Origin of the sequence: Microvirga lotononidis, assembly GCF_034627025.1 — a bacterium.
In the GTDB taxonomy this organism is placed as follows: Bacteria; Pseudomonadota; Alphaproteobacteria; order Rhizobiales; family Beijerinckiaceae; genus Microvirga; species Microvirga lotononidis.
The window spans coordinates 283,860-340,836 of record NZ_CP141049.1; the positions used below are offsets into that span (position 1 = coordinate 283,860).

At 61.6% G+C, this 56,977-nt stretch carries 51 protein-coding genes and 4 pseudogenes (2 of these 55 only partly in view); 28 read left to right on the forward strand and 27 right to left on the reverse strand.

What is annotated here, in order from left to right; all coding sequences use genetic code 11:
• The 4 genes in view from U0023_RS24830 to U0023_RS24845 are tightly spaced (at most 39 nt apart) and all read right to left on the reverse strand, a layout consistent with a single transcriptional unit that may run on beyond the window.
• Positions 1–690, reverse strand: the 5' portion of a protein-coding gene (locus U0023_RS24830; protein ID WP_407667436.1) for an SIS domain-containing protein. 354 nt of this gene lie to the left of the window's left edge; only the first 690 of its 1,044 coding nucleotides appear in the window; its start codon is at positions 688–690; its stop codon lies off the left edge, out of view.
• Between the two features lie 39 nt (positions 691–729).
• Positions 730–2,343 (reverse strand): putative N-acetylmannosamine-6-phosphate 2-epimerase, encoded by a 1,614-nt coding sequence (locus tag U0023_RS24835; RefSeq protein WP_009492111.1) that lies wholly within the window; start codon positions 2,341–2,343, stop codon positions 730–732.
• A gap of 38 nt (positions 2,344–2,381) precedes the next feature.
• A complete protein-coding gene (locus U0023_RS24840) occupies positions 2,382–3,383 on the reverse strand; it encodes a Gfo/Idh/MocA family protein (RefSeq protein ID WP_009492113.1) in 1,002 nt (333 codons plus the stop codon).
• The gene (locus U0023_RS24845; protein WP_245272947.1) at positions 3,380–4,294 is read right to left on the reverse strand and encodes a Gfo/Idh/MocA family protein; all 915 of its coding nucleotides are present in this window, start codon (positions 4,292–4,294) and stop codon (positions 3,380–3,382) included. Before U0023_RS24845 ends, U0023_RS24840 begins: the two co-directional genes overlap by 4 nt.
• Before the next feature lie 169 nt (positions 4,295–4,463).
• Between U0023_RS24845 and U0023_RS24850 the strand changes: the two genes are divergently transcribed.
• The 8 genes from U0023_RS24850 to U0023_RS24885 all read left to right on the forward strand — a co-directional run bounded on the left by U0023_RS24850 (position 4,464) and on the right by U0023_RS24885 (position 12,973).
• The gene (locus tag U0023_RS24850) at positions 4,464–5,186 is read left to right on the forward strand and encodes a FadR/GntR family transcriptional regulator (RefSeq protein ID WP_009492117.1); all 723 of its coding nucleotides are present in this window, start codon (positions 4,464–4,466) and stop codon (positions 5,184–5,186) included.
• Positions 5,187–5,198: 12 nt separating this feature from the next.
• A complete protein-coding gene (locus U0023_RS24855; RefSeq protein ID WP_009492119.1) occupies positions 5,199–6,782 on the forward strand; it encodes an ABC transporter substrate-binding protein in 1,584 nt (527 codons plus the stop codon).
• A 75-nt stretch (positions 6,783–6,857) separates the two neighbouring features.
• Positions 6,858–7,817, forward strand: coding sequence for an ABC transporter permease (locus U0023_RS24860; protein ID WP_009492121.1), 960 nt, complete (start codon positions 6,858–6,860; stop codon positions 7,815–7,817).
• Between the two features lie 2 nt (positions 7,818–7,819).
• Positions 7,820–8,701 carry an ABC transporter permease gene (locus U0023_RS24865; RefSeq protein ID WP_009492123.1) on the forward strand — a complete coding sequence of 294 codons (882 nt, stop codon included), beginning with the start codon at positions 7,820–7,822 and terminating at the stop codon, positions 8,699–8,701.
• A gap of 20 nt (positions 8,702–8,721) precedes the next feature.
• Entirely contained in the window at positions 8,722–9,639 is a 918-nt protein-coding gene (locus U0023_RS24870) for a dihydrodipicolinate synthase family protein (RefSeq protein ID WP_009492125.1), read from the forward strand.
• A gap of 4 nt (positions 9,640–9,643) precedes the next feature.
• Positions 9,644–10,654 (forward strand): ABC transporter ATP-binding protein, encoded by a 1,011-nt coding sequence (locus U0023_RS24875; RefSeq protein WP_009492127.1) that lies wholly within the window; start codon positions 9,644–9,646, stop codon positions 10,652–10,654.
• Between the two features lie 2 nt (positions 10,655–10,656).
• The gene (locus tag U0023_RS24880; RefSeq protein ID WP_009492128.1) at positions 10,657–11,625 is read left to right on the forward strand and encodes an ABC transporter ATP-binding protein; all 969 of its coding nucleotides are present in this window, start codon (positions 10,657–10,659) and stop codon (positions 11,623–11,625) included.
• 181 nt (positions 11,626–11,806) lie between these two features.
• Positions 11,807–12,973, forward strand: a complete 1,167-nt coding sequence (locus U0023_RS24885; RefSeq protein WP_009492129.1) for an N-acetylneuraminate epimerase — start codon at positions 11,807–11,809, stop codon at positions 12,971–12,973.
• A gap of 58 nt (positions 12,974–13,031) precedes the next feature.
• On the opposite strand, the gene U0023_RS24890 is transcribed toward U0023_RS24885, so the two are convergent.
• The gene (locus U0023_RS24890; protein WP_009492130.1) at positions 13,032–13,547 is read right to left on the reverse strand and encodes a carbohydrate ABC transporter permease; all 516 of its coding nucleotides are present in this window, start codon (positions 13,545–13,547) and stop codon (positions 13,032–13,034) included.
• Positions 13,548–14,241: 694 nt separating this feature from the next.
• On the opposite strand from U0023_RS24890, the gene U0023_RS24895 reads away from it, so the two are divergent.
• The 7 genes from U0023_RS24895 (at position 14,242) to U0023_RS24925 (ending at position 23,178) form a co-directional block, all read left to right on the forward strand.
• Positions 14,242–14,832 (forward strand): protein-tyrosine phosphatase family protein, encoded by a 591-nt coding sequence (locus tag U0023_RS24895; protein ID WP_407667437.1) that lies wholly within the window; start codon positions 14,242–14,244, stop codon positions 14,830–14,832.
• The gene (locus U0023_RS24900) at positions 14,769–15,704 is read left to right on the forward strand and encodes an inositol monophosphatase family protein (RefSeq protein ID WP_245272948.1); all 936 of its coding nucleotides are present in this window, start codon (positions 14,769–14,771) and stop codon (positions 15,702–15,704) included. Before U0023_RS24895 ends, U0023_RS24900 begins: the two co-directional genes overlap by 64 nt.
• A 455-nt stretch (positions 15,705–16,159) precedes the next feature.
• Positions 16,160–18,019, forward strand: coding sequence for an ABC transporter permease (locus tag U0023_RS24905; protein WP_009492133.1), 1,860 nt, complete (start codon positions 16,160–16,162; stop codon positions 18,017–18,019).
• A complete protein-coding gene (locus tag U0023_RS24910) occupies positions 18,019–19,155 on the forward strand; it encodes an ABC transporter ATP-binding protein (RefSeq protein WP_009492134.1) in 1,137 nt (378 codons plus the stop codon). Before U0023_RS24905 ends, U0023_RS24910 begins: the two co-directional genes overlap by 1 nt.
• A 94-nt stretch (positions 19,156–19,249) precedes the next feature.
• Positions 19,250–20,401, forward strand: a complete 1,152-nt coding sequence (locus tag U0023_RS24915; protein WP_009492135.1) for an ABC transporter substrate-binding protein — start codon at positions 19,250–19,252, stop codon at positions 20,399–20,401.
• Positions 20,402–20,501: 100 nt separating this feature from the next.
• On the forward strand, positions 20,502–21,371 hold the full coding sequence (locus tag U0023_RS24920) for an inositol monophosphatase family protein (protein ID WP_009492136.1): 870 nt from the start codon (positions 20,502–20,504) through the stop codon (positions 21,369–21,371).
• Positions 21,372–21,414: 43 nt separating this feature from the next.
• On the forward strand, positions 21,415–23,178 hold the full coding sequence (locus U0023_RS24925; protein WP_009492137.1) for a metallophosphoesterase family protein: 1,764 nt from the start codon (positions 21,415–21,417) through the stop codon (positions 23,176–23,178).
• Here the strand turns inward: U0023_RS24925 and U0023_RS24930 are convergent.
• Both U0023_RS24930 and U0023_RS24935 read right to left on the reverse strand, forming a co-directional pair.
• Positions 23,136–24,161, reverse strand: a complete 1,026-nt coding sequence (locus U0023_RS24930; protein ID WP_009492138.1) for a LacI family DNA-binding transcriptional regulator — start codon at positions 24,159–24,161, stop codon at positions 23,136–23,138. The genes U0023_RS24925 and U0023_RS24930 overlap by 43 nt on opposite strands.
• 621 nt (positions 24,162–24,782) lie before the next feature.
• The gene (locus tag U0023_RS24935; RefSeq protein ID WP_040638571.1) at positions 24,783–26,474 is read right to left on the reverse strand and encodes a methyl-accepting chemotaxis protein; all 1,692 of its coding nucleotides are present in this window, start codon (positions 26,472–26,474) and stop codon (positions 24,783–24,785) included.
• A 479-nt stretch (positions 26,475–26,953) separates the two neighbouring features.
• Between U0023_RS24935 and U0023_RS35645 the strand changes: the two genes are divergently transcribed.
• The 3 genes from U0023_RS35645 to U0023_RS24945 all read left to right on the forward strand — a co-directional run bounded on the left by U0023_RS35645 (position 26,954) and on the right by U0023_RS24945 (position 28,694).
• The gene (locus U0023_RS35645) at positions 26,954–27,208 is read left to right on the forward strand and encodes a hypothetical protein (RefSeq protein ID WP_407667443.1); all 255 of its coding nucleotides are present in this window, start codon (positions 26,954–26,956) and stop codon (positions 27,206–27,208) included.
• A gap of 434 nt (positions 27,209–27,642) precedes the next feature.
• Entirely contained in the window at positions 27,643–27,786 is a 144-nt protein-coding gene (locus U0023_RS24940) for a hypothetical protein (protein WP_195904233.1), read from the forward strand.
• 644 nt (positions 27,787–28,430) lie between these two features.
• A complete protein-coding gene (locus U0023_RS24945) occupies positions 28,431–28,694 on the forward strand; it encodes an ASCH domain-containing protein (RefSeq protein ID WP_052600547.1) in 264 nt (87 codons plus the stop codon).
• Positions 28,695–28,915: 221 nt separating this feature from the next.
• Here the strand turns inward: U0023_RS24945 and U0023_RS24950 are convergent, their stop codons facing one another.
• Complete coding sequence (locus U0023_RS24950) at positions 28,916–29,494, reverse strand: L,D-transpeptidase (protein ID WP_322883838.1); 579 nt, start codon at positions 29,492–29,494, stop codon at positions 28,916–28,918.
• Positions 29,495–29,691: 197 nt separating this feature from the next.
• Positions 29,692–29,994 carry a hypothetical protein gene (locus tag U0023_RS24955; RefSeq protein ID WP_009492145.1) on the reverse strand — a complete coding sequence of 101 codons (303 nt, stop codon included), beginning with the start codon at positions 29,992–29,994 and terminating at the stop codon, positions 29,692–29,694.
• A 228-nt stretch (positions 29,995–30,222) separates the two neighbouring features.
• On the opposite strand from U0023_RS24955, the gene U0023_RS24960 reads away from it, so the two are divergent.
• The 3 genes from U0023_RS24960 (at position 30,223) to U0023_RS24970 (ending at position 31,614) form a co-directional block, all read left to right on the forward strand.
• Positions 30,223–30,645 carry a helix-turn-helix domain-containing protein gene (locus U0023_RS24960; RefSeq protein WP_009491289.1) on the forward strand — a complete coding sequence of 141 codons (423 nt, stop codon included), beginning with the start codon at positions 30,223–30,225 and terminating at the stop codon, positions 30,643–30,645.
• Positions 30,642–31,184 carry an IS630 family transposase gene (locus tag U0023_RS24965; RefSeq protein ID WP_009491290.1) on the forward strand — a complete coding sequence of 181 codons (543 nt, stop codon included), beginning with the start codon at positions 30,642–30,644 and terminating at the stop codon, positions 31,182–31,184. The genes U0023_RS24960 and U0023_RS24965 overlap by 4 nt, the downstream gene beginning before the upstream one ends.
• Before the next feature lie 157 nt (positions 31,185–31,341).
• Positions 31,342–31,614: a hypothetical protein gene (locus tag U0023_RS24970; RefSeq protein ID WP_009492146.1), complete on the forward strand. Its 273-nt coding sequence runs from the start codon at positions 31,342–31,344 to the stop codon at positions 31,612–31,614.
• Between the two features lie 73 nt (positions 31,615–31,687).
• Here U0023_RS24970 and U0023_RS24975 read toward each other — a convergent pair whose 3' ends face one another.
• The 10 genes from U0023_RS24975 to U0023_RS25020 are packed head-to-tail and all read right to left on the reverse strand — an operon-like array spanning position 31,688 to position 42,993.
• Positions 31,688–33,208 carry an FAD-binding oxidoreductase gene (locus U0023_RS24975; RefSeq protein ID WP_009492147.1) on the reverse strand — a complete coding sequence of 507 codons (1,521 nt, stop codon included), beginning with the start codon at positions 33,206–33,208 and terminating at the stop codon, positions 31,688–31,690.
• Positions 33,209–33,212: 4 nt separating this feature from the next.
• The gene (locus U0023_RS24980) at positions 33,213–33,974 is read right to left on the reverse strand and encodes an SDR family NAD(P)-dependent oxidoreductase (protein ID WP_009492148.1); all 762 of its coding nucleotides are present in this window, start codon (positions 33,972–33,974) and stop codon (positions 33,213–33,215) included.
• Positions 33,971–35,749: an SMP-30/gluconolactonase/LRE family protein gene (locus U0023_RS24985; protein ID WP_083861404.1), complete on the reverse strand. Its 1,779-nt coding sequence runs from the start codon at positions 35,747–35,749 to the stop codon at positions 33,971–33,973. Before U0023_RS24985 ends, U0023_RS24980 begins: the two co-directional genes overlap by 4 nt.
• Positions 35,683–36,669: an NAD-dependent epimerase/dehydratase family protein gene (locus U0023_RS24990; protein ID WP_009492150.1), complete on the reverse strand. Its 987-nt coding sequence runs from the start codon at positions 36,667–36,669 to the stop codon at positions 35,683–35,685. The genes U0023_RS24985 and U0023_RS24990 overlap by 67 nt, the downstream gene beginning before the upstream one ends.
• An 11-nt stretch (positions 36,670–36,680) precedes the next feature.
• On the reverse strand, positions 36,681–37,790 hold the full coding sequence (locus tag U0023_RS24995; protein WP_009492153.1) for an ABC transporter ATP-binding protein: 1,110 nt from the start codon (positions 37,788–37,790) through the stop codon (positions 36,681–36,683).
• A 12-nt stretch (positions 37,791–37,802) separates the two neighbouring features.
• Positions 37,803–38,633, reverse strand: coding sequence for a carbohydrate ABC transporter permease (locus U0023_RS25000; RefSeq protein ID WP_009762370.1), 831 nt, complete (start codon positions 38,631–38,633; stop codon positions 37,803–37,805).
• A 10-nt stretch (positions 38,634–38,643) separates the two neighbouring features.
• Positions 38,644–39,549 carry a carbohydrate ABC transporter permease gene (locus U0023_RS25005; protein ID WP_009762371.1) on the reverse strand — a complete coding sequence of 302 codons (906 nt, stop codon included), beginning with the start codon at positions 39,547–39,549 and terminating at the stop codon, positions 38,644–38,646.
• Between the two features lie 58 nt (positions 39,550–39,607).
• Positions 39,608–40,873 (reverse strand): ABC transporter substrate-binding protein, encoded by a 1,266-nt coding sequence (locus tag U0023_RS25010; RefSeq protein WP_009762372.1) that lies wholly within the window; start codon positions 40,871–40,873, stop codon positions 39,608–39,610.
• A 27-nt stretch (positions 40,874–40,900) separates the two neighbouring features.
• Positions 40,901–42,073: a mandelate racemase/muconate lactonizing enzyme family protein gene (locus tag U0023_RS25015; RefSeq protein WP_009762373.1), complete on the reverse strand. Its 1,173-nt coding sequence runs from the start codon at positions 42,071–42,073 to the stop codon at positions 40,901–40,903.
• The gene (locus tag U0023_RS25020; RefSeq protein WP_009762374.1) at positions 42,070–42,993 is read right to left on the reverse strand and encodes a dihydrodipicolinate synthase family protein; all 924 of its coding nucleotides are present in this window, start codon (positions 42,991–42,993) and stop codon (positions 42,070–42,072) included. Before U0023_RS25020 ends, U0023_RS25015 begins: the two co-directional genes overlap by 4 nt.
• Positions 42,994–43,098: 105 nt before the next feature.
• Between U0023_RS25020 and U0023_RS25025 the strand changes: the two genes are divergently transcribed.
• From U0023_RS25025 to U0023_RS25030, 3 genes and pseudogenes are all read left to right on the forward strand, one after another.
• Positions 43,099–44,040 (forward strand): 2-dehydro-3-deoxygalactonokinase, encoded by a 942-nt coding sequence (locus tag U0023_RS25025; RefSeq protein ID WP_009762375.1) that lies wholly within the window; start codon positions 43,099–43,101, stop codon positions 44,038–44,040.
• A gap of 59 nt (positions 44,041–44,099) precedes the next feature.
• Positions 44,100–44,456: pseudogene (locus tag U0023_RS35925) on the forward strand (hypothetical protein); the annotation flags it as partial.
• A 297-nt stretch (positions 44,457–44,753) separates the two neighbouring features.
• A pseudogene (locus U0023_RS25030) lies at positions 44,754–44,909 on the forward strand (IS110 family transposase); the annotation flags it as partial.
• Between the two features lie 415 nt (positions 44,910–45,324).
• Here the strand turns inward: U0023_RS25030 and U0023_RS25035 are convergent.
• The 4 genes from U0023_RS25035 to U0023_RS25050 form a co-directional block, all read right to left on the reverse strand.
• Positions 45,325–45,825, reverse strand: coding sequence for a RidA family protein (locus tag U0023_RS25035; RefSeq protein ID WP_009762377.1), 501 nt, complete (start codon positions 45,823–45,825; stop codon positions 45,325–45,327).
• A gap of 41 nt (positions 45,826–45,866) precedes the next feature.
• Positions 45,867–46,295, reverse strand: a complete 429-nt coding sequence (locus U0023_RS25040; RefSeq protein ID WP_009762378.1) for a c-type cytochrome — start codon at positions 46,293–46,295, stop codon at positions 45,867–45,869.
• Positions 46,296–46,340: 45 nt separating this feature from the next.
• A complete protein-coding gene (locus U0023_RS25045; RefSeq protein ID WP_040638573.1) occupies positions 46,341–47,915 on the reverse strand; it encodes a flavin monoamine oxidase family protein in 1,575 nt (524 codons plus the stop codon).
• A 231-nt stretch (positions 47,916–48,146) separates the two neighbouring features.
• Positions 48,147–49,634, reverse strand: a complete 1,488-nt coding sequence (locus U0023_RS25050) for a M20/M25/M40 family metallo-hydrolase (protein ID WP_009762380.1) — start codon at positions 49,632–49,634, stop codon at positions 48,147–48,149.
• Between the two features lie 177 nt (positions 49,635–49,811).
• On the opposite strand from U0023_RS25050, the gene U0023_RS25055 reads away from it, so the two are divergent.
• Complete coding sequence (locus tag U0023_RS25055; protein WP_154661069.1) at positions 49,812–49,988, forward strand: hypothetical protein; 177 nt, start codon at positions 49,812–49,814, stop codon at positions 49,986–49,988.
• Between the two features lie 63 nt (positions 49,989–50,051).
• On the opposite strand, the pseudogene U0023_RS25060 reads toward U0023_RS25055, so the two are convergent.
• Positions 50,052–50,818 (reverse strand): annotated as a pseudogene (locus tag U0023_RS25060) (IS5 family transposase).
• A 127-nt stretch (positions 50,819–50,945) separates the two neighbouring features.
• On the opposite strand from U0023_RS25060, the pseudogene U0023_RS35650 reads away from it, so the two are divergent.
• Positions 50,946–51,049 (forward strand): annotated as a pseudogene (locus tag U0023_RS35650) (IS6 family transposase); the annotation flags it as partial.
• Between the two features lie 184 nt (positions 51,050–51,233).
• Here the strand turns inward: U0023_RS35650 and U0023_RS25070 are convergent.
• The 3 genes from U0023_RS25070 to U0023_RS25080 form a co-directional block, all read right to left on the reverse strand.
• Entirely contained in the window at positions 51,234–52,664 is a 1,431-nt protein-coding gene (locus tag U0023_RS25070; protein WP_009762382.1) for an aldehyde dehydrogenase family protein, read from the reverse strand.
• Positions 52,665–52,694: 30 nt separating this feature from the next.
• Positions 52,695–54,038 (reverse strand): aminotransferase class III-fold pyridoxal phosphate-dependent enzyme, encoded by a 1,344-nt coding sequence (locus U0023_RS25075; RefSeq protein ID WP_009762383.1) that lies wholly within the window; start codon positions 54,036–54,038, stop codon positions 52,695–52,697.
• 69 nt (positions 54,039–54,107) lie between these two features.
• Positions 54,108–54,998, reverse strand: a complete 891-nt coding sequence (locus U0023_RS25080) for a GntR family transcriptional regulator (protein WP_009762384.1) — start codon at positions 54,996–54,998, stop codon at positions 54,108–54,110.
• Positions 54,999–55,083: 85 nt separating this feature from the next.
• On the opposite strand from U0023_RS25080, the gene U0023_RS25085 reads away from it, so the two are divergent.
• A complete protein-coding gene (locus U0023_RS25085) occupies positions 55,084–56,253 on the forward strand; it encodes a C45 family autoproteolytic acyltransferase/hydolase (protein WP_009762385.1) in 1,170 nt (389 codons plus the stop codon).
• A gap of 132 nt (positions 56,254–56,385) precedes the next feature.
• On the forward strand, positions 56,386–56,977 hold the 5' end (the start) of the coding sequence (locus tag U0023_RS25090; protein ID WP_009762386.1) for an ABC transporter substrate-binding protein. The gene runs 977 nt beyond the window's last position; 592 of the gene's 1,569 nt are visible here — the first part of the coding sequence; its start codon is at positions 56,386–56,388; the stop codon falls past the right edge of the window.

Consider the following 56,977-nt stretch of genomic DNA (forward strand, 5'->3'; position numbering starts at 1 on the left):
CTTGAGCTTGAGGGCGGCTTCCTGGGCGACGGCGAAGCCCACGCCGCGCCCGACGACGAACAGGTTGTCGGCGTCGGAGAGCACCGGAAGCGCCGCCGACCAGTCGGTCGCGGCGGCCTTCGCCAGCACGTCGGGCAGGGTGTCGAGGGCCTCGAGCAGCGCCCGGTCCTGCGACCAGTGCGCCACGAGCTGCAATCCGGCCGCGAGTGCCGCGATGAAGGATTTCGTGGCCGCCACGCTCTTCTCGGGGCCGGCGTGCAGCGGCAGCACGACCTCGCAGGTGGAGGCGAGCGGCGAGGTCGTGTCGTTCACGAGCGCGACCGTCAGGGCGCCGTCGTCGCGCCCGGCCTGGGCAAGGTTGAGGATGTCGGGGCTGCGGCCCGATTGTGACACGGCGAGGAAGAGGGCGTCGCGCATGCGCGGGCGCGCCTCGTAGACGGAGGTCACGGACGGACCGACGGAGGCGGTGACGAGGCCGGAATGAATCTCGAGCAGGTATTTGACGAAGGTCGCGGCATTGTCGGAGCTGCCGCGCGCGCAGGTGACGGCGAAGGGCGGCGGGGAGGCGCGCAGGCGCTCGCCGAGGTCGCGGCACAGGGGCGCATTGCTCTTAAGGAGGTGCGCGACCACCTGCGGAGCCTCTTGGGCCTCCCTTAGCATCACCGTTCTGACGTTCGATCGGTCCGACATATCAAACCTTGGCTGTTGAAGCATCATAGAGAGAAGTGACTACACGTTGAGAGCGGCCGCTCCGGTGACTAGAGTCGGAGCCGTCTCATCGCTCTCAAGATGAGCTCGCCGATCTAGGAGATCGGCTGCGCCTAAGAGGCCGGCATCGGCACCAAGACGAGCCAGCGCTAGGGAGGGCTTGAGAGCGGAAGGAAACCGCGTAAGAGCCGCCTCCAGACGAGGCACGAAACCTGTCGCGAGGCCGACGCCGCCACCGATCACGATGATCTGGGGATCAAGAAGGGCCTGCAGGCCCGGGAGAGCCAGAGCGAGATGTTCCACGGCTGCGTCCACGATGCGCTCGGCCCAGGTCTCGCCTGCGGCCATGGCGGCGAAAATCGCTTTGGCGTCGGCATCCTGGCCAGCCGTGCGGGCCGCGGCCGCCATAGCGAAGCCGGATGCTAGATCTTCCAGACGGTGATGGCGGTTTCCGGGAGACGGCACTGGAATCTGGCCCACGTGGCCAGCAAGACCACCGGCTCCGCGCAGGAGCTGCCCACCGACAACCGCCCCTCCGCCGATTCCGCTGGAGATGGTCAGGAAGAGAAGATCGCGTCCTTGGCCAGCACCGAAGCAATACTCTCCCCAGGCAGCGGCCTGAGCATCATTCAGTGCCAGGACGGGTTGACCGAATTGTTCGGCCAGGCGTGACACGATCGGGAAGTCTTCCGGCACAGGCAGGGTCGCCGGATTGACGGCAGTCCAGCGGCCGTCCCGGACCAAGCCCGTCACCGCAGCGGCGACACCACGATATTGGCCACGCCAGTCACGTGCAGCGTGGGCGGCGGCGCTGAGCCACATCTCCGCTCCGTCGGCTGGCCGTGTCGGAACCTGCCGCCGCTCAATGATCTGGTCGCCTCGCACAAGCGCGACCGCCGTCTTTGTTCCACCAATATCGATTGCGAGCACTGGTTTCTGCGGCGTCGCTTCCGCCGCAATCGCGTCCACGAACCACTGTGTGATGTGCTCCGGGCGCGTGATGGCAGAACCGACAACGACCGCAATCGCTCCGGCTCGTATGGCGGCGGCGGCGAGACGGGGCTCGTTGTATCGACCTTCGGCGAGGACCGGCTTGCCGAGCCCAAAGGCTTCCCGCACCAACCTGATATCAGGCGTTCGCGGCGGTGGACCCACGTCGGTGTAGCCGGACATGGTGGTGCCGATGATGTCTGCGCCGAGTGCGCTTGCCTTCCTTGCCTCGTCCACATTCGCAATGTCGGCCATTGCAATGCAGCCCCGAGCATGGATCGTCTCGATCAATGTCCCGATCGCTACAGGTCTTGGTCTGTCCGTGGCGTCAATGGCGACAATCACCGCGCCTGCTTCGGCAAGGGCGATGACGTCCTCAACCCAAGGCGTGATGCGGACCGGCGTTTCCGCGAGGTCGCGTTTGACAAGGCCAATGATCGGAATCGAGCAGGCAGCGGCGACCGCGGCAACGTTGGCCGCGCCCTCTATCCGAAGCGCGCTGGCGCCCGCATTCTGGGCGGCCAGTGCAAAGCGCGTAACAGATTCGGGACCGTCGAACGGCCCGCCGGGAACAGGCTGGCACGAGACAACCAGTCCGCCTCTCAAGGATTCGGTAAGCGCTGTGGCCGCAGGCTGAGATGTCATGACTGTTCCGGACCTTTGTGGCATGGCCGAGCGGGGCGTTAAACCCGCGCAGTGGCAGTAACCGAGACCTCGCGCCGGCTACGGCTGGCCTCATGTGCCGCCTCGATGCAGGCAACCACATGGCGTCCGTAGGAACCGGTAACCGGGGAGGGCGTATCGTTAATGATGCTGGCGGCGAGGGCCCGCCACTCACGCGCCACGGCTGCGCCCATCCAGTTCGGCTCGATGGAGCCCAGAACGGGTGTCCAGACGCCACCTTTGCCCGTGGAGACGCCGTGATCGAAGTCGATCCGGATCGTCCCCTTCTCACAGACGAGATCCATGGCGAACGTGACCGCTCCATCGCGATAGCCGACGCTGGCGACTTGGCCGATCCGGCCGTCAGCAAAGCGCAGGCCGATCAGGGCCGCGTCATCGGCCTCCTGCTCGTGGAAGTAGTTACCAGCCATCGCCGTGACCCCGGCCACCGGCTGACCCATGAGCCAGATCAGCCGATCGAGTGCGTGAATGCCCGCTGTCATCAGCATCCCGCCCCCTGAAGCATGATTGAGATGCCAGGGTCGCCGGTTGCTCTCCATCCAGAGCTTGATCATCCAGCTCGACCCCAAAACCGGAGCACCGAGCACGCCCGAGTCGATAATCTCCCTGGCCCTGAGACAGGGCAGGGCGAAGTGCATCACGTGCCCGATCATAAGCTTGACCCGGGTTGCCTCTGCAGTCGCGAGCATAGCGTCGCAAGCCGCCAGGCTGGGCGCCATCGGTTTCTCAAGCAGGATATGCTTGCCGGCCCGGGCGGCCGCGATGGTGATTTCTTCGTGGAGGTGGTGCGGCGTGGCGATGAGAACGGCATCGACCATCGGATCGTCCAATAAAGCGCGCCAGTCGCTGTAACTCTTGCCCCCATGCTCAGCCGCGAAGGCAGCCGCTGCGTCCACATTCTCCCGGCAGGATGCGACGAGCCTGACCTCGTCAACGTCGGTCATGGCTCGAGCATGAACCGCTCCGAAGTGGCCGGCCCCGATAATACCTACGCCGATCATGCCTTTGCCTTCTCATATGCGGCATCGATGACCTTCATCGCTGCCAGGTAATCTTCGAGGCCGATAGTCGGGCGCTCACCCGAGCGAAGCCGGTCGAACGTGTCGGCCATGAACAAGCGGTAGCGCGTGCTTGGATGTTCGGGGGCGAGCACGCGGACGTCCCCGTCATCCAGGGTCGCGCACTGTGCCGTCTCGCCTCGGTCAATGATGTAAGCATTGCCCGTGGCGATCCGCCACTCGAAGTCCCCCCCTGGAGCCATGGAGGCGAAGGTGTAGCCTGCCTCGACCGTGAAGAGCGTTCCAGCATCGTCACACAGGACGACATGGGCGTGGTCTTCGACCGGCTGGTCATGGATGCGATTGGCGACCGAGGACGCAACGATGCGTAAGGCTCCTTCCGCAAGCGAAAGGGCCGCATCGATGCCGTGAATGCCGAGATTGCGCAGCGCTCCGCCGCCTCCAATCGTCGGGTCGAGCATCCACTCGACCCCATCCTCGCGGTAACGCAGAGGAGGGCCGTTGACGATCCGAAAATGGCAGTGGGCAATCTTGCCGAGACGCCCTTCCGCCTCAAGCGCTACCATTGCGCCGAAAGCGGGGCCGAAGCGATTGGGAAGAGGCACAGCAACGAAAATGTCTCGTTCCTGGGCAGCCTTCAGGATCTCCATCAAGCCGCGAGTCGTGGGGGCGGCGGGCTTTTCGAGAACTATCGGAATGCCGGCGGATACCGCCTTCAAGACAAGGCCTGGAACGTCCTCGGGCGAACCCATGACGACGGCCAAGTTGGGCGTCGTCGAGAATGCCTCTTCGATATGAGCACAGGCGGGGACATCGTGGGACCGGGCAAAAACGGCTGCGCTTCTCGGGTCGCAATCCCAAACGGCTGAGATCTCACCGCCTGAGGCTCTCACCGCATCCAGATGCATCGCAGCGTGCCAGTGACTCACACCCAAGAGACAAACCCTCATGTCCCATACCTGTCCAGCTGTCCACTTGATGGATATCCTACAAGCTGATATGTAGCAAGCCAGATAATGAAATTCGCCTGGATCGGGCTGCGGCCTCATAGAGGAGTGAAGAATGTCCGGCTTGAAAGGCATAAAGCCCTTGACCAAGCCTCCCTCACTGCACGTGACAGTGCAGGAGAGCTTGCGCGGCTATATCGAGGACAATCAGCTCAAAGCCGGAGACGCGCTGCCGCCTGAGTCCTTCCTCGCTCAGCAGCTCGGCGTCAGCCGCAACTCTGTTCGAGAAGCGATCAAGGCGCTCGAGTCGGTAGGGATTCTGGAGACCCGCCGCGGCATTGGCGTCTTCGTAAAGGAATTTTCGTTCCAGCCGCTTCTGGACAATCTCGCCTATGGGCTCGGTGACGCCTTGCGGGATGTCGAAGAGCTTCGCGAGCTGCGGCGCGTTCTCGAGACCGGGCTCATTCACAAGACCGTAGAGATGATCAGCGAGGAAGATCTCGCTGCTTTGCGTCAAGTCACGGAGCGCATGCGGCAGCGAGCCGAGCGCGCCGAGAGCTTCGCTGAGGAAGACGAGCAATTCCACCGGCTGCTGTTTCGCTGCCAGAACAACCGAATGCTCACCGGCCTGATCGAGGTCTTCTGGAGAGCCTTCTACAAGGCATCCAACTTCGCCAATCTGGCCAATTCCGACCCGCTCTCCACGTGGCGCGACCACCATGAGATCGTTGAGGCGGTTGCGGCGCGCGATGTCGAACGAGCCCGAGAGAGGCTCGACAAGCACTACGAGGGCATTCTCGAAGTAATCGCCAATAACAGAAAGTCGACCGAAGGTTAGAGGGAGGAAATGATGCAACTGAAAGCTTTGACACGAACCATCTCCGTCGCGGCGTTTCTCGGAGCAACGGCTCTGACGACTGCGGCGGCGGCCCAGGAGCAGAAGACCATCACCGGCGGCTTTGACGTCGGTCCAGGCGGCTTCCAAGGCAACTTCAACCCGCTGGCGGCGACGGGCGGATTCACTTGGCTCAACGTCTACTTCGAGCCTTTGGTCAACTATAATGCTGATCTGACAGCGATCGACGGTGCTCTCGCCACCGAATATTCGGTCAACGCTGACAAAACCGAGTACACCTTCAAACTCGCCAAGGAGACTTGGCACGACGGCAAGCCCTTCACGTCCAAGGATGTGAAGTTTACGGTCGACCTTGCCAAGAACGGCGAGACCGGAACAGTCTTTGCCGCCCGTCTCAATGCGGTCTCCTCCGTTGAGACGCCCGATGAACGTACCGCAATCATCAAGCTCTCGCGTCCGGACGCCGGCTTCCTGGCGACGCTGACAAAGCTCATGATCCTTCCGGAGCATGCGCTTGCCGGCACAACGCCGAAGGAGCTGGCGACCAGCACGTGGTGGGCGACCAAGCCGGTTGGAACCGGACCCTTCAAGTTCAAGCAATATGTGACCGACCAGTACGTCGAACTGGTGGCCGACGACGACTACCGCCTCGGTCGCCCGAAGGTGGACCGCGTGATCAACCGCTATTTCAAGAACACGGCCGCGGCCGTGGCGGCGCTGCGCGCGGGCGAAATCCAGTTCACCTATGTCGAGCCCGACGACGTTGCAGTCTTCAAGGACAACAAAGATTTCCACGTCATCGAGGGGCAATCCTTCGTCGTCAACTATCTCGGCTTCAACCAACAGGTCCCGCTCTGGAAGGACGTCCGCGTGCGGCAAGCCGTGATGCACGCCATAGACCGCCAAGCCATCATCGACAGCCTCTATGGCGGAGCCGCGACCGCTGCCAACTGCGGCTATGTCGCCAAACAGCTTGTCCCGGAAGGCCTGAACCCTTACCAGTACGACCCGGCCAAGGCCAAGGCCCTCCTGGCGGAAGCGGGCTGGGACAAGATCAATGGCAACAAGCCAGTCACTTGGCTCACCTATTACAACACACCCCAGGCTGCCAACGTCATGGCGGCCGTTCAGGCGATGCTCGCGCAGGTCGGTATCAACGTGGTGCCACGCGTGGTCGACACGCCGACCTACAACGGCATCATTTACGCCGGCAACCCAGATTTCAGCCAGTTCCCGCTGGTCTATGCCGGCCTGCAGAACGGCCCTGATCCGTTGGGCATCAACATCGGCCTGAACGCGGCCCAGAAGCCCCCAGCGGGGGCAAACTTCTTGCGCATTGACATGCCGGAGTTGACCAAGGCGCTGGATGCTGCGTTGGCCGAGACGAACCCGCAGCAGCTCGATGCGCGCTACCAGGATGTGTGCAAGGCGATGAACGCGAATCTGCCGTGGGCGACCATGTGGGTGGCCAACCGTTACGGCGTCGCCTCGACAAAGCTCAAGGACTTCGTCTGGGTGCCGGCTCCAGCTGGCGGACCCTACAGCGCGCACCCGGAGAAATGGTCGATCGAGAAGTAAGTTCATCTGTCGGAGCATCGGGAAGGCGGCCTGCTCAGGCTTTAGCTGCCTTCCCGAAACTACAAGGGCATTCTCATGCTGCCATATATCCTGAGGCGACTTGCCACCGGCCTGTTGATGCTCGTCGCCCTAAGCATGCTCGTCTTCATCCTTCTGCGTCTAGCGCCGGGTGATCCGATCGACGCCTATGTGAATCCCAATGTTGCCATGTCCCAAGCGGAGATGGATGCTCTAAGAACACGTCTCGGGCTGGATCAGCCCTTACCCATTCAGTATCTCGCATGGCTGCAGGCTGCCGCCACCGGTGATCTCGGCTACTCGATCCAGCGCAATGGCGTGAGGGTTCTGCCCCTCGTCCTTGAACGGATAGGCCCCACCATCCTGCTGATGGCAGCCGGGCTTGCTATCGCAATCGTGACCGGCATTGCAGCAGGCATCCTCAGCGCTGTCAGGCGCAATTCCCCGACGGACATCGGCTTTTCCGTCGTCGCCTTCATTGGCATTTCCAGCCCGGCCTTCCTGACGGCAATCCTCGGACTTTATCTGTTCTCAGTGGTTCTTCACTGGGCACCGTCCGGTGGGATGCTGACACCTGGCGCTCCATTCTCGGTCAGTGACCTCCTGTCTCACCTCATCTTGCCCGCGTGCCTCCTGTCAATCGGCCACGCTGCGCTGATCATGCGCTACATGCGCGCGTCACTCCTTGAGGTCTTGAACCAGGATTATGTCCGCACCGCGCGGGCAAAGGGCGTCAAGGAGTTCTGGGTAATCATGAAGCATGCGGTTCGTAACGCGCTCCTGCCGGTCGTGACTCTCATCGGGTCAACCATCGGCATCGCCGTAGGCGGCGCGATCTTCATCGAGAGCGTGTTCAACTGGCCCGGCATGGGCCTGCTGTTGATCAATGCCGTCGACACCCGTGACTACCCGGTCATCATGGGAGCCACGCTCATCATCGGAGCCTGCGTCATCGTGGTCAATCTCCTGACCGACATTGCTTATGCCGCAGTCGATCCCCGCATCCAGGTGGCCTGACAATGAGCGCTGCAGTTGCTGTCCCTGGATCCAGCCAAGGGCCGACGGCCCGGGCCCTCGGTCGTTTTGTCACCAACCGGCTCGCGTTGGCGGGACTTGTCGTCCTCGCTGCCATTCTCATTGCGATCCTGACCTATCCACTCTGGTGGACGTATACGCCCAACCAGATTGACCTGCGGGCCCTCAATAAGGGTCCCAGCGCCAGCCACTGGTTTGGAACCGATGGTGTCGGGCGCGACGTCTTCGCGCGTCTGATGCAGGGTGGCCGTATCTCGCTCCTCGTCGCCGTCACATCGGTCGCGGTTTCGCTCGTGATCGGCTTCCTTGTGGGTGCCGTGTCGGCCTTCAGCGGCGGCTTAGCAGACGGGGCCATCATGCGTCTCGTTGATCTCGCCATGACGCTCCCGCCGGTGATCCTGCTGCTTGTGCTCGCATCTATCGTGGGGACGGGCATCGTGCCTACAATCGCCGTGATCTCGCTGCTCTCCTGGCCCGTGCTGTCCCGCATGGTCCGCGCCCGCCTTCTCGAGCTGCGTGAGCGTGACTTCGTTGTCGCCGCACGTGGCATGGGCGCCGGGATGGGTCACCTGCTGTTCCGACACGGGCTCCCAAACTGCATCGACATCCTAGTCGTCTACGCAACCCTGCAGATCGCCAATGCCATCCTGCTCGAGGCTGGCCTCTCCTTCCTCGGACTCGGGATTGCTCCCCCGGAGGCCAGTTGGGGCAACATGCTGAACGCAGCGCGCTCAACCAGCGTGCTCGAGCAGTATGTCTGGCAATGGATGTTTCCCGGCGCAGCGCTCGTCATCACGGTGCTGGCGATCAACTTCGTTGGCGACGGCCTGCGCGACGCCTTCGATCCCCGTTCCGATCTTCAATAACCAAGCTACAAAGGTTCACTATGACCAATCTCCGCGGCGTCGTTCCTCCCGTTGTCACTCCTCTGACCGAGAACTTTGAGGTCGACTATCCCTCCTATACCAAGGTTCTGGAACATCTCATTGCAGGCGGCGTGCATGGCCTCTTCGTGCTCGGCTCGACGAGTGAGGTGATCTTCCACGATGAGGCAACCCGGCGCCAGATCCTCGAACACACCGTGAAGGTGGTGAACGGACGCCTGCCGGTTTTGGCCGGTGTTATCGATCCGACGACCGACCGGGTCATCGGCCACGCCAGAGCGGCGCAGTCGATCGGGGTCGACGCCGTGGTGGTGACGGCTCCCTTCTATACCCGCACGAGCCAGCCGGAGGTCGCTGACCATTTCCGCTACGTGCGTGAAGCGATTGATCTACCCGTCATCGCCTACGACATTCCGGTCTGTGTTCACACCAAGCTGGACCGCAAGACAACGGTGACCCTAGCCCGCGAGGGCACCATTGCCGGGCTCAAGGACTCGAGTGGCGACGACGGCAACTTCCGGTTCTGCCTGCTAGATCTCATGGACAAGCCCGACGTCTTCCTCATGACGGGTTCTGAGATCGTCGTCGACAATGCCCTCCAGATGGGAGCGCATGGTGTGGTCCCGGGCCTCGCGAATGTGGACCCGCACGGCTATGTGCGGCTGTGGAACCACGCTCAGGTGGGGAATTGGGAAGCAGCGCGCAAGGAGCAGGAGCGCCTGTGCCGCCTTTTTGAGATGGTCTGGGTCTCGCTCCCCCGCACCAGTGCAGGTTCAGCAGGGGTCGGCGCTTTCAAGACGGCGATGCGCGCCCTCGGGGTCATTGCCACTAACACGATGGCCCGGCCTCAGCGCTCCCTCAATGCCGAGGAAGCCGCACAGGTGGAAGAAATCGTCCGTGCCGCTGGACTCGCGAGCTGAAGCCATGCATGTCGCCCCGATCCTGGATATCTCTGGCCTCAAGACGGTGTTTCGCATTGGCGGCCGTCCGGTCGCCGCCGTACAGGATCTGAATCTGACGATTGCGCCAGGCGAAACCCTGGCGCTCGTCGGCGAGTCTGGATCGGGCAAGTCCGTCACCAGCCTGTCGGTCATGGGGCTTCTCCCCAGAGGCGTGGGGCAGGTGGCCGAGGGCACAATCCTGTTTCGTGGCAAGACGGGGCTGACGCAGGACCTCACAAAACTCGATGCCGAGGGTCTGCGGCAGATCCGAGGCAATGACATCGCCATGGTCTTCCAGGAGCCCATGACGAGCCTCAACCCGGTCTATACAATCGGCGAGCAGATCGCCGAGCCCATGCGCATCCATCTCGGTCGCAGCCACAAGGATGCGGCGGCTGCCGCGATCAAACTCCTGGCCGATGTCGGCATCCCCGATCCCGAGCGGCGTGCCAGACAGTATCCGCACGAACTCTCAGGCGGCATGCGCCAGCGTGCCACCATCGCGATGGCGCTTGCCTGTGATCCGGTCCTTCTGATTGCCGATGAGCCGACCACCGCGCTCGACGTGACGATCCAAGCCCAGATCCTCGACCTCCTGCAGAAGCTGCAGGCGGAGCGGGGCATGGGGATCCTGTTCGTCACCCATAACTTGGGCGTGGTGGCGGAGATCGCTGACCGGGTGGCGGTGATGTATGCCGGCCGGATCGTCGAGACGGGCACCGTTGCCGAGGTATTTGCACATCCACGCCATCCCTACACAATAGGGCTGATGCGGTCGATCCCGAAGCTGGGAGAAGCGACCGCATTGAAGCGGCAAGGCACCCCGCTACCGACGATTGCAGGCTCGGTACCGAGCCTCATCCAGCTTCCGAACGGCTGCTCGTTCGCCCCACGCTGCCCCTATGCCATCGACGCATGCTGGGCGGACGTTCCACCCTTGTATGATACAGGCACTGGTCAAAGGAGCCGCTGCATCAGATGGCAGGAGGTCTAAACATGCAGGAGCCGCTGCTCTCGGTCAGGGGCCTGACCAAGCATTTCAAGCCAACAGGCTTTTCCCGCGGATCCATCGTTCGCGCGATCGAGAACGTCTCCTTTGATGTACCACGCGGAAAGGTCGTCGGCCTCGTAGGCGAGTCAGGCAGCGGAAAAACCACAATCGGGCGGTCTGTACTGCGCTTGATCGAGCCAACGTCCGGCGAGGTGCGCTTCAATGGGATCGACATTACGAAGCTCTCTGCGGCCCAGCTGCGCCGCCAACGCAAGAGCATGCAGTACATTTTCCAGGATCCATTCGCGAGCCTGTCGCCGCGCATGACCATCGGGCAAATCCTGACGGAAGGTCTCGAAATCCAGCATGTAGGGGCGCGCCAAGAGCGAATGCAACGCGCGAAGGCCGCTCTCGCTGCAGTCGACCTACCGGCCGACGCCTTCGGCCGCTATGCGCATGAATTCTCAGGCGGGCAGCGCCAGCGCATCGGGATCGCGCGAGCCTTGGCACTCGGACCCCAGCTGATCGTGGCCGACGAACCTGTTTCGGCGCTCGACGTCTCGATCCAGGCTCAGATCGTCAATCTGCTGCGTGATCTGCAGATCCGCCTCGGATTGACGATGCTGTTCATCTCGCACGACCTGGCGGTCGTCGAATACATCTGTGATACGGTCATCGTTCTCTACCTGGGGCGCATCATGGAGATTGCGCCGAGCGAGAAGCTCTATGCTGATCCGCGTCATCCCTATACACGGGCTCTGCTCTCGGCGATCCCGTCGCCAGATCCCACCAAGGCCCGTACGCGGCAGATTCTGACTGGGGATATCCCCAGCCCCGCCAATCCGCCCTCCGGGTGTGTGTTCCGCACCCGTTGTCCGCACGCTGCTGAGCAATGTGCGGCGGTGGTGCCTCCACTCGAAGAAGTCTCCCCTGGTCACTTCAAGGCCTGCATCCGACGCGACGTCAGCGGGTGACGGATTGTTGCGTCAGGTCACGTGGTTCATGGAGGAAATAAAGACAATCCCGAGCTGCGATCCCGCGGCCGTCCCGAGTGCAAGCAGGACTTTTGCAGAGCAGACCCTGCTATTTCAAGAGTTTCTTCGGGAGAAGACAGTTCACCAGACTTTCACCACAGAAAAACCAGGAGGGAGGCCCATGACATCGAAAGCTCTCACAAGATCGCTGGCCGGCAGCGCCGTTGCCATCGGTCTTTCCGTAAACGTCGCGACGGCAGGATCTGATTGGCCAGATCTTCCGGTCGGAGTGAAGAACGGGATCTCCGCTCAGATCGGCGATACAATTTATGTAGGTCTAGGCTCAGCTGGAACAGCCTTCTACTCGCTCGATCTTAAGGATCGTGCAAAGGGTTGGGTCACGCGGTCTGCCTTCCCAGGGCCTGCCACGAATGGCGCAGCAGTCGCGACCTCGAACGGGCAGATCTTCATCTTCAGCGGCAATGGCAAACCAACCCCGGATGCCAAGTCTCCGATCATCTTCGATACCGTCTACAGATATGACCCAGCCGCTGACAAATGGGCCAGCGTTGATTCAAAGACTCCGGTGGGATTATCAGGTGCAAGGGCATTCAGCATCCCTGACGGCAGGATCGCCATTGTCGGAGGATACAACAAGGAGCACTTCGACAAATATTTGGCTGACGTGAGTTCTATCGATAAGGATGAGAATCCGCAGGAATACGGACGTCTGGTTAGCTCTTACATGAGTATGCAACCTAGGGCATATCGATGGAACAACAAATTGCTTGCGTTTGATCCCGTCGATGGTCGTTGGAGCGAACTTGGCGATAATCCGTTCCTGCCGAACTGTGATTCCGGCCTTGTGCGAACAGGTGAGGGCGCCTTCCTGATCATCAGTGGCGAGATCAAACCCGGGCTTCGCACCCCTAACACCAAAGCGATCAAGATCACCAGTGACAGTGTCGAATGGGAGCAAGGCCCAGATCTGCCCGCCCCCTCGCCAGAAGTCCTTCAGGAAGGGATAGCCGGCCCATATGCTGGCGCTGTTGGGACCGACGTGCTTGTGGCCGGCGGCGCGAACTTCGCAGGGGCTCGCGCCCGTGCTGAGGCCGGCCATTGGTTTGCTCATGACGGTCTTACCAAGTCTTGGCGCAAAGAAATTTACATCTGGAATGGTACAAAGTGGGCCCAGATAGGCCAACTTCCGGTTGGGCTCGCCTATGGCGCATCGTTCAGTACACCTGACGGCGTGTTGATCGTCGGTGGAGAAGATGAACGAGGTTCTGCTCGACCAGATGCGTTCCTGCTGAAGTGGGACGGAAAAGCTGTCACGATCGAAGATTAGACAGCGTTTGGTCCCTGACGGGCTGATGCCTGTATTGGATCGCTGCTTTTGCCGGGCCTTAGATCAGCGTTGAGATAAGGCCAGGTAAGGAAATTGGCATGATAATCTTAAAGAACGCTCCATATCGCGAACAGCCATCAATCATCGCGGATTCCTCAAGCTCCCGTGGCAGAGAAAGAAAGAAGCTACGCATCAGCCACATGACATATGGAACAAGGAAGGTGCTATAGGCCAGGATAAGCGTGATGTGCTTATCCGTCAGGCCTAGTTGCCGTGCCACCAGAAACATGGGTACCGCGAGGGCTATGGGCGGAACACCCCGCGACAGGAGAATGAGGACTCCAAAGGTTGCCGCTCCACGAAGCCGGATGCGGGCGAGCGCGTAGCCCGCCATCGTCCCGACCACGATCGACAGAAGGCCTGACCCTGCGGCTACGATGAGGGTATTAATCAGGCGCCGCTCAATGTCGGCTCGCCGGAAGTACTCCACATAAGTGGAGACGGTTGGCGTGAAGAAGAACTTCGGCGGACTGGTAAAGATATCAACCTGCTGCTTGAAGGAGGTCAGAACCATCCAAAAGACCGGGAACAGGAAGAGCAGGGTTACTGCAACCCCAGGGACGATCCGGATCCGGTGACCGAGTTGTCCAGACGGAAGAGATGAAGCGGACGTTGTGCGCGACGTGCATGATGTCGCTCCCGGAAACGCCGATATCCTCCAGCTCAGGGGCGGACTGGGCGCTCAGCTGTCGGGCCGTTTCACGAGCACGGAGCTTAGGGGACAGGCCGCCAAGCCCTTATCAAGGAACAATCGCCCAAGCCATACGTGGTCGAGAAGCCCACATCAGAGCCAGTTCAAACATTGATGCCCTAAGTCAACTTTGCGGCCGCAAGACCTCTTGCAACCTTTGCACACGTGTGCAAAATTATCCGTGCTTCACCCATTTGATGGGAAGCCCAGCGAACTGACCGCCCATCCGGCTAGACCGGATGAGAGCACCCGAATGTCGGACGCGATGGGGAAACGCTTTTTGGCCGACCTCCGGTCATGGGAAGGATGTAACGGAATGACGAGCCCGGCGGCACCAGCGCGATCTTCATCGAGCGGCTTCCCGGTAGGGGCATTTACCGTCCGCGGTCGAGACCAGTCCCAGCTGAGACGGAACACCTGGGGTCTTTCAGCTGGTTCGCTTCCCCTGGCTCGCACCCCTAAAGTCCGAGGATCACAATCTCCCATGACGAGTCCATTTAAGTTCAAGCGCCCGTCGATGAGCCTCATCGTGGATGAGCTGCCTCCCTTCGGAATCAAACTGTTCGTCGGAGGTGCCGCGGCCGCAGCGGACAAGTCCCTCCTCGAGCGCAACGATATCGCTATTGTGCTCAATTGCGCCGTCAACCTCGATATCAATTATGCCGCCGGGGTTGAAGCTTCTGACGTTGCCTCCCCGCACGGTCCTATCCGGAACTACAAGCTGGGCCTCATTGATGATGCGGGCAATCCAGACACGATGCTGCTCGCTGGTTACTACCTGCTCGACGGCGCCCTGCATCAGCAGCTGCCCGACCGCTACACTTACCCGCATCGTCGACGCGGTAATGTCCTGCTGCACTGCCGCGGCGGGCGGAGCAGGTCTGTGATCCTGGCCGCCTTATACATTCACATTCAGATGCCTGACCAATTCCCCACTCTCGACGCAGCGATCGACCATCTCCGAGTCGCCCGCGAGCTACACCCGAGCGAGTGGATGGAAACGCCAAAGCCGATGCTGATCGAGGCTGCCCGGCACGCGGCAACATGGGTCCGCCGGATCGAGCAGGAGAAGCATCCAGTGCCGAAGCTCGCGATTTCCCACAAATAAGCAGGAAATTCATTATGTTCGTCAAGTCCGCTGGCCAGGTTTTCGACCTAGCCTCCCACGCCGTACCCGGCGAGATTGGTCTCAGGCTGCCGGTCGCGTGCGCGGCAGCGCGTGAGGCAGGCTCCCTCGCGCGGCGCCGCTTCAATGGACGGCCAGGTCTCTCCAGCATCAATCTCAAGGGGCACCAGGACTATCTCTCAGCGGTCGATGCCGAGGTTGAAGCCCTGTTGCGTTTGAGGCTGCTCGAGAGCTTTCCCGAAGACTCATTCTTTGGCGAAGAGGGAGGCGGCTCCTTCGACAACAATGTTTGGGTCGTCGATCCCGTCGACGGGACAGCCAATTTCGTGCGTGGCATTTCGCAGTTCTGCATTTCGCTCGCCTATGTTCGAGGCGGTCAGACGCAAATCGGCATCATCTACGATCCAATGGCTGACGAGATGTTCGTCGCCGAGCGGGGCAGAGGGGCGACCCTCAACGGGGAGCTGATCCGGGTCAGCGGGCTGGAGGAAATCGGTTCGTCAACCATCGAAGCGGGATGGTCGAACCGGTTGCCGTTCAGCCAGTACGTGGACTTGATTGGCCGCCTGCTCGGCGATGGGGCGGGCATCCGCCGTGGCGGATCGGGCGCTCTAGCTCTGGCCTATGTATCGGCCGGGCGGCTGGACGGCTATTGCGAACTGCACATGAATTCGTGGGACGCACTGGCAGGATTGCTTCTTATCGAGGAGGCCGGCGGCTGGGTGAACGACTTCCTGGCCAATGACGGCCTACGCAACGGAAATGGCGTGCTCGGCTGCACGCCGGGACTTCGAGAGCGCTTAGTTCGCCTGACCGGCGTTGTCTCATCAAGCGGACCTCCACCAAGACTCTAAAACAACTTCAGTGACAGAAGAACAGAGCATGGTCTGAATAAGAAGTCACAGTCGTCATCCCTGTTGCACAGGTGTGCATCGCGTGGTTTAATACAAATGTCCTTGGTTTAGTTGGAGCTTCTGTTCAACCGCAGACGATCAAGACACTCATTCGAACGCAATCATCGCTGCCGGCTCGCGGCGATGAAGCAAAAGACCGGGACTGGATCGCGTGAGCGAACCGGACAAACCTGGCAGCTGCCCATCTGCAGAAATGTACAAGTCGCGGCCATCACGGGAGGAAGATGTGAGGCATCGCAATGCTATCGGGTCAAACGATCCGATTCCACGGTCGAGTGCAGCGCCAACCTGCTGGGCCGGGTGTCACCATTCCAGTAATGTCTCCCAAGACGGAAGCGAGGTCACGGGAGCACTGCAATCACTGGAGTTTGCCCTAAGCTCGATGGTAGCGCGACATGCGACCGCTTAATTCAACGGCAAGAGATGCCTCTTTTGTGAGTGGCAGAAAAACCCCGTCGCAGCCCACGGCCTACCAGCGTTTACGCTACAGGCTCAAAATCTCCCTGAGGGAGCCGACGACCGTCATCGGCATCCTGACTGCGTTGCTGTTCGCCTATCTGGTTGTCGTGCCGATCGGTTCCATGTTGACTGATGCTGTCCATGTACAGTTCGGTGACGAGAGACGGGTCGGCAGGCACTTCGGCGAGCTCACCCTCTATTATCTCAACAGAGTCTTTCTGGCTCCTATCTCGCCTACGCTGTTCTGGACTCCGTTGCTGAATACCCTTTCCGTGTCGCTCGGCGCAATCGTGCTCTCGTTCCTGGTCGGAACACCGCTGGCATGGCTTATCAGCCGAACCGACATGCTTGGGCGAAAGTGGTTCGCTACAGCGCTCATCGTCCCCTACATGTTGCCGGCGTGGACCTTCGCGCTCGCCTGGACCACCTTGTTCAAGAACCGCACGGTCGGCGGGCAGCCGGGATGGATCGAGGCACTGGGTTTCGCCCCACCCAATTGGCTGGCTTACGGGCAGTTTCCAATCACCGTTGTCCTCGCGCTGCACTATACGCCGTTTATCATCCTGCTGTTCGGCAGCGCCCTGCGGCGCTTTGACTCCCAGCTTGAGGACTCGGCCCGCATCCTCGGCGCCCGGCAATATCAGGTCGCGTGGCGGATCATCCTGCCGCTCATGCGGCCAGCGCTGCTCTCCGCCATGGTGCTCATCTTCGCAAAGTGCCTCGGCGAGTTCGGCGTACCTTACGTTCTCGGCCTGCCGGTAAAGTTCGAGGTGCTCTCGACGTCACTCTTCCGGAGCATTTCATCGCGGCAGAGCGGGGTCGCGGCGGTTCTCGCGGGAGCCATCATGTTGATCGGCATCATCACGCTGCTGATCGACGCCAAGCTCGTCAAGGAAGCTCGCCGGTTCGTCACTGTCGGCTCCAAGGGTACGATGAATCGCCTGACACACCTCGGCCGGCTCCGGGTCGTCGCGACGCTGTTTGCCGCAACCGTTTTCATACTGAGCGTCGGACTGCCGCTCCTGACCCTATTCCTCTCCACGATCATGGAAGTGCCAGGCCGCTTCGCGTTCGACAATTTTACCCTGGACTACTGGATTGGACGGGATCTGGACAGTGTCGCTCTTCGGACCGGGATCCTCCTGAGCTCGGATCTCTGGAGAGCCGCCTGGAATACGCTGTGGATCGTCGGCTTGGCCTCGATTGCGTCCGGGCTTCTTGGACTCCTTGTAGGATACGTGACGGTGCGCACATCGTTCCGGCCGCTTGCGACTTTCCTGCGTCAGGTCACATTCCTTCCCTACCTCGTTCCCGGCATCGCCTTCGCGACGGCGTATCTGTCGCTGTTCGCGGTACAGCGTGGTCCAATTCCTGCTCTGTACGGAACGTCCGCAATCCTCATGCTGGCCCTTATGGCCGACCAGATGCCCTATGCATCTCGCGCCGGCGTCTCGGCCATGATGCAGCTTGGGAGGGATCCGGAGGAAGCCGCACAGGTCGCAGGCGCAGGATGGTTTAGGCGCATGCTAACGGTGGTCATTCCTATCCAGAAGGGATCGCTGGTCACCGGAATCCTGCTGCCTTTCATCTCGGGGATTAAGGGCCTCAGCCTCTTTGTGGTTCTCGCGGTGCCGAGCACCGACGTTCTGACGACCTTCTCAATGCGCCTTGTGGACTATCACTACACGCAGGCCGCAAACGCCGTGGTGCTGATTGTCGCGGGCATCGCCTATACGGGCACGCTCGCGGCGCAAAAACTGACCAGGACCAACCTCGCAGAAGGACTCGGAGGCTGATGCCGACAATTACCCTGCGCGACGCGCAAAAAAGCTATGGAAGCAACTCGGCGAACGCCGTCTCGAATCTCGATCTTGAGATCAGCGACGGGGCGTTCATGTGCCTGCTCGGGCCCTCGGGCTGCGGAAAGACGACGACCCTGCGCATGATTGCCGGTCTCGAAAACCTCTCAGACGGAGAGATTCGGATTGGCGATCGCATCGTGGACTCCGTCCGCCAGGGCGTCTTTGTACCGCCCGAGAAGCGGGAGATGGGGCTCGTCTTTCAGAGCTACGCGCTCTGGCCGCATCTGACCATTGAGCACAACACGGATTTCGGACTGCGCCTGCGCAAGGTGCCAAAGGCCGAGCGGGAGGCGCAGGTCGAGCGAGTGATGCGTGCCCTCGACATCGAGAAATACCGTCACCGGTATCCATCGCAATTATCTGGCGGACAGCAGCAGCGCGTGGCTCTCGCCCGGATGCTCGCCGTCAATCCCGGCATCCTGCTGCTCGACGAGCCCTTGTCGAACCTCGACGCAAGGCTGCGGCTGGAAATGCGAGCGGAGCTGAAGCGGATTCATCGAGAGTTCAACACCACAATTGTGTTCGTGACGCATGACCAGTGGGAAGCCATGACGCTTGCGACCAAGATCGCCGTGATGAACCAGGGCACGCTCCAGCAACTCGGCACGCCGAACGAGATTTACGACCGGCCTGCGAACCGCTTTGTGGCGGAGTTCGTCGGTGGTCCTCCGATCAACATCTTGAATATCGAAGACACAGACGGCTCCGGACTGGCCGGAGCGGCCCGCCGGTATCTGGCCCGGTGGCACTCGGGCCCAGAGAGCATCGGTTCCATCGGGATCCGGCCCGAAGCACTCCGCCTAGCCTCGTCACCGGACGAGGTGCCCGAGGGAAGCTTCAGCGGCCTTGTCGATGTGACCGGAATCCTACCGACCGGCGGCAGCTGGATCCTCGAACTTGCCGGGGAGGGCGATCCACTTTTCATGACGATGCACGAGGCGCCGGAGGTCGATGTGGGAACGAAGGTGCATTTCTGGACGAAGCCAGGTGCCTTGCATGTCTTCGACACCAAGGGACAACGCGTGGCCGCCTTCGACAGCAACGTCCGCCGCCGCTTTCCGACGCAATAGGAACTGAGGCGTCAGACCACTGGTGCGGTGCGAGCGAGGATGGCTCTGCACCGCATCATCCCAGCAAAAGCGAACGACAAAAGGGAGAGAAACGATGATGAAGTTCCATTCCGAGGTCGAGTGCCGGAGGCAAACGAGCGCGGCATTTCCCACTGCTGGTCTCGCGGCGCTTCTGCTGCTGGCGTCGATCCCTACGGCGGTTGCCCAGGACACCGGCCTCGAGGCGCTCATCGCAGCGGCCAAGAAAGAAAGTCCGATCAACGTCTACGATAGCACCGGGAAGATCGTCGAGATCGCCACGGGGTTCAGCAAGAAATATGGTCTGAAGGCCACTGGCATGAAAGTCTCGGCCAATAGTCAGCTTGAGATGATCGTCCGGGAAGGGCGAGCCGGCAATGTCCAGGGCGACGTGGTCCTGATCACCGACACGCCCGCCGCTCTTGCGCAGTTGATGCCGCAGGGCTTCGTGGAGAGCTGGGTGCCACCGGAGATGGCGAATAAGATCCCTGCTCAGTTCCAGAAGCCGCTCGCCATTTCGACGAACGCCAATGTGTGGGCCTACAACACGGAAGTTTACGACAAGTGTCCGGTCACGAACCTTTGGGAGATGACAGAACCCAAGTGGAAGGGGAAGGTCGCGTTCATCGATCCGCTCACCAAGGGCAGCTACACGGACTGGTTCAACCAGATGGCCCAACATGGGGATGCCGAGGTGGCGGCCGCCTATAAGGCGTATTTTGGCAAGGATTTGACGACTAAGGAGGCGAGCGCCACCGCGGCGTGGCTCAAGGCTTTTGCGGCAAACGCGCCGCTCGTCACGGATGGGGACGATCCCATTTCCGAGGCCATCGGTGCGCCCGGACAGAAGGCCCCGTTCTTCGGCCTCGTGAGTTCGGCCAAGTTCCGGGATAATGTCGACAAGGGATATAAGCTTGGTCTGTGCACAGACCTCAAGCCCTGGGTCGGCTGGACCTACACCAAGCTCGGACTGATCGCACAGAAGACCAAGAGCCCCAATGCCGCAAAGCTGTTCATTCACTATCTCCTCACACCCGAGGGAATTGCCCCGCAGATGCAGGACGGCAAGATGCCGACCAATACCGACATCAAACTCCCGGAGGACGAACCGTCCAGGGTCGGCGATGTCGCGGATCGGCTCTTCCAATACGATGCATCCACTGGCCTTAGCGATTGGGATAGCCGTCAGGACTGGCAGGACTTTTGGCAGGTAAACTACAAAAAGTAAGTCGTTCAGCGCCGGTGAGGGCGCGGCCGGACAGGCTCGTGGGCTCTCCGGCGGCTTCTTGTGCCGGGATCGGCGCTCCACTTTCCATCACGGTGTCCGTATGACAGTCTCAAGGGAATCGTCCCGCCTCCTCAGTGTCGCCCAGCGGGCCGCGCTGGAAGTCCGCGATCCGTTGCGTGAAGCTTTCCGCTCGACCATTGCGGTCGACTACAAGGTCGATCTTCATGACGTGGTGACAGAGCACGACAAGCGCTCGGAAGAAGCAATCACTGCATTCATCATGCGCGAAGTTCCGGATTCCGTCCTGCTCGGCGAGGAAGGTGGCAGCGTCGGTAGCGGCTCTATTCAATGGTATGTCGATCCAATCGACGGCACCTCCAATTTCGCACGCGGACTTGCCTTTTGGTGTGTATCCATTGCGGCCGTCGTCGAGGGTGAAATCGCGGCGGGCGTCGTCTACGATCCGATTTCCGACAACCTGTTCACGGCTGATCTTGACGGCGCTTATCTCAACGGTCGCCGCATCGTCTCGCAAGCGGTGCCACACGAGCAGCACGCGACACTCATCACCGGATACCCCATGACCCGCGACTTTCGCCTCGACGGGAAGCGGCAGTCTCTCGACGACATTGGCCTCCTGATCGAGACGTTCTCGACCGTCAGGCGCCCCGGCAGCGCGGCGCTCAGTATCGCTCATGTAGCGGCCGGATGGGTGGATGCGGCGGCAGGCTTCGGAGTCAATCCCTGGGACGTCACGGCTGCGATCCTGATCCTCCGACAGGCGCGCGGAACCTATCTCCCGCTCACGCTCGGAAAGGTTGATGAGGCCGCGAAGGATTATGCCTGCCCAGGTTATGTGGCTATTGGCGAGGGCGGGAACTACCCGACACTGACCGGCATCGCAAAAAGAATTTCGGAAAGGCGGCGGACACTTTCATCTGGCCCGCGCGTATCGGCCGCCAAGGCATGAAGGACCCGACCCTCCTGTGACGTTTATTTCAAGCCACACTGCGATGCCGCCGAAGATCGCGATCATCGCCGATCCGCATTTCCATGATACCACCTTCCAGCCCCCCGGCGTGCGGGAGGATTTCGCGTCGGTCCGCACCTTGGCGGACACGGTCGCATCGACGCGCGTGTTCAATGAGAGCGGCCATACCCTTCGCGCCGTACTCGACGATGTGGCGGCGCGACGTATTCGGCTTGTGGTCATTGTCGGAGACCTCCTGGATGACGGTCAGGTCTTCAACCGTACGGCAGGGATGTCTCTGCTGCGGGAATACACGAAACGCTATGGCATGCGGTTCTTCGCGACACCGGGCAACCACGACCTGTTCGGACTTGTCGGGCGGCATATGGGCAAACGCTTCCTCGATGCAGACGGAGCGCATGTCCTAGTCACGAGCGATAAGGACCACCCGTGTGAAGGCTCCGTCAGTCGCATCGTGGCGCAGGCAGCCTTCTGCGACGGCTATGCGTCTGCGCTTCCGGACATGGCGGAGCTCGGTTACTTCCGGCACGAAGCTGACATATTGTGGGAAAGTCCCTTCGGTACCTCAGACGCTCTCGAGACCAGACATTATGCGGTGCGCTCCGTTGACGGTCTGACCGAGACGCGCATGATCGATGCCTCCTATCTGGTTGAGCCTAGCGAGGGATTATGGATCCTTTCCCTGGACGCGAATGTCTATAAACCGCTCGATGATGAGAGAGCGGACTTTGTTGATAGAAGCGAGGCCGGCTGGAACGCAGTGCTGGAGGACAAGCCCTTCCTGCTATCCTGGGTGAGAGATGTAGCGCTCCGCGCCAAGACCCTGAACAAGCGCCTCCTGGTCTTCTCGCATTATCCCGTTATCGGCCCTCTGAACGCCACGCTTGAGGACGAAGTCCGGCTGTTTGGTGAAACAACGTTTTCCCGTAGAATGCCGGCTCCAGCCGTAGCTGAGGCCGTCCAGGACGCTGGGATCAGGGTACATTTCAGTGGCCATTGGCACGTCAACGATACGGCAGTTTCCCGCAGCGACCAAGCCTTTCTGATCAATGTCGCGGTGCCTTCACTAACAGCCTTCCCGGCGGCCTATAAGATCGCTGCGTTCGAACGCGAGGAAATGTCCATCACGACAATCCCCTTGCGCGACGCGCCTGGTTTTGATGCGGCCTTCCGAGCCTATGCGATCGAGTCCGCCCACACGGGCATGGATGTGGGGGATATCCTCCGAGCACCCACATATCCAGATTTCCTGAACAGTCACTTGGCCCACCTGGTTCGTCGCCGCTACCTGCCGCGGGAATGGCGAGAGGATTTCGCCTCTGCTGTATCTCACTTCACGATCAGGGACCTCTTCCGGCTTGCGGAGACGGAAGGCGATTTACCAGTGGCGCACCTGGCGACTGCGTCGCGTGGGTCGCCCAGGCCGATTGGGGACGCTGTCGTGATGTCTTCTTTAGAGCCTGAGCCTGGAGACATTCATTCTCTCCCGTTTTTCGAGTTGGTGGTCGACTGGTATCGCCTGCGCAAGGGAAAAGAACTGGCACTCGAACATATCCCGAGGGAGAGGCTTGCGGTCTACAGAGCACTGGTGTCGCGCTACGCGGCCCGGTCATGGGAGAGCGGGAGCCTTCAATCCGACCTGGCTGCTTTCATGAGCATGCTCGGACAGTATCTTGCGAGCCCGCCTTCCAAGGATTTCGCGATTGATCTCACGACAGGCGAAATCAGGGATGCTAAGCCTTCCTACTTCGGCCGAACAGACTTGCGCCAGACCGGAAGAGGCTGAAAGCGAACTGGCTCGCCATCTTCCAGCAAGGTGGGCGTTTCATCAAGATGCTGGACGATGTGGTCGGCGATCTGATCAATCGGCTGCCGGAATGTCGTGAGGTCGTAGGAGGCCCACCCAGCCTGCTCGATATCATCGAACCCAACGACACAGAAGTCTTCCGGAATGGATAGCCCGAATTCGTGCCGTGCGACGTCCATGAACCCGAAAGCTAAGAGGTCTGTGACGCAGAATGCCCCATCGGGGGCGTCGGAACGGCTAAGCAGAAGCCTCGCAGCCTCAGAGCCCGAGGTATAAGCGGTAGGCCCATATTGCAGTATCGTGATGTCGACGCCTGCCTCTGCGGCGGCAATCTGGAAGTTCTTCGCGCGGTTCACGATGCTGGGTGTCCCCACCTGCGAGGAGACGACGGCGATCCTCTGACATCCGGCTCGTCGGAGCATATGAAAGGCTTCCCTTGCGGGACCGGCGCTATCAACCACAATGTTCGCCGACCCACTGAGGTGATCGTCACGGTTGATTAGTATAACATTCTGGCCATTGTTGATGCAGGTGTGGATGAGGGAGGCGCTCGGAGCTCCCGAGAAGACGACAGTCGCATCGGCTCTGTAATTGAGGGATTTGTGTAGCGCACCCGCAACGCTGTCGCTTTCCCCGGAGGTATTGACGACCATGGCGACTTTGTTGATCTCCTGCAGCCGCCTGGTCATCGTCTCGAGCATCCGAGCTTGGAACGGGGTGTTGAGATCGGCAGAGATAAGGCAGACAATATCACTACGTTCATGGATAAGACCGCGGGCCAAGTGGTTGACGTGGTAGCCGAGCGTCTCCGCTGCCTGTATGACCTTCTTCCGTGTGGTCTCCGATACGCTGGCGCCCGCCGTGAAGGTGCGGGAAACTGCTGAGCGCGAAACACCTGCAAGCTCCGCCACACGTTGGGCGTTCACGAAAGTCTTATTCGGCTTGATGTCGGACACTGCCATACCTGTTGACGGTTATAAGGTGGGACGAATCGAACCGGTAGACCCAAAAGGTGAGAGACGTCGTCTGCTCTCTAAAATAGGCCCGGCGGCCGGCATGGCGCAATCAAGCCCCCACTCTCATTAGCAAGTATCGCCAAAGCGCGTTCCGATCTACGAAGCGGTCTCATTCTTCCAATGGGGACTAGGTGGCACACCACTTACAGTGGACCTGCCCCTCAAACTGGTCCATTAGGAGGAGAACTTTTCGGGACACTTGTGGACCTGCCCCGAACGCTGGACCACGGCCGAGCGGGCTTCCCGGCCTCACTGTGGACCTTAGACGAGCCTAAGTCCTGGTGAAGCAAGGCCATCGGTGGCTAAGCATTTCAACCTTCTCGCCGGCTGGGTCCGGACAAGAACCCGACGATCGTCGGGCCCCTGCTGCAAAATTGCGACGCAACCGCTGGGAGGGACCACGTTCGGTACGATTGCATTCAGTTCGGGTTAGCGACGGTTCGCCTGTCAAAAAGAAGGGCGCTCCTCCCAGCAGGAGCGCCCTCCATTTCCAACTAACCTGGAGGGTGAGCCCCTCCGACCGACCTAAGACTGCCGTTCCCCGTCATATGGCGTAGATTGCTTGCCTTAGGCTGCCTTCACGCCCTGAAGGAACTGGCCGACCTCGTCGCCAAGGCTATTGGAGTGACGAGCCAGTTCCTGGGCCGCGCTCAGCACCTGAGACGCGGCAGCCCCGGTCTCACCGGCACCCCGGCGCACGTCGCCGATGTTGCCGGTCACATGCTCGGTGCCGCGGGCCGCTTCGTGCACGTTGCGAGCGATCTCGCCCGTTGCAGCGCCTTGTTCCTCCATGGCTGCGGCGATCGTGACCGAGATCTGCGACATTTCTCCGATCGTCTGCGTGATGGTATGGATAGCCTGTACCGCCTCTCGGGTGGCCTGCTGCACCGATGCGATCTGCGTCGAGATCTCATCCGTGGCCTTTGCCGTCTGGTTGGCCAGTTCCTTGACCTCGGAGGCAACGACCGCAAAGCCCTTGCCCGCCTCACCAGCGCGAGCCGCCTCGATGGTGGCGTTGAGCGCGAGCAGGTTGGTCTGTCCAGCCACCGAATTGATCAGGGCGATGACGTTGCCGATCCGCTCCGCCGTGGAAGCCAGCTGCTGCACGATGGCGTCGGTGCGCTGGGCATCATGCACCGCACGTTCCGCAATCCGCGAGGACTGGGATACCTGCGAGGCGATTTCCCTGATCGAGATCGACAACTCTTCCGTGGCGGCTGCCACCGTCTGCACGTTGGCAGAGGTTTGCTCGGCGGCCGAGGCCGCGCTGACCGTCTGGTTGTTGGTCTGATCGGCAATCGACGTCATGGTCTGCGCCGTGGCTTCCATTTCCGTCGCAGCCGAAGCCAACCCCTGTGTCATGGCAGAGACATTGCGCTCGAAGTCCTTGGTCAGCTGATCGAGCACTTGGGCGCGGCGCATCTTCGCTTCGTTCTCGGCCTCCTGCTCGGCAGCAAGGCGTCGGGCTTCAATGGCGTTATCCTTGAAGACCTGGAGCGACCGGGCGAGCGCGCCCACTTCGTCCTTGCGCTCTGTGCCGGTCACGGCGACCGACAGATCGCCGTTGGCGAGCTGGCCCATTGCAGCTGTCATGGCGCCAAGGGGGCGCGTGACCCCATAGATCACGATCGCGCCGATCAAACCCACGGCCGCAAGAATGCCAACCGCCGCGGCCTCGATGAGCTTCCACGATGTATCCGTTGCTAGCTCATCGGCGTCATCGGCGCCTTTGGCCAAGGCCTTCTTGCTGCTCTCCACACGCTGAGCGAGAAGGTCGCGAAGCTTAATACGAGCATCCCGCCCCTCACCGTTCGAGATCTTGAGGGCACCTTCGTCGTCGTTGAGCTTGCCACGCTCAACACTCTTATCCAGCAAGCCAAAGTAATTGACGATAGTGGCCTTCAGGTCAGTATCGAAGGTTTTCTGCTCCGACGTTTCTGCAAGAGCAATCAGCTCGTCTGCATGCGTTAGGGCGAGGCTCCTATAGGTATTGAAGGTCTTTTCGCCAGTCTTGATCATCTCCGGATCGCTGAAGAGGATCAGGTTCTTTTCCTGAGTCGTTGTCTCGTTGACCTCAGCGTTGATCTGCAGGACGAGCGTTTGGCGCGCCACCTCCTGTTCAACCAATTCCTGAGTGTCCTGAGCCATATCGCCGAGCCCGGCCCTTGCCAGGGCGACCAGCCCAACGGCCACTGCAACAAAGATAGTGACTGGAATGGCAAGCTTTGTGAGAAGCTTCAGATTATTGAGCGTACGCATTGTCTTTCGTTGGCCCGCCTGCATCGCCGCGGGAAGCACGCGCCATCTGACGCGCATAAATCGGGCGCGGCGAAGATGAGCCAAAGCGATGAAGGAGATCTTAAGCTTTAGAAGGGTTCGGAGAAGAAGACTTCCTATAAGTGGTTCTACCTATTAAGGTTCATCTGCGAACTATTTACCCAAAAATCGCCATGGGACGCTTCATTCCCGCGGTGGGAAAACCACCGCTTCTGGTTCACGGAGACACGAGCAAATCGGATTTGATGATCTCACGTTTGAGGTCCGCGATGAGCACGGTTCCACCGTCGCACATCTGGTCGTCAATAACGCGTGCATTTTCGCAGATACGTTGGTCTGCCGGAACCATGCATCCCGTCCGGGGTTAGATACGGCGATCAAAATAAGGGGTTCATCGCATGCGGAAGGCTGTCATCGCACTCGCTTCGCTATCGGCGCTCACACTTTTCCCGACTTTCGCCATGGCGCAGAACCGCACAGCGGTTGGGGTCGGGACTGGTGCAGTGGCGGGTGCTATTGTCGGCGGTCCTGTCGGGGCTGCCGTTGGCGGCGTAATCGGCGGTGTCATTGGTGCAAACTCGGGCCGCGGGCACTCTCGAGCATACCGGCATTATCGGAAGCCAGTTTATACCAGCTACAGGAATCGACATCGGCCAGTGCGTCAGCCCACCCGTACGGTTCCTCAGCGCAGACACGAATTCCATCCCCTGGGATAACCCTCACTGCCCAACATCTGTGCGAGATCGGATTGTTGGGGCACTGCATGATGGCACTCCGCCACCAAAGGCAGCGAAAGCGAAATCCGGTGCAGCCATTGTGTCTGTCCGCGTTGATCAGTGCGGGCGCACGAACGGCAAGACAAAACCGCAATGTCCCCATGCGGGCATTCATTGCGTGATTGTTGGCATTGGAATGTTTGCCCTTGATTCCCGCGGCTCGTCAAGCAGCAAAAGAATGCCCCGCAGTCCATGGGATGCCCGACAGGCCTGGGATTACAGCGCCGTACCGAAACGCGAGCGCGATTGTTATCAAGCGCTCTGATCATCACCAAAGTGTACATCTGCTGGCGCACGATTGCCCCATTCAGACGCTCATCTCCTGACCGATTCCGAAGGAAGGCGTAGCGATGGATTTCACGGAGGCTTTGCGCATGGCTGAGCGGAACCTGACGGAAGGCGCCACGCTCGCTGAACTCAGGGAACTCGCTCAGGACCTTCGGGCTCTCACCCCCAACAGCCTTCTTGCGGATCTAATCGAACTCAAGATCGCTGTTATCGAGGGATATTGGGGCTGAGAATGAGGCGTGAATTCATCTGCATGTCGCATCCGACATGTTTTTATCAAGGCTCCCGATCGGGCAAATTCTCGTCATGGCCCACGCGTGCCGCATGTCTTATAATCACGTGGGAACTCAGTTCTCGCCTGAGATGCATATGCGGCGATGATGAGCTCGATGTCATTTCTACCGCGCAGCCCATTCAGGATAGGGCCAACCCGGACGAGAAGCACCCCAAGACCAGCACCAATGGTGACAGGGCTATGGTCGCGAGCAAGTCTTTTGCGATTGATACGACGTCTTTCGTGTGCCGTCGTTTGTCCCGCCTGGCCTATCCGATGGTCGCTTGGCACGGCGGTAGGTTTATCTCACGGCCCCGCTGAAACCAGATCACGAGTGCGCGAGTTACGTTTAACCTGTGTTAATCAACCAACCCTACTCGGACCTTGAGAATAATCCCATGCTATGGAACGACAACCGTGAGATAATGCACACTATCCCAAACAGCCTGACTTTCTCTCAGGAGCAAGTGAACTTCATCCTTGGCCATTCTCTGAAGAGTATCTACCAGGATACCTTGAACTCACCTTTACCGGAGCGGCTCAAAACGCTCGTCACTCAATTCGAAACAAAGTTTTCCTCGTGATGGGATCGTTGCCTGGATGACAGTTGCTCTTTCTGTCCGACAGCCTTTTGCGTGGGCGATTTTCCAGGCCGGGATGGATGTCGACAACCGGGACTGGCCGCCCCAGTTCCGCGGGTGCGTCCTGATCCATGCCACGGCGACGGTCCGACAGGAGGACTACAACGCGTTTGAGAGGGCTTGCCGGAACCCCGAGCACTGGCTGTGCCAGGCGATCATGCAGGGTGGAGGACTGCCGCGGAAAGGGGTCTTCCGCGTGGAGGAATTGTTGGCGAGGTCGTGATCGCCGACTGCGTCACCGAGCATTCTTCCCCTTGGTTCACCGGCCCCTACGGCTTCGTGTTATGCAACCCACGGATCGGACCCTTGACGCCGCTTTCCGGCTCGCTCCGGTTCTTCGACGTCGAGGAGCACCATCTCGGCAGTCTCGGATGATCGGCTTGCTGTGGCCGTGGCAGCAAACCCTGGTCGAGCTCAAGGCCCGGTCAGTCGCGTCAGGTCCTGTCAGCGTAAGACCACAACCCTGGTGCCGACCCGAGTTCGGTTGTAGAGATCAACGACATCGGCATTGGTCATGCGGATGCAGCCAGATGAGACGGCATAGCCAATCGTTTCCGGCTCGTTAGAGCCATGGATGCGGTACATCGACGAGCCAAGATACAGAGCCCGGGCACCCAGGGGATTGCCGACACCGCCTTTCATGTAGCGTGGCAGCTCGGGGCGGCGGCGCAACATTGCGGCCGGAGGGCTCCAATCGGGCCACTCCCGTTTCATGCTGACCGTCTTGGTGCCGGCCCACGCAAAGCCTGGACGGCCGACCCCGATGCCGTACTGAATCGCCTGTCCCTGGCCGAGCACGTAGTAGAGCCGGCGCTGGCTGGTCGAGATAACGATCGTGCCGGGCTGCTGCGTACCGCGCCAGATAACAACTTGGCGGGCTGTCGGCGACGCCAGGCCTCCGAACAGTCGCTCGAAGAAGTTGGCGGGCCCGCCACTGAGCGAGGCGGTCGACTGAGCCTGAGCGGAACTGGCCAGCATCGCGCCGCATGCCAGTCCCGCGAGCATGATCATGAGACGGGGCATGCGGACCTCCCTTGTGCAGCATGGCATAGCTTCAACGCTCAAAGCCCAGCTTGAGATCCTCAGCCTGCCACCCTTGCTTCGCCCCTTGAGCACGGCCTACGGCGGCCCCCATCTTAAGAGGGGAGGGAGCCGCGGCCGTTCAGAAGTCACTCCAGGCGGACAAAGGTAGAATGAGTTCCCGCCTTGGCACCCTCCGCTTAGGCACAGCGCAAGCTAGCATGACCCTCATGCGCCCAGACCCGCCTGGCAGCATGCCGGACCATCCGGGCCGCCTCTGCGAGTTCCACGTCGGCTCGCGTTTGTGCCCGGCTCTCGACGCTCTCCAGCACCAGCATGACCTGACTGCGGTTCTCGGTGGGCAAGGCCGTGAGGGACGCGTCAAGATCCGCGGGATCGCCCAGCGAAGGATCCGTCTGCCGCGCCATGGCGTAAAGGCGCTCAAGGATAATGGTAAAGGCTCGCGAGGTTTCGGGTCGGGTGGTTTGGGGAAATGCGTGCATGAATGCCCTTGCAGGTTTTTGGCAGGCTGCCGAAACAGCCGCTCTTCGTTATGGCTCGACGCCTGATGCCTCAGGTCGAGCCCACATAACGCCAAGCTTCCAGCAAAGTTCCCTCGTCCAGCCGCATCCGGGCTCGTGTCTCGCTAGGACCTAAAGCGTTTTTGATCTGGGCTTGAAGCCATTCGGGTGGGCTGCGCGTTGACTGGGATATGGCCCAGGAGGCGAGCCATGCCCCAGCCCTATTCTCCTGATCTGCGTGAGCGCGTTCTGGTCGCCTGCGCACGCGGCGACCTTCCTCAGGTCGAGATCGCCCGCCGCTTCCAAGTTTGCCCGGCCACCGTGTCGAACTGGCGCCGCCAAGAACGCGAGGAAGGCCGGCGTGCTGCCAAGCCGCACAGCGGCGGCGTGCCTTCGCGCCTGGATGCGGCAGCTCTCGAGGTGCTGCGTCAGCTCGTGATCGAGGACAGTGACGCACTGCTGCGCGAGTACCGTGAGCGCCTGGCCGAGCGCACTGGCGTGACGGTGTGCCTGGCGGTGATCTGCGAGGCGCTCAAGCGCCTCAAGCTGCGTCCTAAAAAAAGACCCTTCGGGCGGCCGAGCAGGAGCGGCCCGAGGTTGCCGCCGAGCGCGAGGCTTACCGCCAGCAGATGAGCGTGCTTCCCGCGGAACGCTTGGTATTCCTGGATGAAAGCGGCGTCACCACCAAGATGGCGCGAACCCATGCGCGCGCTCCACGCGGGCAGCGGGCCTATGGGTCCATCCCGCTCGGCTCCTGGCAGCGGCTGACGGTGTTAGGAGCACTCGCCTGTGAGGGTCTAGTCGCCACGATGAGCATCGAGGCCTCGACTTCTACTTCCGTGCTGCTGGCTTATCTCGAGCAGATTCTAGTGCCGGCTCTCAAACGCGCCAAGCCGGATGCCATTCTGGTGATGGACAACCTGCGCCCGCATCACGCCACGGAGGTGCGGGATCTGCTCGATCAGGCTGGGATTGGACTGCTGTACCTGCCGCGGTACTCCCCGGAGTTCAACCCGATCGAGCCCGCCTGGGCCAAGGTGAAAGAGCGGCTCAAGGCGAAAGCGGCGCGCACTCTCGAAGCTTTGGAAGCAGAACTCAAACCCGCCCTCGACACCATCACTGCAAAAGATGCCCAAGGCTGGTTCAGGCACGCCGGCTATGCCCTACACTGAAACCAAAAGCGCTTTAGGTTTCGAACAGCCGTATGGCCGCTCGCCCATGCAAATGAATTCCAGCTGAAGGAATTATTCGGGTGGGCGTCACACCGCCTCTGCCATTGTCTTGGTCCTAGTTGGGTTCAGGTTCCGGCCTGACGGCAAGGAGAGATCGATGCGAGCACGCATAGCAATTCTTATCGCAGGGCTGACTGGTCTGTGCCTGACTGCCTCAGCCCAGGCGGCTGATTATGGGATCGCTTCCTTCGAGGGTGTCGAGGTCGAGAGCCGCAGGGAGATCTACGAGACCCCACCGCCTGTCGTCACCGAGCGCTTCCGCGAGGAGAGGATCGAGCGCGGCCCACGGTATGTCGAAGAAGAGCGGATCGATGGCCGGCCCGGACCGGGATGGCGCCGGCTCGGTTATCCTATTGCGGCCCGCCCCTAGTGGAGTGGCGAGGATTGCCGCCTGATCATCAAGCGCCGGATGAACCCGTGGGGCGAGGTGATCGAGCGGCGTGTCAGGATCTACGATTGAGGAGCATACGCAACCGGGCCTCACGCTCATCGTTCTCCTGATCAGCGGAGGATGTAGTCGTGAGAGCGACAGTGCCATTGATCCTGCTTGGGATGGCATCCCTCGGCTGTGGCTCTCCCGCACTGATCACGGCCCCAGGATTGAGGATGCCAGCCGGATCGAAAGCCTGTTTGATCTCCCGCATGAGACGAAGCTCGACCGGATCAGAGATGCGGGCAAAAACCGCAGACTTGAGCCGACCGATGCCGTGCTCTGCGGAAATGCTGCCGCCGAGGTCATGTACGAGGGCGTAAACCGCAGCGTTGACCGCGGCTCCCTGTGCCGCAAGGGCATCGTTGCCGGGGAAAAGCACGTTCACGTGAATATTGCCGTCTCCGACATGGCCGACGAAGAGGGCGCGTGTCCCAGAAAATTCAGTGCCGAGGCGGGCAGCCACGCCGGCGATCAGGGCCGGCACGTCCTCGGTGGCGACACTGACGTCGTGGGACGCCGTCGGGCCCGCGAGACGGTTCGCTTCGGAGACAGCGAAGCGCAAATGCCAGATCTCCCGCGCTTGTGCCTCAGTGGCGGCGATGACGGCGTCGACGATGGTTCCGGCCTCGAATGCGCCGCTCAAGGCGGTTTCGAGGCGCGCGGACACGCTCGCCTCGCACTCACCGCCGATCTCAATGAAGACGTACCACGAGTGGCGGGCGGTGAGCGGATAGCGCGCCTGCGGAAAACGTGCGCGCACCAGATCCATCTCGGCGCCGCACATCAGCTCGAAGGCAAGAATCTCCTCACCAGCGCCTTCGCGCAGGGTGCGGAGGAGACGGAGGGCGTCGTCCGGGCTCGCGACTGCGACGAGTGCGCTTCCCCGTGCGGGCGGCGGACGGACGATCCGCAGGGCCGCTGCGGTGATGACGGCAAGCGTTCCCTCCGAGCCAAGGAGGAGATGGCGCAGATCATAGCCGGCGTTGTTCTTGCGCAGGCGCTTCGGCCCGCGCACGATCTCGCCCCCGGCGGTGACGTATTCTAGACCCAGGACTAGGTCGCGGGTCATGCCGTGGCGTATCACGGCGATGCCGCCCGCATTGGTCGCGAGAATGCCCCCGATTTGACACGAGCCTTCGCTGCCGATGCTCACCGGGAACTCGCGTCCGGCTGCAGCCGCGGACTCTTGAACGGTCGCGAGGATGCAGCCCGCTTCGGCGATTAGCGTGTTGCCGATCGGATCAACGGTGCGGATGCGGTTGAGCCGTTCGAGGGAGAGCACCACCGCGCGGCCGGAAGCATCCGGAGTGGCGCCGCCGGAGAGGCCGGTATTGCCGCCTTGGGGCACGACGGGCGTTCGCGTCTGCGATGCCCAGCGCAGGACCGCGGCGACGGCCTCCGCCGTGCGCGGCAACATCACCGCTGCCGCTTCGCCGGTGAAGAGACCGCGCCAGTCGGTCAGGTATGGCACCATTGCCGCCGGATCGGTGATCACATCGGCGGGACCGAGAACGTCTGCGGCGGGATACATCGGCTCACACAACCCCGGCATCGACGATATAGTTCTGGCCGGTGCACCGGCGCGCCGCGCCCGACGAGAGAAACAGCACCATCGCCGCGATGTCCTCCGGCAGGATCTCGCCCTTGATGGACTGGCGGACTTGGGCGGCCGCCCATTTCTCCGGCGTCCACCAAGTCTTGCGCTGCCGCTCGGTCATCACCCAGCCAGGAGTGACGCAGTTGACGCGGATGCCGTCGGGCCCGAGTTCGCGGGCGAGCGAGCGGGTGAAGCCGATGACCGCCGATTTCGCGGTGGTGTAGGCGATGAGCCCGGATGCGCCCTGCATCCAGGATGTTGAGCCGAGATTGACGATTGCGCCGCCGCCGAGGGCGCGCATGCCCGGCGCGACGGCCTGGCTGACGAACATCATTGGCCGGAGGTTCACGGCCAACCGGTCGTCCCAATAGGTCTCGGTCACCTCGTCGAAGCGGTGGCGCTCGTCGTGACCGGCATTGTTGACGCAGATCGAGAACGGCCCGAGATTGGCCGCAAGGGCGCGGATCGCCTCCTGCGTGGCGCCGATCTCGCGCAGGTCGACGGCGCGGAACACGACCTGCGCTCCCGTTGCCACGAGATCGGCTGCGAGCGCCTCGCCGAGCTCCACGTTGCGGTCGAGAAAGGCCACCGCCGTGCCTTGCGTGGCGAAGGCCTCGACGATGGCGCGGCCGATGCCTTCGGCGCCGCCCGTGACGAGCGCTGTGCGCGAGGAAAGATCGGGAAAGTGGGGTAGGGTCAACCGGCAAACTCCGACACGGGCAGGCCGGCGGCTGGGACCGGCATGGCGAAGAGGCCGCCCGAGAAGGGTGCCTCGGCAAGGACGCGCGAGGGCAGGCGGATGCGCGCGGTGGTGATGAAGAGGGTCTTCAGATCCTCCCCGCCGAAGGCGACGCTGGTCGGACGGGGCACAGGCAGCCGCACCTCGCGCTCCAGGCGACCGTTCGGGTCGTAGCGGCGCACGCACCACCCGTCCCAGATGGCGCACCATAGGAAGCCCTCACTATCGATCGCGAGACCGTCCGGCCGCCCGTCCGCGGCATCGATCTCGGCGAACACGCGCCGGTTGTCGATAGCACCGGCGGCGAGATCAAAATCGTAGGCGTAGATCCTGCCTGGGGCGGAATCGGTGAAATAGAAGGTGCGTCCGTCCGGGCTCCAGTCGAGGCCGTTGGCTACGGTGAAGCCGGCCGCCACACGCTTCCACGTGTGGTCGCCGGAGATGGCGTAGAGGGCACCGGTGGCGCGGCTCGCATCAAGGCGCATGGTACCGCCCCACAACCGACCGATCCGGTCGCATTTGCCGTCGTTGAAGCGGTTGTCGGGAATCTCCGCCTCAGGGTCGACGAGCGGCTCAAGGCGGCCGCTCTCGAAGTCGAGGGCCTCAAGGCCGTCCTGGGTGAGAGCGGCGAGCCCGCCGCCGCGGCGCGGCACGACGGCGCTGACGAGCCTGGGCAGCACGACCTCTTCGTTGGTGCGCGTTGCCGGATCGAAGCGATGCACAGACGGGGCAAGGATGTCGACCCAGTAGAGCCTCTTCTCGTGCGGCATCCAGACCGGTCCCTCGGCGAGATGCGCCCCCCAGGGCAGCACGCATTCCACGCCGCTATCGGAGGGCGGCCCCGCCCGGCTCTGCGGATTGATGTTCATCGGCATGGCGCCGACATTGCCGGAGATCTGGCGCGCGGCCGCCATAAGGTCGCGCCCTGTGGTGTGGAGCCGGTCGTTAGACAGGCGCGAACTCGGCCCGAATACGCCGATGGCGGCAATCGCCCGGCCGGTATGATCGAAGATCGGGGCGGCGACCGAGACGACTCCTGCCACATGCTCCTCAAGGGAGATGGCATACCCACGCGCCCGGGCGAGGGCGAGATCGGCCATGAGCGACTCACTGTCGGTGATGGTGCGATCAGTGAAACCTTGGAGCGCGTTGTGATCGAGGAGGGCTCGGCGCTCGTGCGGGGAAGCGAAGGCAAGTAGCGCCTTGCCGCCGGCGGTGCAGTGCAGGGGCGCCCGGCGGCCGATCTCGATCCTGAAGCCGAAGGCGCCGCCGCGACTCTTCTGGTCGATGTAGAGCACCTCGTCACCATCGATGGAGCACAAAGCGACGGTCTCCCGGGTCTCGTCAGCGAGGCGCTCGATCACCGGCGAGGCGGCTCCGCGCAGATCGAAGGACTCCCACACCCGGTGCGCCAGCTCGAAGAGCCGGTGTCCGAGCCGGTAGGTGTTGTCGCTCTCCTCATGCCGCACGAGGCGGAACAGGACGAGGGTGTTGAGCATCCGCGCCAGGGTGCCCTTCGTGAGCTTCGTCGCTGCCTGCAAGTCCTTGAATCGCGGCGGCATGGCATGCTCGCCGATCACATCGAGGAGATAGAGGCCCTTGGCGAGGGCTGCAGCCCCGGTCGGAACCTCCCGCTCCTCCGGCGGCGCAACGCGTGGGTTGTCCACGGCTAGGCGGCCTTCGTCCGTTCCGCGCGGGCGGCCGCCGCCTCTTCGATCATCCGTTCGATCGTCCATTTGGGTTCAAAGCCTAGTTCCGTGCGGATTCGCGCGTTGGAGGTCTCGTAGAACACACCGCTACCGGGCAGGTCGACAATCTTCAACGGCAGACCGGTGAGTTTCGCCATGAGGCTGATCGCCTCCGCGAAATCCACGGGAGCGGTGGCGCCGAGATTGTAAGTGCGGCCGGCCGCCTTCGGGCTGGCGAGGGCAAGGAGGATGCCTTCGATCATGTCCCGCGTATCGGTGATGTGCATCCTGAACGGGCGACCGTTCTCGTTGCGTGAGATCACCAGGGATTCGCGGCCGTCGTCGATCGCCTTGAGCCGCTCGACGGCCGCGGTATGGCCGAAGCCCTCCTGCTGGCGGATCTTCGGGTGCAGGAAGAAGCGCGGACCGGAGAAGAAGCTCTCAGGGTCGAGGAGCTCGCAGGCGTCCTGAGTGTGGGAGAAGCGCAGGATCGTTGCCGGAACGCCCGACACACGCTCGAAGAAACGCACGATCTCCTCGCCGAGGAGCTTTGTGAGACCGTAGAGCGAGCGCGGCTTGACGGGATGGTCCTCGTCGACCGGCAGGTAGTCCGGGACGTTCTCCGGATAGACCTCGCCGGAACTCGCAAAGATCACCCGCTCCGGTTTCGCACGGACCGCCTGCTCGAGGAGGATACGAGTGCCGTCCACGTTCGCCCGGTGCAGCTTGTCGGAATCGCCCGGGAGCCAAGACATGAAGGCGCCGAGGTGGAGCACGGCGGTGGCTCCCTCCGTCGCGGCCGCCGCCGCCAGCCGGTCGTCGAAGACGCCGACCACCTCGCGGAAACGCGGGTGGGCGATGCCCGAGGGCCTCAGATCGAAGCCGGTTACCGCCTTGCCGTCATCGAGCAGGCGCTGAACCACCTTGGATCCGACACGTCCGGCGCTTCCGGTTACTAGGATCGTCATCGGGACCTCATTCAAATGGCAACGTGGGTCTGCGCGTCGAAGAGATGCAGGCGTGCGGGATCGAAGGACAGGGTGAGCGGCCCGCCGCCGGCATGCTCCTCGGGATTGATGAGACGGGCGATGATGGTATCGGCGCGACGGTCGTCGCCGGTGCGGGCGACCTCCACGCGGTTCTCCGGCGGAACATCCACATAGACGTATTTCTCACTGCCGAGACTCTCGACGAGGCGTGGGGTCACCGGGAAGGTGACCGAACCCTGGCCGGCGACGATGTGCTCTGGCCGCAGGCCGACCACCACCTCGCGGCCGGAAAGGCTCGCAGGCGCATGGAGGGGCACGTCCCTCCCGAACAGGCGCACCGTGGCGCCGCCCTGTCCCGACCCCACCGTCGCCTTGAAGAAGTTCATGCCGGGAGAGCCGATGAAGCCTGCCACGAACAGGTTCTCCGGCTTGCGGAACATGGTGTCCGGACTGGCGATCTGCTGGATGACGCCGTCGCGCATGATCACGATGCGGTCGGCCATGGTCATGGCTTCGATCTGATCATGCGTCACGTAAATCGTCGTCACGCCGAGGCGCTTGTGCAGGGCGCTGATCTCCGCACGGGTATGGACGCGCAGCTTGGCGTCCAGGTTCGACAGGGGCTCGTCCATCAGGAAGGCCTGCGGCTCGCGCACGATGGCGCGGCCGAGAGCGACGCGCTGGCGCTGGCCGCCGGAGAGGGCTTTCGGACGCCGGTCGAGGAGGTGTTCGACACCGAGGATCTTGGCCGTCTCGGTGACGCGCCGGTCGATCTCCGCCGGGGCCGTGCCGCGCATCTTCAGGCCGAAGCCCATGTTCTTTCGCACTGTCAGGTGCGGGTAAAGCGCGTAGTTCTGGAACACCATGGCGATATCGCGATCGCCCGGCGCGAGATCGGTGACGTCGCGGCCGCCGATGCGGATCGTCCCGGTGGTCGCCTCCTCCAGTCCTGCAAGGATCTTGAGCATGGTGGACTTGCCGCAGCCTGACGGCCCGACGAAGACCACGAACTCGCCGTCGGCGATGTCGAGTGAGAAGTCCTTGAGGACCGTGAGCTGACCGTAGGACTTGGTCACGTGCTCGATGTGAATGCCGGCCATGTGGCGACTCCCCTATTTTTCGGCGCCGGCGGTGAGGCCGCCGACGAGATAGCGTTCGAGGAACAGGTAGATGACGAGGACTGGAAGGGCGACGAGGATCGAGGCGGCCGAGATGTCGCCCCAGTTGGAGATGTACTCGCCCTTCATGGTGGTGATACCGAGATTCGCGGTCCAATTGGTCTGCGCATTCGTCAGAAATGTGCGGGCGTAGGCATAGTCCGACCAGGACAGCACGAACCCGTAGAGCGCCGTCGCGGCAAGGCCCGGCGTGGAGACCGGAAGGATCACACGCGCCATGGCGCCGAGGGGTGAGCAGCCGTCGACCATCGCGGCCTGTTCGAGCTCCCGCGGGATCGTGTCGAAATAGCCCTTCAGCATCCAGGTGGTGAACGGGATGATCAGGGTGGCATGGGCGAGGACGATCGACCACAGGCTGCCGATCAGGTCGAGGGTGCGGAAGATGCCGAACAGCGGGATGACGAGCAGCGTCGCCGGCAGCATCTTGGCCGTGAGGATGAACAATCCGAGCGACTGGCCGCCGCGAACGCGGAAGCGCGACAGGCTGTAGCCGGCGAGCACCGACACCGTCATCGACAGGATCACGCTGCCGATAGCGGCAAGCGCCGAGTTGCCGAGCCAGAGCAGGATCGGCCGGTCGCGCATCACCGCACCGAACACGTCCCAGCGCGGGATCTCGGGCCAGAACCGGGGTGGCAGCACCCGGAGCTGGTCGGGCGGCGAGATCGCGGTGATGAACAGCCAGTAGATCGGGAAGACGAGCAGGGCGCAGGCGACAATCACCGCCGCGTACAGGATCGTCGAGTGGAGGAGGCTACGCTTCATGACGACGACCTCAGATGTTGTCCGGAGCGCGCCCCATCATCAGGCGGCTCGCGATGATGCAAACGATGAGGGTGATCACGCCGATGGCGGAGGCATAGCCCATTTTGAAGAATCCGAAGGCCTGTTCGTACGTCATGATCGAGAGGGTCTGCGTTGCCTTCAGCGGCCCACCGCCCGTAAGGACGTAGATGATGGAGAAGTCGCGGAACACCCACAGCATGACCAGAACGAGGGTCACGCCGAGGATGGGCATCAGCGACGGGATGGTGATGTTGACGAGGCGCTGCCAAGTGTTCGCGCCGTCGACCCGCGCGGCGTTGTAGAAATCCTCCGGAATGGACTGCAGGCCGGCGAGCATCATGATGGACACGAAAGGATAGCCCTTCCAGATCATGGTGACGCACACGACCATGAAGGCGGCGGCCGGGGACGAGAACCAGTTGACCGTGGTGTCGATGAATCCGAGCTTGATGAAGATCCAGTTCATCAGCCCGAAGGATGAATCGAACATCCATGCGAAGATCACCACGGCGATGACCTCCGGCACGGCCCAGGGCAGGGCGACAAGCAGGCGGGCCAGGGACTGTCCCTTGAACTTGTTATTGACGAGAAGCGCGGTCCCGAGCCCGAGCAGGAAACAGAACAGGCTGACGATGACCACGAGCTTGAGAGTGATCCAGGCCGCGTTCCAAAAGTCCGGGGACGTGAACAGCCGCTCGTAGTTCGCGGTCGTGAACGGCCGCCGCGCCTGATCGAGCCGCGCGATAGTTACGTTCTGAAACGAGATGTCCACCGATACGATGAGAGGGTAGACAATGATGAGGCCGATGAGGAGGACGGCGGGCGCGAGGAGAAGATAGCCAAGCCAATGGCGTCGGCTTGGGCGCGCGAGGTCAAGGCTGAATCCTGGCTTCATGAAATCCCCTGTGAAGGAGCCAGCCGCTTTCGCGGCTGGCGGCGTGGCGCTGATGGCGTCACTGTTGCTGAAGGGCTTCCGCCTTCTGCTGCATGGTCGCGGCGACTGTCTTTGGATCGAGGTCTTGGATGATCATACGCTGCGCTTCTTCCATGATCGTCTTGGAGAACTCGTTGAACTGGATCTCCAATCCCTTCGGAATCCGGTCGACCTTGGCCTGAGCGGCGGCTTGCGTCACCTGGACCAGGAGATCGAAGTTCGGGTTCTCGGCCTTGGCGGCCTTGATGTCCGCACGCGGGCTCGGGGGCGGGGAGGCGCCGAGGGTGGCGTAGGTCGACTGGAACTGATCCGAGGTCGCGAGCTTGATGAAATCCCACACCAGCTTCTTGTTCGCGCTATTGATGTCCGCAGGGATCGCGAGAACGTTGGACGAGCCGCCGACCGGTGGGTTGAACGGGACCATGGCAGTCTTGATCTGGTCCTTGGCCTTGCCCTTTTGAATGATCGGCCAGAGCCATGGGCCGTCCATCTTCAGAGCGATCTTACCATCCGCGAAAAGCTGGCGCACCTCGCCCGCCGACATGTCGCGCGGCGTGAGATTGTTCTTGACGATCGTCTTCCAGCGGGAGAGCCCTTCGATCATCTGCGGCGTGTTGATGGTGACCTTGCCGTTCTCGTCCGTCCAGCGTCCGCCGGCGTCGAGGGTGTAGTTCATCATCTCGCTGATGTACTGGCCGCCGCCACCGCGGGTCTCGTGACCGGTGCCGAACTGATCGATGATGCCGTCACCGTTGAGGTCCTTGGTTGTTTTCTTGGCGGCTTCAAGGAACTCGGCGTAGGTCTTCGGCACCGCCAATCCTTCCTTCTTTAGCAGGTCCTCGTTGTAGGCAAGGAAATAGCCGAAGTAGAGCATCATGGTGCAAACGGTCTGTTTGTTCCAGACACAGGTGTCCTGGCCGGCCCAGCCGTTGAGATCGAGCTTCGATTCCTTGATGTAGGGATCGAGAGGTTCGAGCCATCCATTGTCCGCGAATTTCTGGAACTCGAAGGAGGCGAGGTGCACGATGTCCGGCGGATTGCCGCCGGCGAACAGCGTCGTCATCGTGTCGGCGTAGGCGCCGCGTTCGACTTTGGTCCATTCAATCTTCACGCCGGGATGAGATTCCTCGAACGCCTTGATCACCGAGGCCCACCAGTCGCCGACACCGCGCTCGTCCTTTTGCCAAGACACGAACTTGAGAACCTTGTTCTGCGCGAGCCCCGCGTTTGTGCTCAGGGCAAGGGCGGCGGTCGCCGCGAGGATGGTCAGTTTTCTTCTCAGCATGGCACTTCCTCCGTTGCGGGTTAATTGTTATCGGTATTGTTGGAGGAGGCTCAGGGCCTCCTCGGATGGCTCGACTCCGAGGCCTGGGCCGGTCGGGAGCGTGTAGAAGCCCTCTCGGCAGTCCATGTCGCCGGTTACCAGCCGGCGGTTCGGCTCGAAAATCGAATGCTGATACTCGTGGGACGTGACCGCTGAGAGGGCAGCGCTCGCATGCAGGCTCGCGGCCATGAACAGGCCGATGCCGATGGTCGCGTGCGGGATCACTTCGAGATGATGGGCCTGGGCGTACTGGCCGACTCGCATGAATTCGGTCACGCCCTTGTGCCCCATTTCCGGCTGGACGATGCCGCAGGCGCGCTTTTCGACCCGCGTAACGAGATCGAACACTGTCCGCCATTCCTCCCCGGCGGCGACGGTCGTTGTCACGTTGGCTGCGACACGGGCAAGGCCGTCCACATCCTCCGGCTTCACCGGCGCCTCGGCGAACCACAGGCCGTACGGCTCCATGGCGCGGATTGCGGCGATGGCCTGGTCGGCCGTGCGGGCCCAATGCATGTCGCAGGCGATGCGAGCCGCAGGTCCGAGCGTCTCGCGCAGGGTCTCCATCTCCGCGACGACGCCGTCATCGGCGACAGGCGCTGCGAACTTGAAGCTGGAGAAGCCCTTCGCCTGCCATTCGGCCGCGAAGGCGGCCCGCTCCGTGCGGGTGCGCTTGGGGAGCCCCGAGATGTAGGCCGGCAGTTTCTCATGCCGCTGCCCGCCAAGGAGCTTGACGAGGGGCAAGCCGGAGAGCTTGCCGCACAGGTCCCACAGGGCGATGTCGATGGCGGCGAGGGCGTCGAGGTAGAAGCCCCCGGTATAGCCGCGCACGCGCATGAGATCGTAGAGATCCTCGTGGATCACGACCACGTCGCGTGGGTCGCGGCCGACAACGAAGGGGCCGAGGAGGTCGTCTACGATCGCCATTGCGGCCCCCGGTGCGACGATGCCGTAGGTCTCGCCCCATCCGACCGCTCCGTCGGCGGTCTCGATGCGCACGACCACCGTGCGGTCGCTGGTCGGGTAGACCGTGCGGTTGCCTTTGCGGACGATGTAGCCCTTCTCGTTCACCGTCTCGCCGGGGCGCGGCTCGCCGAGATAGATGGTCTCACGCGGAAGGGTGATCGAGTAGACCGAGACGGTCTTGACGCGGGTGCTCATTCGGCGGCTCCGGCAAAGGCGGCAGCGTCGTTGGTCAGGAGGGGCGAGGCCAGCTTCAGCCAGGCGTCGATCTCCGACAGATCCATGTCGTCCATGGGCGGCAGCTTCGCCCGTGCAACGCGGTTCGACAGGATGCCGCGCCGCGTCAGCACGTATTTGGTGAAGGCCATGCGGAAATTGGCCTGGATGACGAGAAGCGGAAGGGTCCGCATGTACAGATCGCGGGCCTTGGCGATGTCGCCTGAGCGGAAAGCGCGGTCGAGGGCGACATGCACGTCGGCGATTTCCACCGCCGGCATCGCGCCGCAGGCGCCGCGCCGATATTCGTCGATGATGTAGCGGGCGCCGCCGCCGCCGATGACGCCCTTCAGGTGCGCCGGCCGGTCCTTGAGGATTGCGGTGATCGCGGGCCCGGCAGGAAGCGTCTCCTCCTTCACGTAGGTGATAGCCGGGTTGTCCTTGACGATGGCGAGAATCACGTCAGGCTTCAGATCCGACCCGCGCGGTGCCGGCGCGTTCTGCAGCACGATCTGGATTTCCGGCACCGCCGCGGCGATGGCCCCGTAGAAGGCCGCCACCGCCGCCGCATCGACGCCAACGCTCTTGGGCGCCTGGATCATCGTGAAGCGAACCCCAGCCGCGAGCGCTTCCCGGGCATGGGCAATCGCCTCCTCGGCGCTCGGGGCGCTCGCGCCGGCGACCACGGGAACACGCCCGTCGACCCGCTCGACCACGCGCCGCAGAAGGCTCGCCCGTTCGTCGGCACGCAGTTCATCGACCTCGCTGGCAAAGCCGGGAAACACCACGCCGTCCACTCCCGAAGCGAGCGCAAACTCGACGATGCGATCCATGGCGTCGGGATCAATTCCGCCGGTCGTGGAAAAGGGCGTGGGAAGGACGGGAAGGATTCCCTGAAGCATCTCGTTTCCTCTTGGTCCATATGTTGGACTGATTGTTTTTCATATTGGACCTTACGTGTCCTTGGTTTATGGGTCAAGGAGATCAAACTAACGGATGGAAACGCCATGACGCTCGACGTGACCCGCCTTCGCATCATTCTGGACTGGGGGACGACCTCGTTTCGCGCCCTGCTCGTGACACCGGACGGAACAGTTCGCGATCGCATAGAGACTGAGGAGGGCATTCAGTCTGTCCGCGAGGGGGACTTCCTCGGCGTGCTCCAACGCGCCATCGCGCCGTGGCGTGCCGCCTATGGGTTTCTTCCGGTCTATGCGGCTGGCATGATCGGCAGTCGTAATGGCTGGATCGAGATGCCGTATGTTCCGACACCAGCGGATTCGCGGGATCTCGCCGCCCAGGTGAAGAACCTGCCTCTGCCGGATGGCGGCACCATCACATTCCTGCCGGGCCTCACCGACCGCTCAGCACATCCGTTCCCCGACGTAATGCGCGGGGAGGAGACCCAGCTCGTGGGCTTCGGGCTTGATAAGGACATTACGGTCGTACTTCCGGGGACCCATGCCAAGTGGGCCCGGATTGCCGGCAGACGGATCGCCGCGTTCCAGACCCTCGTGACGGGGGAGATATTCAGTACGCTCTCTCGCCACTCGTTCCTGTCGAAGGTTGCACGCAGACCCGCAACGTCAAATTGGGATGCCTTCCTGAAGGGCGTTGCTCTTGTCCGCGACGACAAGCGGACTGCAGGGCTTCTGACCCATCTCTTTGCCGTAAGGACCGGCTGGCTCTCAGGCGCCCTCGTGCCAGAGCAGATGACTGACTACTTATCCGGCCTTGTCGTGGCATCTGAATTCCGAGAAGCAAAGGCGCTCGGATGGTTCACGGATGGCGATCGAATCGCTGTTGTCGGTGACGACGACCTCGTTGAGGTCTACGAGCGGGTCGCCGGCGCGTTCGGTCTCAGCCTCGAACCCGCCCCCGAGGATGCAGCAGTGCGCGGCTGTCTAGCCGTGGCGCGGATCGCCGAGGACATTCATCCCGCGGCGTGAGCCGGCAGGGATGGGCGGAGGCGATCATAATGGAGCATAAGGCCTGAGACCGGGAGTATCTGGGACTTCTTCAGACATTCCTCGCTGCAACCGCCGGGGTTGGGAACAACTTTTGCTTCCAGCTTCTCAGGGCACTGCCGGTCGCGGAGATTGTCGTCCTGCGCTCGACCGGAGCACTCGCTCTCACCATCATTTTCCTGGCCGGTCGCTGTCTGATACGCACCATGCGCGGCAACCCCGCCATTCCGTCAGCTGCTTGGAACCGATGGGTCGCATTCCGTGCTGGATGTGAGGCCGCCGCCGCCGGCTTTCTCATAGTCGCGGTAACGCATCTGCCCATTACCCTCGTAACCGGTGTCCTGATGACTGTTCCCCTCTTGGTCACGGTACTCGGCAAGGCGATCCTTAACGAGCACGCGTCCCGCGGCATCTGGATTGCGATCAGCATCGGATTTGCCGGAACGCTCCTGCTGCTGCGGCCCGGCTTGGACCTGTCGCCTCTCGGCCTGACGAGTGCCGGCCTCAGCGCATTGTGCTTCGCGGGGCGCGACGTGACCACGCGCCATCTGCCGCGGCTGAGCGGCGCCCTACGCTTGACTCTGACCGCCAATGCAGCGACGCTCACTCCCGGTCTCGCGTTGACCTTCGTGCAGCTGTGGGACCCTCCATCCCAGGACCAAATACTCACTATCGCCGTGGGCGTCCTCCTCTACGTGGCGAGCAATGTGCGGCAATGGGGCCTCAGGCTCCGGGAGCGGGTCGGCTTCAAGCGAGCAGCCGTTGCCATGGCGAGGAAACTCGCCGTTGTCATGCACACGATGCTGAGAACTGGCGAGTTCTTTGATCGGTCCGCCAGCACGGCCGCCTGAGAGCGCACCGGAGCACGGGGGACCGGCCATGACTTGAAGCTGAGCCACAGGTAGATTGCGTTCTCTCTTCGGACGCGCCGAGACGTCCCTGCCGGGACGTAGGTCAGGTCATTCCGCTGATGGGACTGCAGGTGCGTGTGATCGACCCGCAGACTGCGTCGAATACATTGGAAGGCCTCCACCTGCGAAGACCATCATGCGGCGAACTGGTGTCGACCGCGAAGACAACCGTGCTCCCGGCAAGCGACCATCACCGGCGCCAAGAAGAACAAGCAGCGCGATCGCAATACCTTCTGTCCGAGATCCGTCGACCGACCAGCGATGGTATCGTCGAGCAATTTCGATAAAGGACTTGCTTAAGAGGCTGCGATTAGACAACCCCATCTAAACATCTAACTCAACCCCCTTGCCGAGGCTACGGCCGGACAGCCGTGACCTCGATCTCGACCAGAAAGCCTGGGTTCGCCAATCCGGCGACTTGAAATACAGACCGGGTCGGTAAGTTCGGCTGCTCAGTGGTCCCGAAGAACTGGGTATATCCCTGCATGAACCCAGCGAAATCCATCTTCCCGCCCTTACCCGGATCGCCAACGAGGAAGACCTGCATTCTGACCACATCTCCCATTTTCAGTCCGATCGAGCTCAACGTCTTCTCGATCGATCGCAGAACAGTTTCAGTCTGTGTCTTCGTGTCGCCATAGGCTTCGATGGTGTTCTTCGCGGCGCTCTGGTTTGAAACCGGCGGAACCGCACCGCTGATATAAACTGTCGTCTTGCCCGCGGGAATTTCAACGGCCTGCGCGATCGGGAAGTCCGAATTCGGGATCTTATGCCGGGTGACGTCCTGGGCGGAAGCAGGCGCAACAAGAGCAAGGAACGTCACAAGCGCTGACGCCCCAACAAGCCGGTGTATCATTATTATCTCCAGTAGGTTGGTGGAACGGATCGGATTACTGTCTAGCGTGACTGCGTCACTTCCTGGGCTGTCACCTTGTCCTCGTAGGAGTTGCCAAAGTGCGTCCGCACGTAGTTCACAACCTCGGCAACCTGCTCATCAGTCATCATCTTGCCAACAGGAGGCATACCATTGAGGCCGTGGAGGACCACAGTAATCGGATAGCCCGCGGCCTCAAGCTTTGGATTGCTGGCGAGGGGAGGATAAATGCCCGCGCCAGAGGCACCCTTGCCACCTGGCATATGGCATGCTGCGCACACGTTGTTGAACAACGCCTCGCCAGACTTGTGGGCAAAGACCCGCGTGGGGCTCAATCTCGGCTCAGCTGAGGGCTGAGCTGCTTCCTGAGCGCTCGTGCTGACTGCGCAGGCGACGGTGAATGCAGTTGCCAGACCATAGGCGCTCATGACCCGCTTCGTGGTTTCGAACATCACGGAATCCTTCGGAATAATTGAGGAATGACCTGTTGGAGTGCATCAGCTCGCCAGGACCCGTTTGTGCAGTCGCGAGATTGCATCAAGCGACGACAGGATCGCGCCTTCCATCCAGGCTGGAATGTAGGAAGCATGCTCGCCCGCAAGGACGATGCGGCCGTCAATCTGGCAGAGGTTGTCGTAATGATCCTTCCGCGCTTCTTCAGTCCAGTCGCCGGCACAGCCGAGTGTAAACGGGACTCGGTGCCAAGCGACTGAAATCCCAGTCTCGAATTCCTGGCGGTATTGTGGATGAATCTGGGCGCCGAACTCGACCGCTTGCCTCACGCGCTCGGCAGGGTCCATAGCTGTGAGTTCGTATGAGTTAGGGCCGTTCCAAGTATAGGCCCCTAACAGCACCCCCTTGCCGCCCTGGTTATACCCAGTGCTGGGGTACGAGATCTGGGATATCGGCAGATCCGTGTAGCTGATGCCGCCATAAATCCGCTCATCTTCCTCCCAGAACCGGCGCTTGAACTGCAGGCCGACCTTCACTGATGACGCATAGGGTACCGCGCCAATAGCGGCCTGCATCGCGGCGCCGACATTCAGCTCGATTTGGCTCAGGATCGTCAGAGGAATTGTGCAGACACACCAGTCGCCGGTCGCCTGAAGCGTTGTTCCCGGCTTCGTCGTGTCTTCATACGTAACCGTGACACCCTTCTCGTCCTGTTGAATAGCCTTTACCTTCGCATTGTAGCGGATGATGTCACCAAGTTCCCTAGCGAAGGCCTTGCCGATCATGTCCATGCCGCCAACCGGCTGGAACATGGTTGTCTGAAACTCGTAGAGCGAAAAGTTGGCCAGCGATCGCCAGAGGCGCGAGTTCAGAACCTCGGTGAACTTGATCGGTTCGCTGTCGGTCGGACGTGCAGTTAGACCGCCGCCGGGATCCTGCGTATAGCCTCGGTACTCAGAAGTCAGGTGCCCAGCCTTATAATTGTAATCCTTATCGAGCGCGCCCCAGGACTTCAGAGCCTGCAGCAGGATCTCTTGGTCTTCCTTCGACACGACGTCTTCGAGCTTACCTTGCTGTGTAACCTTCGCCAACAGCTCCGACACACCTCCAGTGAAGTCGGTCTTGATATCCTTGATACGTTGCGGCTTACCGCCGAACGCCTTGGCAGAATGCAGAAAGGCATTGTGATTGAGCTGCTGGAATGGTTCAAGCTGAACGCCCAGACGCCTGCAATAGTCCAACAGCGCATGGTGGTGGTACGGGATGCGCCAGGGACCTGGATTGATGTACATCCCGGAGTCGAATTCACACTTCTGCGTTGCCCCGCCGAGCTCGGTGAAAGTGTCCCCGCCACGCAAAGACCAGTTCCGGCCACCTGGCCTCTGGTTGAATTCGAGGATCTGGACCTTGTACCCTGCCTTCCTCAATTCCAAGGCAGCGGTCATACCGGCAAGCCCGGCGCCGAGCACGAGGACCGATGCGCCTTTTGCATCGCCATCGAGCTTGATCGGCCCTGTGTAACCGGACTCAGCCGCGAAGCCCAGGCTCGTCATTGCCTGATACATGGCTGCGCTACCAGCGGTCATGCCGATCATGGCAAGCAGGTTGCGACGGCTCATGCCCTGTGATCCAGACCCTTTTTGCATTTTTCCCTCGTTCGAATAGACCGGCGAGGCAGCTTCCGCCGCTGCCGGCAGCGCTAATAGACCCCGATTTGGCACCTACCCGAAGAGGTAGCGGCGCATTGATTTTCGACTTGGTGCCAGTTTTCGGGGCAACTTGTGTGTTGCTTAAGCTTCTTGGGGGACCCGCCGGATCCTCCCCGGTAGGTCCTTTTCTCTCTCGACTTCCTACTTTCCTGCGACGTTTGATAGCGTATCGAAAATCATTTGCGTTCCCTCATCGAGCGACTTCACGGCAATGCGCTCGTCATTGCCATGCATCCGTTCCAAGGTATTGTTATCCAACGGGTACGGATAAATGCCGTAGACCGGTACACCCCGTTGGCGCCACGCCGAGGCGTCCGTTCCCGCCTCAAACAGGGCCGAAACCACCTCTGACTGCGGCCAGACCTTTTTGCTGCTCTCGGCCAGTGCCTTGTAGAGTTCGGTTTCCGTGGAGGAGGCTGCGGCCTTCGAAGCCTTGTCGTAATAGTCCCGCGCCTCGGCATCAGACATGGTTCCGGCCAAGGACACTTTCACTGACGAATCATCAATGGCAGCCTCGACTTGCTTGAGCACGTCCCATGGAACCGAACCTGGCACGAGGCGGACATTGATGTACGCCTCAGCGGCGCCCGGGATGACATTTTCCTTGACCCCCGCTTTAACGATCGTCGTCGCGACCGTGTTGCGCATCAGGGCATGCCACAGGAGAGGATAATCTCCTTTCTCTGACACCCGCTTGCCGGCCTCCCGCAATGCGGCCGGGTCCTCACTCTTTGCGAGCATCGAAAGGTCCGCGGCCAGCGGGCCCTCGGTGCTCTTGGAAAGGGCCTCAAAGTAGGCTCGCGTTTGGGGGGTCAAGGTCGGGTCGGTATCCCAGACCGAGACCTTGGCCAAAGCTCGAGTAAGACGTCCTATCGCGCTGTCCGGCATCGGGCGTGATGAGTGAGTAGGGGTACCCAAAACTTCAAGTTTCAGACCTGAGTAAATCTTATCACGCGTGGTGATATTGACCTGCCTCGTGACTCCACCTTTGTCCTGGAAAATCCAGCCGCCTTCGTTCAGAGCAAATTCGGCATCGATCTTGTCCCAGTGATTTTTGGCAAGCCAAGTGGTGCCATACTCGCCGGCTTCCTCGTCTGCTTCAGCCAGGAAAATCACGTCTCGGGCTAGCGGTTTCTTGCTTTCAGCCAGCATCAGAACCGCTTGGGCAAAGACGGCTTGGCCTCCCTTGAAATCCATAGCGCCGCGCCCAAGAACAAAGCCGTCTTTAATCACCCCTCCGAATGGATCGACTGTCCAAGTTGCCCGCTCGACGGGAACCACATCCGAGTGCCCGGCGAGGAGAACAGGTCGCTTGCTCCCGTCCCCTTTCAGACGGGCGATGAAATGTGCACGTCCTTCGTCCGGCGTTTTGATGATTTCGTTCGGAATCCCGGCCGCGTCGAAGATCTTTTTCAGATACTCAGCTTGCTCGATCGTTCGCCCTGGAGGGTTGCTGGTATCGAAGCGCAATAGATCCTGCAGCAGAGCTGCGGTCTTGCTGGAGTTTGTATCCCCAGGACCCGCAGCAGCGGTAATGCTCCCGGCAAAAAGTGCGAGCGCGGTGAACGAAGAGACGGATATCCATTTCACGACAGAGCTTCCTTCCTTGAAATGGGCGAAGGAAACCATCCGCGTCTGTGCGCGAGACTTCGCCGGGTCACTCAGAGGACGATTGCTTGTTACTGGAGGTCCCGCAGAGACAATGCCCCTCCCACACGGGCCGCTTCGAGAATCTAAGGTGCAGCTACGGCTCGGAGAACATACAAAATATAATTTTTGAGGCGAGTTAGTCTTTATGACACATTGATGATGAATATTGCTGCTTTAGATTCGTCATTCCGAATACGTTCGATCACAAAACAAAAAGAAATTCATCAGAAAAATTTATACTTCAAAGCGGCCTGCATGGTTGCCGAGAGCCAGGAATGTGCCACTGGACCGGCGCATGCTGAAGATGCTTTAAACGGCATCACCTTTGGTTAGCACCGAATGATTGCTATCTTGAGCAGATCGACCGTTCCTATCGTCAGACCCCACTAGGGCGTGTCATCGTTTGATCCAATCGAGTGTAGCGGCGAGACAGAGAATGCCCATGAACGATGAGGCGGTCTTCTCATAGCGAGTAGCAACCGCTCGCCACTCCTTCAACCGGGCCCAGAGCCGGTCGACGACATTGCGGTTGGTGTAGATCCACTCGGGACAGGCCACCGGCACCTCATGGCGCTGCGGCGGGATAGCGGGGGGTGCGCCGATGCTCCAGATGTGCTCGCGAAAGGCCTGGCTGGTGTAGCCGCGATCTCCGCCCCCACGGTGGGACACCCGGCAGTTGCTCGAGCAGCGGGATGACATGGGGCAGGCTCATGCGCCTGCCCAGGCGCGATCCGAAAGGCGATGACGTGGCCAGAGGCGTCGGCGATCACACAGACCTTGGTGCCATAGCCGCCACGAGAGCGGCCAAGTGCTTCACGATCATCTCGCTCAGTTTGAGATCCCCTTTTCGCCGTACCCCTGCCGCCTTCTGGTGCGCCCGCACGCTCGTGCCGTCGAGAAACACCATGCCGAGCTGGACCCCACATTCCTGAACAAGGCTCAGCAAGCGCTCCCAGACGCCGGCTTTGGCCCAGCGGATGAAGATCTGGGCGGCACGCCACCAAGGGCCCAGCTCCTCCGGGACAGCCCGCCACTTGGCCGTTCTGGTGCCGCCAGAGGATGGCCGAGACGGTGCGCCGCAGATCCTGTGGCGGGGTCTTGCCTTTCGGCCGGCACGCTTCAATCAGGGGCTCCAGAAGAGCCCATTGTCCGTCGCTGAGCATTGCTCCTCCTCATCGCGGAGGAGCAAAACGCAAGTCGATCCAATCAGTTCAAGCGACAACACGCCCTAATCGTGAGACGATCCTGATCTGTGAAGTTGAGAGCAGTTTACAGGATCGCTCACGGCGCAGGCCTAGGCCGATCCGGATTCGGCAGCGCCGCTACTTGAACAATCGGATTGAGTAGGATCATGCGCCATCAAACGGCGGCCCCGGCCGATGCTCGGACTCCGGCCCCCTCAACTCACGTAAGCCTCGGCGACATCAAGATAGCGCACACGATGTGCGCACAGCAGGCGAAGTCCGCGTACAATCCGCAGCCATCGTTGGCAGAGCAATTCGATCCGCTTGCCGCCTGACCCTGTGACGACATCTCCGCTGTCCCACGCCGTTGTCACAAATCTGCGGCGCAACCTCTTCAAGCTGTGTAGTGACCAAATATAGACTTGATTTCGAGAAACTCCTCAAACCCGAAGCGGCCCCATTCGCGGCCGTTGCCCGACTGCTTGTAACCTCCGAAGGCCGCGGCCGTGTCGCCGCGTGACCCGTTCACGTGCACCATGCCAGCCCGAATCCGGCGCGCAACGCGACGGGAGCGTTCAATATCGCGGGAGGTGACGTAACTCGACAGACCGTAGACCGTATCATTGGCAATCCGGATGGCTTCCTCCTCGTCCCGGTAGGGCATGATACTGAGGACGGGTCCGAAGATCTCCTCCCGGGCGATGGTCATGTCGTTGCGTACGTCGGCGAAGATGGTGGGGCGGACGTAATAGCCTTTGCGCAGCCCTAGCGGGCGCCCGGGACCTCCCGTCACAAGGGTTGCGCCCTCCTTGATGCCGGTTTCGATGAGATCCTGTATGCGCTCGAACTGGGTCCGGCTGACAACGGGTCCAATCGTGGTCTCGGCTGCTCTCGGGTCACCAGCTACAGTCTCCTCGGCGACGCGGCCTGCGATCTCCATCACCTTCTCCTGCCAGTCAGCCGGGACGAGGAGGCGGGTTGGGGCGTTGCAGGATTGACCGCTGTTGGCGAAGCAGCCTCGCACTCCATGGGTGACCGCCCCGTTAAAGTCGGCGTCGTCCAAGAGGATGTTGGGAGACTTGCCGCCCAGTTCCTGGTGAACCCGCTTCACCGTATCGGCCGCCGCCTTGGCGACCAGGATCCCTGCGCGGGTCGAGCCCGTGAAGGACACCATGTCGACGTCCGGATGGCTCGCGATGGCCTGGCCCACATGCGGGCCGTCACCGTTCACTAAGTTGAAGGCGCCGGCGGGCACGCCGGCCTCATGCAGGATTTCGGCGATGATGAGGGCCGACAGGGGGGCCATTTCGCTCGGCTTGAGTACCATCGTACAGCCGGCCGCGAGGGCTGGGCCGACCTTGCAGGCGATCTGGTTGAGTGGCCAGTTCCAGGGGGTGATCAGGCCGACCACGCCGACGGGTTCGCGGACGACCAGAGTGGAGTTGATCCGCTCGTCGAACCTGTAATCCTTCAGGACTTCGATGGCGCGCGTGAGATGGCCAAGGCCAGCCGACACGTGCCGCTCGAGCGCGAAGGTGAAGGGCGCGCCCATCTCGGTAGAAACAGCTTCCGCGAGATCCTGGGCGCGTTGCCGGTAGATCTCGACGATGCTGTTCAGGAGATCGATACGCTCTGTGCGGGTCGTCGAGGCATAGGACTCGAATGCGCTTCGCGCGGCTGCGACGGCCTTGTCCACGTCGGCGCGCCTGCCCGCAGCAATCGTCGCGACAACTTCCTCCGTTGCGGGGTTGACGACGTCAATGAGATCCTGCCCGACAGGGTTAGCCCAGCGGCCATCGATGTAGAAGTGGTGATGATGCTGCACGGAATCATTCTCCAGCTGTCTTCGTCGACCTCAGTTCATCCGGTGCAGCGCGGAGCGTATGCTCTCGACCGTCTGCCCGATTTGCTCCTCCTCGATGACGAGTGGCGGCGAAAGGACGATGAGATCCCCTGAGGCACGCACTAGAACACCATCCTCGTAGCACATCTGCGCACAAAGGCTTCCCCGGGCTCCCGCTTCTGCGGTACGGGACGACAGCTCCACCACGCCGAGAAGGCCGATGTTGCGGATATCCGCAACATGGGGCTCGCCCTTCAGGCTATGGAGCGCTGCTTCCCATACCGGCGCGATAGCGGTGGTGCGCCCGCAGAGACCGAGTTCCTCGTACACGTCCAGGGTCGCAAGGCCTGCCGCACAGGCCAGCGGATGCCCCGAATAGGTATAGCCGTGAAAGAGTTCGATAGCCTCCGGCGGTCCCGCCATGAAGGCGTCGAACACGAAGTCGCGGATAAGGACGCCGCCCATCGGGACGGCCCCGTTGGTCATGCCCTTGGCGCAGGTGATGATGTCTGGCGTGACGCCGAGCGCCTGAGCCGCGAAGGGGCGGCCGAGGCGACCGAAGCCTGTGATGACCTCATCGAAGATGAGCAGGATGCCGTGCCGGCTGCAGATGGCCCGCAGCCTCTCGAGATAATTCACCGGTGGCGGGTAGACGCCGCCCGAGCCGATAACCGGCTCCACGATAACGGCCGCGACCGTCATGGGATCGTTGATCTGCAACAGGCTCTCCAACTCATCCGCGTAAGGGGCGCCCGCCTCAGGCTGGCCGCGAGAGAAGCCCATCGAGGCCCGATCATAGGGCAGCGAAAGGTGGGACACGTCGGGCAGGAGAGGGCCGAAGTCGCGCTTGTGGCGGCCGATGCCGCCGACCGAAAGGCCGCCGAAGCCCATGCCGTGATAGCCCTTGGCCCGGCCGATCAACTTTGTGCGCCCTGCATCGCCCCGGACGCGGTGATAGGCGCGGGCGATCTTGAGGGCGGAATCGACCGCCTCCGAGCCGGAGTTGGTGAAGAACACGTGGTCAAAGCCGTCGGGCGCGATGCCCGTGAGGCGGCGCGCGAGCTCGAACGCTCCGGGATGGCTCATCTTGAACGAGGAGACGAAATCGAGCCGGCCCGCCGCCTCACGGATAGCCTCGACGATGCGCGGCTGGCCGTGGCCCGCATTGACGCACCACAGGCCTGCCATCGCGTCCAGCACCCGGCGCCCGTCGACCGTGAGATAGTGCATGCCCTCAGCCCCGACGAACATCATCGGGTTCGACCGGAACTGGCGCATGGCCGTGAAGGGAAGCCAGTAGGCATCGCCCACATCGTTGGCGAGGGGGTATGCGGCAATCTGCGGCGAGACGGTCATCGGGTGCTCCTGCAAGGGCGACGAGGGAAAATGAACTTGAACTTTGTCTTACTGAAAGACACTTGTGGTTCAGCCGGGATCTGGGCTCTTGCGGGACCTGACCTGGCTCGCCCGCTGCAAGTGACGGCGCATCAGAAGCGAGGCGATCTCCCGCTCGTCGCGGGCCAGGAAGTCGAGCATTTCAAGGTGCTCGCGGCAGTTCACGACGACCCGCTCGAAGCCGAACTTCCAGTCGTATTGCGAGAAACGCCGTAGCTGGTTCTGGTTGCGGATCGCCGCATGGACGAAGCGGTTGCCTGAAGCTGCGGCCAAGCCTTCATGAAAGGCCGCGTTCATTTCGAAGAAGGCGACGCTGGAGGATTCGTGCCAAGGGCGCTCCAGTGTCTCGTTGTGGAGCCGCCGCATAAGCTCGACCCAACTCGGCTCTAGGCGGAAACTTGGCTCCAGAATACCCATCGGCTCGATCATCATGCGGAAGCGGTAGCTTTCGTCATGAGTGGCCACGTCTCGCGTCCCGGTCAGAAAGCGCCAGCCATAGCCGGGCTTGCGCTCCACCATCTCGAGATCGCCCAGGCGCGAGAGGACCCGCTGTACCGTAGGGCGGTTGAGGCCGTAGCGGCGCATGATCTCGACTTCGGAGATGTCTTGCTCAAAAGCGCCATTCCGCTGGTCGCGGGCGATCCGGACCAGCCATTCTTCGTCTTCGTCGGCCGCGGCCGGAAACGGGGCCTTGGCCAGCTTGGGCAGGGCGATCAGCTCGACGCCTCGATTCGGCCTCCGAACGACGATGCCCTGGTTCTCGAGGTGCTGGAGGGCGCCGCGCACGGGCGTCCGGGATACCTCGAGGCGTCGCGCCAAGCTGTTCTCGTTCAGCAGATCTCCAACCGAGAGGCCGTCCTCATTCACGAGTTGGACGATGCGGTCGGCCAGATCCTGCTGCAATCGGGTCGGTTGATGCACGTCACTTTTCCTCTTGATTGTATTATCTTATGCTGAAATACAATATATCCGCGAAAGACGCTAGACCTGTTGAGAGGCCGCACCGATGATACCAACCTGCCCGCTCGTCGAAATATCCGGTCCCCCCCGTGAGCGGGGCCGCCAATATGGTGAGCAGGCGGCGGATCGGGTGCGCCTCGGCATCGAGCATTACTCCGAGCAACTCGGCCGCAACAATCTGACGGCTGAAGGCATTGCCCGGCTCGTGAAGCGCTTTGAGCCGACTATTGACCGGTTCGATCCTTCATATCTCGAAGAGATGCGCGGAATCGCTGAAGGCGCCGGGGTGGCGTTCGAAGCCGTCGTGCTCCTCAACGCGCGCACCGAGATCCTGAAGCTCGCTCAGCGTCCCGACGATAAGCGGGACCTGCCGGACGATGATCCGGATGGTTGCACGGGCGTTGTCGCTCTACCTCAGGTGACTCGGGACGGGCGCCTGATCCATGCCCAGAACTGGGACTGGAAAGTCGAGTGCGCCGGCACCGCCGTGGTGTTGAAGATCCGCCGGGAGGACGGGCCCGACATCCTGACGTTCACCGAAGCGGGCGCTCTAGGTCGTTCGGGCTTCAACGCGGCCGGCATCGCGATCACGGCGAACTATCTCGAATCGGACCGGGATTACCGCCGCCTCGGCGTGCCCTTGGCGCTGATCCGCCGGAAGGTGCTGGAGCAGAAGCAGGTGGCTGCTTCCATGAGTGCGGTATACACCACGCCGAAATCCGCCGCGAACAACATGATCGTCAGCCAAGCCAACGGCATCGCGATTGATTTCGAGTGCGCACCCGACGAGACCTTCCAGGTCCATCCCGAGCGTGGCCTCATCGTCCACGCCAACCATTTTCAGAGCCCGGTCGCTCTCTCAAAGCTGAAGGACACAGGCATTATAAACACGCCCGACAGTCTCTATCGCGACCTTCGCGTGCGCGCGCTTGTCGAGCCGCATCTCGGCGCCGTCACGCGTGACATAGTAAAGAATGCCTTGTTCGACGATTTCGAGACCCCCTGGTCGGTCTGCCGCCCGCCGCGTCCGAACCTCAGCAACAATCTGAGTGCGACCGTCGCGATGATCGTGATGGAGCCTATGCTCGGCACCATGGAAGTCGCGATGCTTCCGGCACTCAACCGCACGTTCACGACCTACAAGCTCGACATGGAAATCCAGCGACCAACCGAAGCGGGACCCGCCCAGGTCGCGCCGATCGCGAAGGCCTTCTAAGGCGTCCCCGGCGCGTGGACCGGGCTCTCCGAATGAGAGCCGCTCCCGCTGGCGGAAGCGGCTCTAAGCAGCGACCAACAGCTGCCGCCGATAACGACAGAGCAGGAATTTCGAACATATGTGAGGAACACGATGAAACTGAAGTCGAACCTTCTTCTCGCCAGCTGCGTATCGGCCCTTATGGCCGCATCGGTGCTGCCCGCGCTCGCACAGCAATCGGTGCTACGCATTGCGCTCAATGCCGACATCCGCAGCACCAATCCGGGGGTCAACCGGGACGACAACACGGATGCGGTCGTTCTCCATGCAGTCGAGGGGCTCGTAGGCTATGGGGAGAATGCGAGCATTCAGCCCTTGCTGGCTGAATCCTTCACCGTGTCGGAGGATGGACGCGCCTACGTGTTCAAGCTCCGCAACGGCGTCAAGTTCCACAATGGTGCTGACCTGACGTCGCAGGACGTGGCCTGGAACTGGAAGCGCTACACGGATCCGAAGACCGAGTGGCGCTGCCTTGCTGAATTCGACGGTCGCGGCCGCTCGCAGGTGGAAGCCATTGAGACACCCGACCCGCAGACAGTGGTCTTCCGCCTGACGAAGCCGGATGCGCTCTTCTTGGCGACGCTGGCCCGCACGGATTGCGGAATGACCGGCATCATTCATAAGGACTCCGTAAAAGCAGATGGGAGCTGGGACAAGCCGATTGGCACCGGCCCCTTCAAGCTGA

Bases quoted from the DNA above. Each gene is read 5' to 3' on its own strand.
- U0023_RS24835 (WP_009492111.1), bottom strand. From the start codon at position 2,343: ATGACATCTCAGCCTGCGGCCACAGCGCTTACCGAATCCTTGAGAGGC.
- U0023_RS24840 (WP_009492113.1), bottom strand. From the start codon at position 3,383: ATGATCGGCGTAGGTATTATCGGGGCCGGCCACTTCGGAGCGGTTCAT.
- U0023_RS24850 (WP_009492117.1), top strand. From the start codon at position 4,464: ATGTCCGGCTTGAAAGGCATAAAGCCCTTGACCAAGCCTCCCTCACTG.
- U0023_RS24855 (WP_009492119.1), top strand. From the start codon at position 5,199: ATGCAACTGAAAGCTTTGACACGAACCATCTCCGTCGCGGCGTTTCTC.
- U0023_RS24860 (WP_009492121.1), top strand. From the start codon at position 6,858: ATGCTGCCATATATCCTGAGGCGACTTGCCACCGGCCTGTTGATGCTC.
- U0023_RS24865 (WP_009492123.1), top strand. From the start codon at position 7,820: ATGAGCGCTGCAGTTGCTGTCCCTGGATCCAGCCAAGGGCCGACGGCC.
- U0023_RS24870 (WP_009492125.1), top strand. From the start codon at position 8,722: ATGACCAATCTCCGCGGCGTCGTTCCTCCCGTTGTCACTCCTCTGACC.
- U0023_RS24875 (WP_009492127.1), top strand. From the start codon at position 9,644: ATGCATGTCGCCCCGATCCTGGATATCTCTGGCCTCAAGACGGTGTTT.
- U0023_RS24880 (WP_009492128.1), top strand. From the start codon at position 10,657: ATGCAGGAGCCGCTGCTCTCGGTCAGGGGCCTGACCAAGCATTTCAAG.
- U0023_RS24885 (WP_009492129.1), top strand. From the start codon at position 11,807: ATGACATCGAAAGCTCTCACAAGATCGCTGGCCGGCAGCGCCGTTGCC.
- U0023_RS24890 (WP_009492130.1), bottom strand. From the start codon at position 13,547: ATGGTTCTGACCTCCTTCAAGCAGCAGGTTGATATCTTTACCAGTCCG.
- U0023_RS24895 (WP_407667437.1), top strand. From the start codon at position 14,242: ATGAGCCTCATCGTGGATGAGCTGCCTCCCTTCGGAATCAAACTGTTC.
- U0023_RS24900 (WP_245272948.1), top strand. From the start codon at position 14,769: ATGGGTCCGCCGGATCGAGCAGGAGAAGCATCCAGTGCCGAAGCTCGC.
- U0023_RS24905 (WP_009492133.1), top strand. From the start codon at position 16,160: ATGCGACCGCTTAATTCAACGGCAAGAGATGCCTCTTTTGTGAGTGGC.
- U0023_RS24910 (WP_009492134.1), top strand. From the start codon at position 18,019: ATGCCGACAATTACCCTGCGCGACGCGCAAAAAAGCTATGGAAGCAAC.
- U0023_RS24915 (WP_009492135.1), top strand. From the start codon at position 19,250: ATGATGAAGTTCCATTCCGAGGTCGAGTGCCGGAGGCAAACGAGCGCG.
- U0023_RS24920 (WP_009492136.1), top strand. From the start codon at position 20,502: ATGACAGTCTCAAGGGAATCGTCCCGCCTCCTCAGTGTCGCCCAGCGG.
- U0023_RS24925 (WP_009492137.1), top strand. From the start codon at position 21,415: ATGCCGCCGAAGATCGCGATCATCGCCGATCCGCATTTCCATGATACC.
- U0023_RS24930 (WP_009492138.1), bottom strand. From the start codon at position 24,161: ATGGCAGTGTCCGACATCAAGCCGAATAAGACTTTCGTGAACGCCCAA.
- U0023_RS24935 (WP_040638571.1), bottom strand. From the start codon at position 26,474: ATGCGTACGCTCAATAATCTGAAGCTTCTCACAAAGCTTGCCATTCCA.
- U0023_RS35645 (WP_407667443.1), top strand. From the start codon at position 26,954: ATGGCGCAGAACCGCACAGCGGTTGGGGTCGGGACTGGTGCAGTGGCG.
- U0023_RS24940 (WP_195904233.1), top strand. From the start codon at position 27,643: ATGGCTGAGCGGAACCTGACGGAAGGCGCCACGCTCGCTGAACTCAGG.
- U0023_RS24945 (WP_052600547.1), top strand. From the start codon at position 28,431: ATGACAGTTGCTCTTTCTGTCCGACAGCCTTTTGCGTGGGCGATTTTC.
- U0023_RS24950 (WP_322883838.1), bottom strand. From the start codon at position 29,494: ATGCCCCGTCTCATGATCATGCTCGCGGGACTGGCATGCGGCGCGATG.
- U0023_RS24955 (WP_009492145.1), bottom strand. From the start codon at position 29,994: ATGCACGCATTTCCCCAAACCACCCGACCCGAAACCTCGCGAGCCTTT.
- U0023_RS24960 (WP_009491289.1), top strand. From the start codon at position 30,223: ATGCCCCAGCCCTATTCTCCTGATCTGCGTGAGCGCGTTCTGGTCGCC.
- U0023_RS24965 (WP_009491290.1), top strand. From the start codon at position 30,642: ATGAGCGTGCTTCCCGCGGAACGCTTGGTATTCCTGGATGAAAGCGGC.
- U0023_RS24970 (WP_009492146.1), top strand. From the start codon at position 31,342: ATGCGAGCACGCATAGCAATTCTTATCGCAGGGCTGACTGGTCTGTGC.
- U0023_RS24975 (WP_009492147.1), bottom strand. From the start codon at position 33,208: ATGTATCCCGCCGCAGACGTTCTCGGTCCCGCCGATGTGATCACCGAT.
- U0023_RS24985 (WP_083861404.1), bottom strand. From the start codon at position 35,749: ATGGACGATCGAACGGATGATCGAAGAGGCGGCGGCCGCCCGCGCGGA.
- U0023_RS24990 (WP_009492150.1), bottom strand. From the start codon at position 36,669: ATGACGATCCTAGTAACCGGAAGCGCCGGACGTGTCGGATCCAAGGTG.
- U0023_RS24995 (WP_009492153.1), bottom strand. From the start codon at position 37,790: ATGGCCGGCATTCACATCGAGCACGTGACCAAGTCCTACGGTCAGCTC.
- U0023_RS25000 (WP_009762370.1), bottom strand. From the start codon at position 38,633: ATGAAGCGTAGCCTCCTCCACTCGACGATCCTGTACGCGGCGGTGATT.
- U0023_RS25005 (WP_009762371.1), bottom strand. From the start codon at position 39,549: ATGAAGCCAGGATTCAGCCTTGACCTCGCGCGCCCAAGCCGACGCCAT.
- U0023_RS25010 (WP_009762372.1), bottom strand. From the start codon at position 40,873: ATGCTGAGAAGAAAACTGACCATCCTCGCGGCGACCGCCGCCCTTGCC.
- U0023_RS25015 (WP_009762373.1), bottom strand. From the start codon at position 42,073: ATGAGCACCCGCGTCAAGACCGTCTCGGTCTACTCGATCACCCTTCCG.
- U0023_RS25020 (WP_009762374.1), bottom strand. From the start codon at position 42,993: ATGCTTCAGGGAATCCTTCCCGTCCTTCCCACGCCCTTTTCCACGACC.
- U0023_RS25025 (WP_009762375.1), top strand. From the start codon at position 43,099: ATGACGCTCGACGTGACCCGCCTTCGCATCATTCTGGACTGGGGGACG.
- U0023_RS25035 (WP_009762377.1), bottom strand. From the start codon at position 45,825: ATGATACACCGGCTTGTTGGGGCGTCAGCGCTTGTGACGTTCCTTGCT.
- U0023_RS25040 (WP_009762378.1), bottom strand. From the start codon at position 46,295: ATGTTCGAAACCACGAAGCGGGTCATGAGCGCCTATGGTCTGGCAACT.
- U0023_RS25045 (WP_040638573.1), bottom strand. From the start codon at position 47,915: ATGAGCCGTCGCAACCTGCTTGCCATGATCGGCATGACCGCTGGTAGC.
- U0023_RS25050 (WP_009762380.1), bottom strand. From the start codon at position 49,634: ATGGTTTCCTTCGCCCATTTCAAGGAAGGAAGCTCTGTCGTGAAATGG.
- U0023_RS25055 (WP_154661069.1), top strand. From the start codon at position 49,812: ATGATGAATATTGCTGCTTTAGATTCGTCATTCCGAATACGTTCGATC.
- U0023_RS25075 (WP_009762383.1), bottom strand. From the start codon at position 54,038: ATGACCGTCTCGCCGCAGATTGCCGCATACCCCCTCGCCAACGATGTG.
- U0023_RS25085 (WP_009762385.1), top strand. From the start codon at position 55,084: ATGATACCAACCTGCCCGCTCGTCGAAATATCCGGTCCCCCCCGTGAG.